Below are 56,754 nucleotides of genomic sequence, written 5' to 3' on the forward strand. Positions count from 1 at the left end.
TGCATGCGGGTCAGGCGCCGGGCCTTGCTCTCCCTGCCTTGGCGGTGCTGTTGATTGGATGATGCATCAGTCACTATGATCGGTTTTCTTCTTCTTGGCATCTTTGGATTGTTCGGACTGGCTGTCATTGTGCCCGGCGGTGTCCGGTCTGCTTCCTTCATCTGTCGTGGCCTTGGGGGCTTGGGCCGTTCGTGCCGATGAGGGCGGGTCGAACCGGTATCCCACATTGCGGACCGTGCCGATCAGATGCTCGTACTCGCTGCCCAGCTTGGCCCTGAGTCGCCGCACGTGTACATCCACTGTCCTGGTGCCGCCGTAGTAGTCATAGCCCCAGACCTCCTGGAGGAGCTGCGCCCTGGTGAAGACCCTGCCTGGATGCTGGACCAGGTATTTGAGCAGCTCGAACTCCTTGTAGGCCAGGTTGATGGGGCGGCCGTGGATTCGGGCCGTGTAGCTTTCGGTATCCACAACCAGGTCACCCGAGCGGACCTGGCCGGTGGGCACCTGCTCCTCCGCCTCTTCTGGCTGAGCATCCGGCTTGCGTGCCGGTGTCACGCGCTGACAGACCAAGCGCAGCCGGGCCTCGACCTCGGCGGGCGATGCGGACTGAATGATCACATCAGCCACACCCCAGCTGGCATTGACCACGGTGAAGCCGCCCTCGCTCAGAATCAGGATGATGGGCGTGGACAGGCCCGAGGCCCGGGTCAGGTTGCAGAGGGTCTTGGCCTCGGCCAGGTCGTCGCTGGCGTCGATCAGCAGCACGGTGTCCTCGGGCATTCTTACCAGGGAGGCGGCATCCAGGGGCAGGACGCGCACCCGATGGGAGAGCAGGGCCAAGGCTGGCAGAACCGATGCCGGGTCCTCGGCGCAGGTCATCAAGGTCAGATCCGTCACGGGGGTACCTTCTTCCCTGTCCGTTCGTCCATAGCGAGGGTGGATTCGTTGAACAGTCGTCATCATTGTACAATCGGGCCATCACAGGGGCTCCGAGTTCACAGGATGGCCTTGCCCTAGGATGTGACGTATGGCTCCCCGACGGGGACAGGCAGGAGGACCCATGGCGCAGACCGGAAAAGAAACCCAGGATGGGCGCGCGCCCGCCCTGACGCAGCTGCTGGCCTTGGCGGCCCTGATTGTGCCGGGCCTGGCGACGGGCTTGCTGGCCGGGCCCCGGGTCGCTCGATGGGTGCAGATCGTCCTGGTCCTGGTGCTGGCATTGGCCCTGTTGGCCGCTTGGCCCCTGGTGGGCAAAGGCATTCGACCTGGCCCTGACCGAGCCATGTTCGGCCTGCTGACCTTGGTCGCTCTGGTGCCGGCCCTGGTGGTGCAGGGGCCTGGTGCCCTCTGGGCCTGGCTGTCGACTGCGGCATTCCTGCTGGCCCTCCTGGCCGTGTTTATGTTTGCTCGGCAGATGCTGCGTCGGGACAGGCGGATGGTCATCCGCGGCATTTCTGCAACCGCCATGGGCGGGATGACCGCCGTCGCCGCCTCGGGGTGGGTCTTCCTGCCGGAGCTGGTCAGAGGCCTGCATCCTGACCTGATGCTGATCCTGGTGGTGCTTGTGGCCTTGCTGCTGCTGGTCGGGCTCATGACCTCGGGCTATCGCTGGGCCCAGGACGCAGCTGATCGGCGTGGGGCCCTTGGTCTGGCGCTGATGTCGGTTCTTCTGGCCGGGTCCATCGTGGTTCTGGCTGTCGTGGTCGTGCAGACGACGTTCTGAGTCAGGCATTCATCAGGTGATCCAGAAGGATCTGGATGCCCATGACGATCAGAATGATGCCGCCGGCGATTCTGGAAGGTTTGCGCCAGCGGGATCCGACGGCGTATCCGATGCGCAGCCCCAGAATGGAGGCTGCAGCCGTCACCAGACCAATGACTAGTGCGGACAGCCAGATGTTGATGCCCAGCAGGGCCAGGCCTGCCCCCACGCCGAATGAGTCGATGCTGGTGGCGATGGCCGCAGGAAGCATCTGCCGCCAGGAGAAATTCTCCTCGCCGTCCGCTCCCTCCTCCTTGCCGTAGACGCCCTCGCGGATCATGTTGACCCCGATGGCTGAAAGGATGCCGAAGACAATCCAGTGATCCACAGCGGCCAGGGAATCCTGCAGCATGGAGGCGGCGAAGTAACCTAGCAGGGGCAGCAGAGTCTGGAATCCGCCGAACCACAGTCCAACCAGCCAATGATGGCGCGCCCGCAGTCGGTCCACGCACAGCCCCTTGCTGATGGAGACAGCGAAGGCATCAGAAGATACACCTAAAGCGATAAACAACAATCTCAAAAACACGGCATTCCTTGAAAGGGTTCATCCCCGGTGGGATGGGCCTCGACCAGGTCTCCTCAAACCCGCCTACGCCTCGGGAGCGTCGAGCGCGGAACTGCCGATTGGTGTCGGCTTTGAATTCGTTGAATGCCGTTCACATGCTACGCCATAACAATATGGACATAGATTTTACCTGTCAGCGCTGTGATAATCAAGCATGACAGGCTGTCCGATCGGCCCCTTAGTGAGCCATGGTCACAGTCAGACTGCCCCCTGCCGCATGGACGGCGCTGATGACCGTGCTCAGCGCCGGATCCCCCTGATTGCTCAGGGCTTTGTAGATGCCCGACCGGGATCGGTCGGTATCAGAGGCGATGGCGCTCATATGCCTCTGTGCTCGCGCCACCTCGCCGAGTGCATCTGCGATGATTGCAGCCCCCTGCCGAGAGGTTTCGGCCTTGTCGGCCTCCTCCATGGCAACCTGCAGGTAGCGGACGGCTGTTTGTTCGGTATGTATATGGTCGCCTGCATGGAATTCCCTGATCTTCAACGTCATCACGACTCTGTCCTTAATATGGTCCGTTTGTTGCCCATCTGGATGCTGTCAGCTCTCGAGATATGACTTCCACAGATGTTTTGCCCGGTCTATGTCCCTCTTCTGGTGAGTCTTGCTGCCGCCGCAAAGCAGCAACACGACCTGTTTGTTCTTCAGTCCGAAGTAGGTGCGGTAACCCGGACCATTGTGAAAACGCATTTCAAATACGCCTTCTCCCACAGTCTTCCAGTCGCCTAAAAGGTGTCCGGATCGTTTTACTTGTTCCCATCGGTGTAGGATGCGGGCTGCCGACTGAGTGTCTTTCAATTCATCAATCCACCGGCTGAATTCCTCAGTCTCCAGTACCTCAATGATGGATAAGGGCATGGTGTCGCTTTCCCCTCTTATTTCGAGAAGATGCGTCCCATTCCCCACAAGAAAGTGTACACTACAGTGTACATTGCAACAATTGCTTATGACACCTGAATGTCGAGTGATTCGCGAATTCTGTAGTCAGTTTTCGAGTACTACTGATCCTGGTAGGTGACGGCATAGAACTCACCGTTCTGGAAGCGCGCCATGTATACATCGCTGACTTTGTCTATGCCCTGCTTGGCCAGCTGCTCGTTGAGCCAGTCCTCGTCGCGTCCCATGGTATCCAGCACGTCCGGATTGACCCGTCCGTCCATGACTACCGGATAGCGCACGTCCTTGTCGCCCTCGGAGATGATGGTCAGGCCGCCGTTCTGCTCGACGATGCCCCGCTTGACGTCGCGGATGTCGTTGATGCCCTTGGTGCGCAGCTTGAAGTCCACCTCCTTGGCCGTCAGGTTGACCTTGAGGCAGTTCTGGACCAGCAGCTTGCCGTTTTTGATGATGGTGACCGGTTCGCCGTCGATGTACTTGCCCACCGCGTGGATGTGGGTCTTGGCATACCGGGTGATGAGGATCAGCGCCGCCCAGATCAGCAGGATGACAATGTACTGGGCCATGGAGATGCTGTCGCTGTAGATGACCCCGCCGATGATGCCGCCCAGGACGTAGTTCTGCAGTTGGTCCATGGGCGAGGTGGGCGCCAGGTTCCCCTTGCCGGTCACATTGATGAGCAGGGTGATGAAGAGCAGTCCGACGATCAGCTTCAGGGCCACGTTGACGTAGAAATTGATATCCATGGGTCACTCTCCGATCACGGTGATGTCTGGGTGGTACAGGTCGGCGCGCTGCAGCAGGAACTCAGAGCCGGAGCTGTTGAATACCAGGGTGTAGTAGCCCTTGGGGGTCTTGATGATCATGTCATTGTTGCGCGAGGTGTCGTTGATGCTGATCTGCTCAGGGTTGATCTTGAGCTTGGCGGCGGACTTGTCGATGACCGTGGTCAGCTGTCCGCTCTGCAGGCTGGCCGTGCGCAGATTGGTGTAGTCGCTGTACTGGATGGCCGCAGCCAAGAGGAGCAAGGTGGCCAGGATGATGGACAGATCCTTGTACTTGTGGTTCCAGCGATGGCGGGTGTACATGAACAGGAAGAAGAGAAAGGCCAGGGCCAGAACGACGACCACGATGATCCTGATCATGGTCCAGTTGGTCTGCCCGCCCTTGAGGTATTGGTATGTATAGAAAGTCATAGCCGCTCCTGCCCTTGCGCGCACCCGCAATTGGCAATCGTAGACGGCCAGACGTTTTTTGGGAGGATTTGGGCATGCAAAACCCCGGTTCAGGCGCTCGATTGGGCCCTTGCCGGGGTGGTTGTGACCGCTAGTCGGCCCTGAGAAGTCAGTGCTGTTCGGCCAGGCGCTGGCGTGCAGCCTTGATCTGGGTCTCGGCGGCCTCGGCGTTGGTCCAGTAATCGCCGGGCATGACCTCCTTGCCCGGCTCCAGGGCCTTGTACTGCTCGAAGAAGTGCTTGATCTCCTGCTTGTGGAAGTCGGAGACGTCGTCGATGTCCTTGATGGCGTCGAAGCGGACGTCGGCGGGCACGCAGAGGACCTTATCATCCCCGCCGGCCTCGTCGACCATGTGGTAGAGACCCACGGCGCGGCATTCGACGATGCAACCCGGGAAGACCGAGTCGGGGATCATGACCAGGGCATCCAGGGGATCCCCGTCCTCGCCTAGGGTGCCGTCGATGTACCCGTAGTCATCGGGGTAGCCCATGGAGGTGAAGAGGGTGCGGTCCAGCCTGATGTGGCCGCTGTCGTGGTCCATCTCATACTTGTTGCGGGAGCCCCGGGGGATCTCGACCAACACGTCGAATGTCTCTGCCATTGTCCTGTCTCCTTTTCGGTCTGGACGGCATAGGTATGTCTCATACACAGCATAACCGTCCCGGGGCACATTCGACCACAGTGCTTCGCTGACGCTCACGCCTGCTCGGCGGCCGCTCATACTCGATTCATGGGGTGGGCGAAGAGTGAGGACAAGTATGAACAAGCGCAGATGGAAGGGTCTGCTGGCGGCCTTGGCTGCACTGGCGGCCCTTGTCGGCCCGGCGGCTCCCGCCATGGCTGGCGGCGGACCAGGACATTCCGGCGGCGGTGCTGAAGGCAATGGTCGGTTTTGGCAGGGTTGGACCTACAAGGATGACGATCAGGGCTCTTTCGGCGGCTATGAGATAGGCAGCATCGACAGAGCCTTCTCCAAGATGGGGATTGTCGATGGCGGCAATGCCACTACTGCTCGGGTCAAACGCCAGGCTCTGAATGAGGCCAACAGCAACTGCCAGGCACGCTTCAACGAGGCCCATGCCGACCAATCCGGACAGGGCCACTGCCGGGTGACCGGCGTAGGTGTGGTCACGGGCTACCGCGGCTCTCAGCGGGTCTTCGATGGGGTCAGCATGGCCATTCATAGCATATGGATGGACAACTGGCGAAGCCAGGTGGCCAACCGTACCTTCAGCAACCGAGGGGTGACCTATCGTACCGGCGAACCTTTTTGGGACCAGCCTGGAGACAGCCTGGACAAGTTCGCCGACCTGTACGCCGGCAACGAGCACGGCATCTCCCTGGTGGTCTTCATGCTCAATGACTACGAGCCCAAACCTGCTGATCTGCCACCAAACCCGCCCGATAAGAAAGTGGATCCTGGCACCAGCGCGGATGGTATGACCAACCGCACCCGCATCGAGACAGGAACCGGTCGGTGCGGCCGCGAGTTGACCTTCAGCGATGTCTTCAATCCCCAAGGCAAGCAGTACCGTGTCACCGGGCAGAAGGTCAAAGACCTGACCAGCGGTGAGGATCTGACCAGCAAATTCACTTTCAACACCGCCGATGGGAGCAGACCGCCCGGCAATAGGGCTACAGCCACCTGGAAGGGCGGGACTCTGCCTGAGGAGCATCAATGGGCATGGCAGCTGGACGTGACCGTCGAGCAGCCGGACATTGGGGTCATATTGGACTCTGGAAAAGTGCATTGGAAGGGCAGCGTCCGTCAGGTTGACCAGTCGACCCCTGAGCGCCGCACTCCCACTTGGAAGCCCAGTCCCGACAAATCCTGGATTCTGCACGATCCCGCCACCGGGCTCTGGAAGGCAGTCGTTGACCCTCAATGGACCAACAAAACTGGTGGCGACGGACGTGCCTTTCTGGACGGCGACAGAGTGGGATCGGTGGTCAACGCCACTGTTGAAGCCCATCTGATCGAAGCGCCTAAGGTTTTCGCTTTGGCTGACGACTGGAGCGCTGCCGACTATCTGGTTGATCAGGATGGCGCTCGGGCTATTCGCATCTTCGAGGCCAAGGCCAAGGCGGATGCCGATGAGCACTACCGCCGCAGCAGCATCGAGGACATTGTGGACAAGGGCAGGGATGTGACCGACCGTTTCGAGATCAGCGTGACCGGCACCCGGGCGCGGGCACAGGCCAAAAGCGGATGGCTGAACGGTCTCAAGGGGATGGAGGACCCCAGGCAGGTCACCATGCTGGTTCCCTTTACGGTTCGCTTTGCCAATGGCGGCGGTGCAGCCAAGGTTCGCAAGGACCTGGGCGGAACACCTGACCAGGAACTGACCTTTTGCAAGGCCCCGAAAGGCCATGGCAGCCAGGGCGCGGCGCTGACCAACTCAGGCTCCCAGACAGTCAATACGCAGAGCGTGCAGACCAATGAGCCGGGCATCTGCGGATATCTGCCTCCGGTACGCAAGGATGTCATCTCGGAGGCCGGTCAAGGCGGGGAGCAGGCCAGCGTTGACGGCAAGGTGGTCTTTCCTGGCCAGCGGTTGGAGTATCAGTTGGATACCCAGCCGAGCCTGCCCGACAACCTGGCCTATCCTGTCAAATCGATCATTCTGACTGATGTCTACGACCGCTGGTTTTTGCCTGACAAGCAGACTCTTGAGGTGACTGATCTGCAGAGCGGCGATGTCATCGCCAAGACCGGATACGCCACAAAGTGGAAGGACAAGGAGCACAGCCTGCGGGTGACCATCACCGACCCCACCCGGATCAGCCAGTGGCGTGCCGGGGGCAACCCCAGAATCCGCCTGCGCTTTGAGGGCACAGTCGATCCCAAGGCCCCAACGGATCATCGGGTGGGCAATCAGTGGGTGCTGACACTGAACAACTCATTGACCCCCTCCAACCAGGTGAGCAATCCGCCAGCCGACTTCCATCCCTCAAAGAGCGATGTCAGCGCGCATGATCCAGGCGTCAGCATCGATGGCAAGGTGCTGTTCATAGGCGACCAAGGGGCCTACCGGATTAGTCTGGACGCCCGTCACAAAGACACCGCCTATCCTGTTTGGCGGCTGGGTATGACGGATGCCTACGACGCTCGGCACCTGGATATCAATTCCAAACGTATCGAAGTTCTGGGCTCCGACGGCCGCGATTACACCAAGGCTTTCAATATCCAGGTGGAAAACGGCGTAGTGCTGGCCTTTGCCAAAACTGTGGATACCTATGTTCCGGCCACCGGCGTGACCCTCAAAGGGGATCCCCAACCAGCTGATCTGGCTGCCTATGCTGCTGCACGAGGTCATAATCCTCTCAGAGAGCCGGCTATTGACCAAGGGCTGTTGGGCCGAACCTACGATCTGATCCTGCCCTACACGGTCATCCGTGCAGAATCAGGTCACGTAGTACGTAACCAAGCGACCCAGATCGTCAACGACCTGCATAAAGCGACCAACGTGGTTACCAATCCGGTCAAGCTGCTCAATCCCGCCAAGGATGTGGTGGTCGCCGTGGGCGGGGAAAGCGCACATGGCAGCAGCATCTACCGCGATCGGCTCTTCCTCTATCGCCTGGACTCAAGTCTGCTGCCGGCCGGACGGGCTTACCCGCAAGTGAAAACCTGGCGGATTGAGGATCGGCTGGATCCTACGGTGGATCAGTTCACTGGCCATTGGGCCGTCTACGCAACCCAGGACCTTTACGAGAATGGGCGCATCCTCATTCATCATGGACAGATCATGGCCGGTTCGGATATGTCCGCAGATATACATGGTGGGCCCTTGTTCACGATGACGGCAGACCCGGCAGGTCTGGTCAAAGTGGAGGCCACACCGCGATATCTGGCCCTAGTCAGCGCTTCAGGCGACCGCCCGGTCGGCTGGAGGGCCTACCTGCAATGCAGGCGTCTGAAGAACGTGGAACGTCATGAGAACCGATTCACTGAGTTCTATCAGGACAAGACCCTGGTCTCCAACACAGTCTGGACCAGAACGCCCGATATGACCCCGGCTCTGCATATCGATAAATTCGATCAGGCTGGTGGCATGCTCAAGGGTGATCGGGATCAGCCGGAGCAGGCTCTCCGGACTCATGACGATGTCGCCATTGTCTTCCGAATCACCAACGATTCTCCTCGCGATCCCAGCGATGGGACCGGAGCAGTTTTCCCCGCTCGGCAACTGCACTTGGAGGATCAGACAGTCGTCGGTCAGGGGCGGGTGACCGGAATCCACTATCCTGACAACTGGTCGACCCTGATGCTTCGACCCGGACAGTCTGTTGATGTGCATGCCACAGTGACAGGCATATCAGGTAGGCACACCGACAGAGCCCGGGTGACAGGCAGTCCGCTGGTGCCCTGCCCGGTGGAGGATCAGGCCTCCCTGCCTCAACTGGAAAATGGCCAAAAAATCTCAGACCGAGCGAATTCTCGCGGAGCGGTGGTCGATGGCCGTCTGCTCTGTGCCGATCAAGCTGTTGAATCCAACAGTGATGACTGGAACGCTCTGGAAGACGCACTGCCTGAGACCGGAGCTGCGGTGGTGCTTCCATTAGCGCTCGCCACTGCAGCGGTCATGACCGGGTTTGTCATATTCCGCTTGGTCAGACAGATGTCCGCCAAAAACCGCGAGAGGCAGTGATCCTGGAACAGGTACACAGTCAGGTGTGCGCATTTTGGTCTGTCGATTGATGTAACAAGGCCAGTCTTAGATCCAAGGGCGTTCTCGGCCAGCTGCAGGGCAGTCGAGCTGTGCGATGCGCATACCGGCCTGTTCCGGTTCCAAAGTAAGAGCTTGTTGACAAAAAATTTCTGGGTATCCGCAGCCGTTGGGAGCGTTGAATACGCTGGCTGATTCTGAAGATGCTGAGGCCTCGGATGTTTCGACTGTTCCGAGAGTCGTCGAAGATTCGGATCATTCAGCAGCAAGTGATCAGGTCTAACCTACCTGCGCTCCTGACTATGGATACCAAGCTATAGGGAAGTGCGCTAATTCTCCTCCGATTTCAATGGCAACACAGCCTGAGGTGGATTGCTGTCAATGGCTCCCATGGTCTCATGCGGCAGGTAGGGCTCCTCCCTGGAGAAGCCCTCCTCAGGTGTGAGCTCCAAATCTAGCGCAGCCGCCGCATCGTCGAGATGCCGGGCTTTGGTGGCCGCCAATGATCGGTGAAGCAACGCCTTTGGCCCGCTGCTGGGCTATGGCTACCCGGGCCATAGGTATGCCCATGTAGCTCTGCAACCTTTTGCACACGGTCAATGATGGCCAGATCGTTGTCTTCGGCCCGGTCATACTTGCCGCGCGAGACCTTATCAGTCGCGTTGCGCAGGGTGTCGGCGGTCCAGACGGTCCGTCCCAGAAGGTCGACGGCCAGAGGGCTGTAGGGCATGAGTGAGACGTTCGTCTTTTTGCAGAGGGGAATCGGGTCCTTCTTGTCCTCCCGGTAGAGCAGGTTGTAGTGGTTCTCCATGGCACTTAAAGGGTTCCAACCGTTGCCTTGGGAGACCTTCTGCATGTCCTGAAACTGGCGGCATACATGGCCGAGGCTCCCAGCGCTGGCACATTGCCTGCTTTGACAAGGTCGTTCGGTGCTTCCATGGTTTCTTCGATTGGCGTTTCATAGTCGAATCTGTGGATGATATAGCGGTCCAGGTAGTCGGTGACCAGTCGCCTGAGCATCCCATCGATCTCGCGATGGATGGCCTTGGATGAAAGGTCGTCCCTCATTGAAGTAGACCTTGGAGGCGATGACCACCTGGTCGCTGCTTATCTGCTTTCTAAGTGCCTTTCCCGGATATTCCTCACTTGTCCCGGCCGAGTAGACGTTGGCTGTATCGAAGAAAGTGATGCCCGGATCCAGTGCGTGCGCAATGATCGCGTCGGTCCCTTCCTCACCCAATGCCCAATCGTGCACGGTGCATCGTTTGCCGAAGCTCATGCACCCCACGCAGATCTTTGATATGTTGATGCCTGTTTCGCCCTGTTGCGTGTACTGCATTTAAGCTCCCTTGAACTTCCTTAGCGCAGATGCAATCATGCTAGTAAGTTCGGGTCTGTGAAATTCTATTTATGAGATAGATGTAGTGTTTAGCTCACTGAGCGGAAGATTATCTATGCTTGATGAACGCTGAAACCTACTTTGGTGCGCTCCGAGCCAGTTCAATTTGAAAATTACAATGTTTGTGCGTTATCGATATCGACCGTGCAGGCATGCTAATGTACTTCCATTAAAGTCAAGGCGAGCTTTTCAAAATGCACGTTAAGAAGAGTAATGGAAGTACATCGTTTAACTTTTATAGTGCTTCAGTTATTGCTGCATCATTCAATCGCGCTTGACCATAAAGACAGATATACGGGAATGTTCCCGCTTATGGATAGTTTAGTCCCATTAAGCGAGGAAGTACTCTGGTCAATGGGCAAAGCGGATTTGAATTCCTCCGCTAGGGTATAAATTCCACGGTATAACCAATAGATATGATGATTTTTAGGACAGACGTAATAAGAGAATAAGTGCACTCTGCTTTCTGCGATTGTATTCAATTGGGGAAGAGATTGACTGATGAAATAGCTGGTTTTAGAAGCATCAGGATTATTGGAAATAGAGAAACGGGCTGTATTGTCCTTTCCTGGAAACAGTGCAAAGCATGTCTCGTTTTTAGCAGGACCATGTATTCTCCAAGCCACATCACATATACCAGAATCATAAAGTGGTGATTCGTTTGTAATTAACTTTTCGGCCTCTTTGTTTTCAGTCATGAAATCGATAGCAAGCGATGGCTTTGTATAAGGCTGATTGATGGGTGGCACATTTATTTTTACGTGTGCATTGACGGAGAATAGTTGCATTGCTTTGCCCCTTCTTTACCATCAGGATTTGCTGCATTCGTTCGAGTGCTTTTGTAGCATCACTATGAATCGTTGTGATGGTGCAACTCTGCAAATCCAGTTATATACATAGCTTCTATCAAGAAGTAATTTTATAGGAAAAGCCACTTCGAAATCAAAAATCAGCTCAACAGTCACGCGATCAGTCAACATCAAAAAGGCTAGAGCGAAGAAAACTCCTGTAGCTCTACCTATGTAAATGGTCCATCATGCCAGACTGGCGACTGCATATGCTGCTTTTTACAGGATTCGCTTGTAGGTGCAATGCAGTGTGTGAGCTAAAGGGGCCTGTGTCGACCAGACGCCTACAAGAGCCGCGGCAAGCGGGGTCCAGAGCATTTTCCCCTTTGCTTAGTGTTTGAGGGTGACAATGATGGAAATGCTGGCGATTCCAGTGCACTCGGCCGGAAATCGGTAGCAAGCACAAACACATTTGCCAGTCTCATGGATGTGACCTGAGCAATGCCATCGGACTAATTGCCAACGGCACCTGCCATTATTCCCCGCTGATACAATCAAGATAAAAGTTGAATCTAACCTTTAACGAAGAAGGCTCACGTGGCAAGTGGAAATGATATGAGCTGTCTTGCTTTCTCGCATTTGTTACGTTTCAAGCGCGCGCATTACCCGTATTCCGATAAGTACATTCGCGAGGTGGGCAATTCGCCAGATATACATGCAAGAACGGAAAAACAGCATATGGTGCAGTGGTTTGCAGCTAACGCAACCCATGGATCGGGTGCCTACTCCCGGCAGAGGCCGAATAACAGTGCAAGGAATTGTTATAACAAATTGGAGAACGCTGCGTCGCTGCTGTGGATTGCCGAGGAGGTCGGCATTGAAGAGCCGGCCGTAGCAGCAGCTTTCGAGGCTGCAAGGCAGGCGGGAGATTATCGCCGGGCTTGTGGCGCGATCCGCAAGATTATCAGCTGGTCCATGATTATTGAATCATTGTAATGGTATCGACGTAGATCAAATATAGTTTTCATTAAGTGTCGTATGTACTCAGCTGTTATGTACTCGATTTCAGCACAGACAGCTTGGAGCAGGGGTAGTTTTTACCATAGGTTTGGAAAGAAAGGGTTGCATATGCCCGAGATTATTTGCCCCAAATGCGGAACCGCATTTACCATTGACGAGGCCGGATATGCCGATATCCTGAAGCAGGTTCGTGACAAGGATTTTGACAGGCAGCTTCATGAACGGCTTGAGCAGGCTGAACGCGAGAATAGCAAGATCCGTGAACTGGACCAGGCTCAGGCCGAGCAGACGCTACAGAAGACCAAAAGTGCAAAGGATGCCCAGATACAGGAGCTGCAGGCAAAGCTGGAATCCGAGCAGGCTGCCAAGGAGCTGGCCGTTTCGGAAGCCTTGAGGAAGGTCGAAAAGGAGAAAGACGATCTCAGCGCCAAGCTGGACAAGGCTGAGTCGGAGAAGCAGCAGGCGCTCGATCTGGCAGAGGCCAATTCAAAGAGCGAGCTGCAGAAGGCGGCTGCGGACAAAGAGGCCGAGATCGTCAAATTGCAGAATCAGTTGGATGCTTTTGAGTTGCAGAAGAAGCAGGAGCTTGCTCAGGCTTTGGGTCCGGTGCAGAAGGAGAGGGATGATTTCAAGGGCAGGCTTGAGAGGCTGCAGCTTGAGAAGGAGTCGGAGGAGAAGCTCTCCAAGGAGCAGCTGAAGTCGCAGCTGCAGGCGGTCGTCGCGGACAAGGATTCCGAGATAGCGGAATTGAAGAGCAGCCTGGACAAGGCGGAGCTGCAGAGCAAGGTCGAGGCCAAGTCGCTCAAGGAGCGTTATGAGGTCCAGATCCAGGATCGTGACGAGCAGATTGAGCGGCTGCGTGATCTGAAGGCGAAGCTGTCCACCAAGATGGTGGGGGAGACGCTTGAGCAGCATTGCCAGATCGAGTTCAACAAGCTGCGGTCCACGGCCTTCCCCAATGCCTACTTCGAGAAGGACAACGACGCCAGGACGGGCAGCAAGGGCGACTTCATCTTCCGTGACAAGGATGATTCCGGCACGGAGATCGTGTCCATCATGTTCGAGATGAAGAACGAGATGGACACCACCTCCACCAAGCATAAGAACGAGGACTTTTTCAAGGAGCTCGACAAGGACAGGCGGGAAAAGGACTGCGAATACGCCATCATGGTCTCCCTGCTGGAGCCTGACAGCGACCTGTACAACACGGGCATCGTGGACGTCTCCTATCGCTACCCGAAAATGTATGTCGTCCGCCCGCAGTTCTTCATTCCGATAATCACCCTGCTCCGGGATGCTGCCAAGAACTCTCTGCAATACAAGAATGAACTTGAAGAGGTGAGGGCGCAGAACATCGATATAACGCATTTTGAGGAAGAGCTGGACTCCTTCAAGAGTGCTTTTGGTCGCAATTATGAAATCGCCTCGAAAAAGTTCAAGAGTGCGGTAGAGGAGATCGACAAATCCATCAGCCACCTGAACAAGATCAAGGACGCCTTGCTGGGTTCCGAGAACCAGCTTCGCCTGGCCAACAACAAGGCGCAGGACGTGACTATACGAAGACTGACCAGAAACAACGAGACCATGAAGGCCAAGTTCGACGAAGTAAAGAAGTCCAAAGCCATAGGAGACTGAGAACGTGAACGGTGCAGTCATGTGAAGGGATGGATGTAGACGGCTTTCTCTGATTTTGCGATTGGGCCGTCCGCCCGTATCTGACTGCACCATACTGGCCAGTGTTCCGGTCTGCCCCAAGTACGCTGAGACAGAACAACAAGATAGAAAAAACAAAGGCTCGGAATCCAAACGATTCCGAGCCTTACTGGTAGCGGGGTCAGGATTTGAACCTGAGACCTCTGGGTTATGAGCCCAGCGAGCTACCGAACTGCTCCACCCCGCGTCGGCTGTTCAACACAGCAGTTATCTATATTACGGATTCCATCACAGTTGTCAAGTCCGTGTGTGGGCAGGCTTTACTTGGGAGATAATGGAGCCATGCCTATCACCATCCCCACCGGATTGCCGGCCAGATCCATCCTGGATTCTGAGCGCATCTTCGCCCTGGAAAGCCACGAGGCGGAGCGCCAGGAGATGCGTCCGCTCAAGCTGGTCATCCTCAACCTGATGCCCACCAAGGTGGAGACCGAGACCCAGTTGCTGCGGCTGATCTCCAAGTCGCCGCTTCAGGTGGAGATCGACTTCATGAAGACTTCCACCCATCAGGCCGTGCACACCAGCATGGATCACTTGGTCAAGTTCTACGAAAATCTGGACTCATTCCAGGACAACTGTTATGACGGTCTGGTCGTGACTGGCGCCCCGGTAGAGCAGATGGACTTCGAGCAGGTCGATTACTGGCAGGAACTGACCCGCATTCTGGACTGGGCGTCTACCCACGTCTTCTCCACTATGTATCTGTGCTGGGGGGCCATGGCCGGGCTCTACTACCGCCACGGCATCGCCAAGCGCAACCTGGATCGCAAGGTCTTCGGGGTCTTTCCCCAGTATCTGCAGGACGAGTACTGCTTCATCACCAACGGCTTCGACGAGATTGCCCTGCAGCCACACTCCCGCTGGGCCGGGGTGGATGAGGACCAGGTGCGGGCCTGTCCTGATCTGCAGGTGCTGACCTGGGGTCCACAGTCCGGTCCCGGGCTTATCAGCACCCAGGATTTCTCAGAGATCTTCGTGCTGGGCCACTGGGAGTACGACCGTGACACCCTGGCCCACGAGTACCAGCGCGACATGGCCAAGGGCCTGGACCAGGTGCCTTTCCCGGTCAACTACTATCCTCATGACGATCCGGCATTGGAGCCGGTCTTCTCCTGGCGTGCCCATGCCAACCTGCTCTGGCGCAACTGGCTGAACTGGGTTTATGAGACCACTCCCTACGACCTGAGCCAGGTGCCGACTCTGCGGGCAACGGGCCGACTGGGTACCGACCGATCCATCAGACACGCTCCCGGAGGCCCGCGTGCTGACGGATATCAGCCTTTGGCGGGTGACGGGTACGGGCTTATTCCGGGCGCTGTTAAGCCTTGATGACGATTGCATTACCTTCGTCAACAACCTGTCCACGCCGCGGTTCGGATTCGACCTGCGGCCACTATCTGTGACACACTAGAGGAATCTATGGTTACCGTGGCTCTTGGTGTGGGCTACACTACCCATACGGTGCAGCCATGAGTCGCGTGCGCGCTATAGTGTTCACTGTGTCGTTCAGGAGGCGATAGATGCTAGAGGCAATGGGAAGTGAAGCTTTCAGTCTGGCCATGGCCAAGCCAAGCGAGCTACCCACCATCGAAGATTTCCTGCCTCCTGAGATTCTTTTCCAGGGAACGCCCTTCGCCATGAACCGGATCATCCTGATCAGGTTCGTAGCCATGGTCATCATCCTTCTGGTGCTGGGAATCACTGCTGCAAGGGCCAAGCTGATCCCCTCCCGCTGGCAGGGGGCCATCGAGTGGGTCATCGAGTTCATCCGCGACTCGGTCGTCTATGACACCCTGGGCGAGATTCGGGGCAAGCGCTACGTGCCCATGATCACGACCATCTTCCTGACCATCTTGGTCTTCAACCTCTGCGGCATCATACCAGGCATGAATATCGCGGCCACGGCCACCATCACCATGCCCTTGGTTTTTGCCATCTGGACTTTCTGCCAATATATGGTCACGGGATTCCGTGAGCAGGGCGTCTGGGGCTATTTCAAGTCTGAGCTCTTCCCGGCTGGAGTGCCTTGGCCTCTCTACATCATTCTGACGCCCATCCAGCTGCTGGAGATGGTCATCGTCAAGCCGGCCTCCCTGACCATTCGACTCTTTGCCAACATGATCGCAGGCCATCTGCTGGTGGCGGTCAGCCTGGCCTTCACCCAGTTCTACATCATCGAGGCCAGCAACAAGCTCTTGGCCTTGGCTGGCGTAGGCTGGTTCGTTCTTGGCTTCGCCCTGACGGCCTTTGAAATCTTCGTGGCGGCCCTTCAGGCCTACATCTTCGCCATCCTGACCACGGTCTACATCTCCATGAGTTACCCTGAAGAAGGTTGAGCGAAAAGAACAGCCGCGGTCGACGCTTCAGGCGGTCGCAGCCCACATATTCGTCGGTTCCGGCCGGTAGACGGGGGTCGGGGCCGAACCACAATCCAAGAACCGGCAACGGTGGAGGAAAGGAAAATAAATGGACATCATCACACTTGCTGAGGTCTCCGGCAATCTGAGCATCCTGGGATACGGCATCGCAGCTCTCGGCCCTGCACTGGGTCTGGGCATCGCCGTCGGCAAGACCGTCGAGAGCATGGCTCGCCAGCCTGAGATCAGCGGACAGCTGCGGACCACCATGTTCATCGGTCTGGCTCTGATCGAGGTGCTGGCCCTGCTGGGCTTCGTGGCGCTCTTCATCGCCTGAGCCGTGCGATTCCTGCATGATCCGGCTTCGATAAGGGAAAGGAGGAGCCAATGTACGCTCTAGCGGCAGGCAAGGGGATCCAGCTATTTATCCCTCAGCTTTATGACATTGTGTGGTCGCTGGTCATCCTGGTCATCCTGGCCGTCTTCTTCTACAAGTTCTTCATGCCCAAGTTCCAGGCCATCTTCGATGAGCGCTCGGCCAAGATCGAGGGCAATATTCAGAAGGCCGCCAAGGCTCGTGAAGAGGCGGATCAGGCCCGCAAGCAGTATCAGGATCAGCTGGGCAAGGCTCGTGTTGAGGCTTCCCAGATCCGGGATGACGCCCGCGCTGAGGCCTCCAGGATCGTGGCGGATGCCAGGACCCGGGCCGAGACCGAGGCCAACCAGATCACCGAGAACGCCCAGCGATCCCTCAAGTCCCAGCAGCAGCAGGCGCTGGTCTCGCTCAAGGGCGAGGTGGGCACGCTGGCTACGGCTCTTGCCGGCAAAATCTTGGGCTCGCAGCTTCAGGATGATGCCGTACAGTCCTCCATGATCGACTCGATCATCGCGGACCAAGGCGGGCAGTCCTCGGACAAGCGGCAGGCATAATGACCGATTGGCGGATGACGGGAACGTTGATTCCGCGAAAGGGGAGGTGACATGCGAGGAGAGACTTCGCTGAGCTCCGACAAGGAGACCAGGGCCAAGTATGCCCCTTTGCTGAAGAGCAAGGGGAATGATGCCCTCCGCGTGGCCATGGAGCTCTATACCTTCGTGACCCTGCTCGATGCCAACAGGCCCCTGGAGCGTGCGCTGACCGACCCCTCCCGTCCGGCTGCGGACAAGTGGCAGGTGATCGACACCATCCTGGCTGACAAGGCCGATCCGCTGACCGTGGACATCCTTCATGATTTGACTGATCATCAGTGGAGCCGTGTGGTGCACATTGCCAACGCGGCCGAGGATATGTCGGTGGATGCCATCGCTTATTACGCCGATGCTCTGGGCATCACCAACCAGGTGGCAGGCGAGCTGGCTGAGATCCATTCGGCCCTGCTGGGCATGCCGCTGGTGCTCTTCAGGCTCTCGGACGAGTACAGTGATTCCACAGCGCGGGCCGACCTGCTCAGGGCGCTCCTGGTTGGGCAGCATATGCATCCGGTCACCGAGCAGATGGCCCTGAACGCCACCATCGATCTGCGTGGACGTCGCTTCCCTGACACCATCATTTGGTTGGTGGACCGCTTCTCTGAGCATATGGACCAGGTCATGGTCACCGTCACCACGGCGGTATCCATGAATGACCAGCAGGTCAGCCGCCTGCAGGAGGTCTACGGGCGCAAGCTGGGCAAGCCGGTCCACATCAACTCGGTGGTCGATCCCTCGGTCCTGGGCGGCATGAAAGTCCAGTACGGCTCGGTCTCCAAAGACGGCACGGTGGCTACGCAACTGAAGCATCTGAAGCGGCGGATGGCCGTGGCAGGATGAGCGGAGAACCGACAGACTTGAACAAGAACAGAAATAAGGAGTGATCATGGCAGAAATGACCATTGATCCCGCCGTGGTGCGCAAGGCGCTCGACCAGTTCGTCGAGTCCTACAAGCCGACGGACACCCCCACCCAGGAGGTGGGCTATGTCCGCACGGCCGGTGACGGCATTGCGCATGTGGAGGGACTGCCTGGTTGCATGGCCAACGAGCTGCTGACCTTCGAGGACGGCACGCTGGGTCTGGCTTTCAACCTGGACGCCCGAGAGATCGGCGTGGTCATCCTGGGCGACTTCGCAGGTGTCGAAGAGGGCCAGGAAGTCCACAGGACCGGCGAGGTGCTTTCGGTGCCCGTCGGCGACGGTTATCTGGGGCGTACAGTCAACCCTCTGGGCGAGCCCATCGACGGTTTGGGTGAAATCAAGAGCGAGGGCCGCAGAATCCTGGAGGCGCAGGCTCCCGATGTCATGCACCGGCATCCCGTCGACGAGCCCTTGGCCACTGGCATCAAGGCCATCGACGCCATGACTCCCATCGGCCGCGGTCAGCGTCAGCTGATCATCGGCGACCGGCAGACCGGCAAGACGGCCATCGCCATCGACACCATCATCAACCAGAAGCGCAACTGGGAGTCTGGAGACCCCAAGAAGCAGGTGCGGTGCATTTACGTGGCCATCGGCCAGAAGGGCACCACCATCGCCTCGGTCCGTTCCTCTCTGGAAGAGGCCGGCGCCATGGAGTACACCACCATCGTGGCCTCCCCGGCTTCCGACTCCGCAGGCTTCAAGTACATAGCCCCCTACACCGGTTCGGCCATCGGCCAGCACTGGATGTACGGCGGCAAGCACGTCCTGATCGTCTTCGACGACCTGAGCAAGCAGGCCGAGGCCTACCGGTCCATCTCCCTGCTGCTGCGTCGTCCGCCGGGGCGCGAGGCCTATCCTGGCGACGTTTTCTACCTGCATTCGCGTCTGCTGGAGCGCTGCGCCAAGCTCTCCGATGACCTGGGCGGCGGATCCATGACCGGTCTGCCCATCATCGAGACCAAGGCCAACGATGTTTCGGCCTACATTCCGACCAACGTGATCTCCATCACCGACGGTCAGATCTTCCTGCAGTCCGATCTGTTCAATGCCAACCAGCGTCCCGCCGTGGACGTGGGCATCTCCGTCTCCCGCGTGGGCGGCGCCGCACAGACCAAGGCTCTGAAGAAGGTCTCCTCGACCCTGAAGATCTCCTTGGCCCAGTATCGTTCTCTGCAGTCCTTCGCCATGTTCGCCTCGGATCTGGATGCGGCCTCCAAGGCCCAGCTGACCCGTGGTGCCAGGCTGACCGAGCTGCTCAAGCAGCCCCAGTTCACCCCCTACTCCATGGAGAAGCAGGTCGTTTCCGTCTGGGTGGGCACCCATGGCAAGCTGGATGACTTGGACCTGGAGGACGTGCTGCCCTTCGAGTCCGGCCTTCTGGACTACCTGGATCACAACACGGACATTCTCAAGACCATCCGCGATACGGAGGACTTTACCGACGATACCGAAAAGGCTCTTGACCAGGCCGTGGACGAGTTCGCCAAGACCTTCGTGACCCACAAGGGCCAGACCCTGGACGGCCACAAGGCCGACCAGGAGCAGGAGCAGCCTGTGGCCGTCCAGCAGGAGAAGCTGGTGGCCGACGGCAAGAGCGGCAGCAAGGCCGGGAAGCGGTAGACCATGGCCTCACAACTCGCATTCAAGTCAAGGATCGCCTCCACCTCGGCGTTGGAGAAAATCTTCAATGCCCAGGAGATGATAGCCTCCTCGCATATCGCCAAGGCCAGGACCGTGGCCCTGGAAGCGAAGCCTTACTCCGATGCGATCTTCGATGCAGTCCAGGCACTGGTGGCCCACACGGATGATATCCGCCACCCCATTGTCAGGAAGGACGAGAAGAACCCGCGCGTGGCTGTGCTGGCGCTGACGGCCGACCGCGGCATGGCCGGGGCTTATACCTCCTCGGTCATCCGCGAGACGGAGTCTCTGCTGGCCCGCCTGGACGAGCAGGGCCGACAGCCCCAGCTCTTCGTCTACGGTCGCCGCGGTGTCTCCTACTATCGTTACCGCAACCGCAGCATCGTCAAGACCTGGGAGGGTCACAGCGATCGGCCCGGTGTGGATGTGGCCAGGGAGATCTCCCAGGCACTGCTGGATACCTATATGACTCCAGCGGCCAAGGGGGGCGTCTCCGAGCTCTACATCGTCTTCACCGAATTCATCAACATGGTGGTGCAGAAGGTTCGGGTGCTGCGCATGCTGCCCCTGGAGCTGATCAGGCCTGACCAGGAGCAGCCTGAGGAGGCCATCGATGCCCCCGTGCCGGACGACGGGCATGGACGCCAGAGCGACCGCTATGCGGCCCTCTACGACTTTGAGCCCAGCTCTCAGGAGGTCTTGGATGCCGTTCTGCCCAAGTACATTCAGTCGCGCATCCATGAATGCCTGCTCACCTCGGCCGCCTCGGAGACCGCCAGCAGGCAGAACGCCATGCACACCGCCACTGATAATGCCAAGGGACTGATCGACGACCTGACCCGCCGGCTCAACGCCAGCCGTCAGGCGGCCATCACGCAGGAACTTACCGAGATCGTCGGCAGCGCCGATGCGCTCAACAAAGAGGAAGAGTAGGAACGCCAATGGTTGCACAGCAAGAACAGCCGACCACAGCGAGCCGCAAGCCGGATTCGGCCTCCAAGGGGCGTGTCACCCGAGTCCAGGGTTCGGTCATCGATGTGGAGTTCCCGGCAGGCCATCTGCCGGACATCTACAATGCCCTGACCGTGGACCTGAGCCAGTCCTCGAACACCGAGGGCGAGTCGTTGACCACCATCATGCTGGAGGTGGAGCAGCACCTGGGCGATTCCACGGTCCGCACCGTGGCCCTGAAGCCTACAGACGGCTTGGTCCGCGGTGCTACCGTCACCGATACGGGCGGGCCCATCATGGTGCCCGTGGGCGACGTGACCAAGGGACACGTTTTCGACGTGGCCGGCAACATCCTCAACAAGAAGGAGGGTGAGCAGATCAAGGTCACCGAGCGGTGGCCCATCCACCGCAACCCGCCCGCCTTCGATCAGCTGGAGTCCAAGACCCAGATGTTTGAGACCGGCATCAAGGTCATCGACCTGCTGACCCCCTACGTGGAAGGCGGCAAGATCGGCCTGTTCGGCGGTGCAGGCGTGGGCAAGACCGTGCTCATCCAGGAGATGATCCAGCGTGTGGCACAGAACCACGGCGGCGTCTCCGTCTTCGCTGGCGTGGGCGAGCGTACCCGTGAGGGCAACGATCTGATCGGCGAGATGGACGATGCTGGCGTCCTGGAGAAGACCGCACTGGTCTTCGGCCAGATGGACGAGCCCCCGGGGACCCGTCTGCGCGTGCCTCTGACCGCCCTGACCATGTCGGAGTACTTCCGCGACGTGGAGAACCAGGATGTGTTGCTCTTCATCGACAACATCTTCCGGTTCACGCAGGCCGGATCCGAGGTCTCCACCCTGCTGGGCCGCATGCCTTCGGCTGTGGGCTACCAGCCCAACCTGGCCGACGAGATGGGCGCCCTGCAGGAGAGGATCACCTCCACCAGAGGCCACTCCATCACCTCCCTGCAGGCCATCTACGTGCCGGCCGACGATTACACCGACCCGGCCCCGGCCACCACTTTCGCCCACCTGGACGCCACCACCGAGCTCAGCCGTGACATCGCCTCCCAGGGCATCTATCCGGCTGTGGACCCGCTGGCATCCACCTCCAGGATTCTGGATCCGCGCTACGTGGGGCAGGCCCACTACGACTGCGCCAACCGGGTCAAGGCCATCCTGCAGAGGAACAAGGAGCTCCAGGACATCATCGCCCTGATCGGCATCGACGAGCTGGGCGAGGAGGACAAGACCACCGTCAACCGTGCCCGCAAGATCGAGCAGTTCCTGGGCCAGAACTTCTACGTGGCCGAGAAGTTCACCGGTCGCAAGGGTTCCTACGTGCCTGCGGACGAGACCATCGAGGCCTTCACCCGCATCTGCGACGGCGCCTATGACGACGTGCCCGAGCAGGCTTTCTCCGGCATCGGCGGCATCGACGACCTTGAGCATAAGTGGCACGATATGCAGAAGGAATACCGGTAGTCATGGCGGACACGGGCAAGGCCTCCATGCAGGTCAACATCGTCTCGGCGGACAGGCCCATCTGGTCGGGTCAGGCGCGGTCGGTCACCGTGCCCGGCACCCAGGGGTCCATGGGCATCATGCCCGACCACGAGCCGGTGCTGGCCCTGCTGCAGGAGGGCAACATCCGGGTTCAGGCCACCGATGGCGGTCGTCAGTCCTTCCATGTGGACAGCGGATTCGCCTCCTTCGACAGCAACAAGCTGACTGTGGCCGTGGATCACTACCTGGAGGACGCTGGTCAGGGACAGCAGTCCTGATTCCCTTCCTCTTCCGCCCGGCTGGTGCTCTTGCATCGGCCGGGCTTTTTTCTTCCTCACCCGGGACAGCGGCTGATATATTGGCATCTGTGCGAATCATTGTTGCCGACTGCTCAGCCGAATACTCCGGGCGTCTCAACGCCAGCCTGCCGCCGGCCAGGCGTGTCCTGCTGATCAAGGCCGACATGAGCTGTCTGATCTTTTCGGAGCTGGGCTCCTACAAGCCCCTGAACTGGATGTGCGCCCCCTGCACCATCAGGGAGATCGAACCCGAGGAAACGAGCAAAGACGGCGCAGGCGCCAAGGCTGATTCCGTGGCCGGGACTGGGCCGGATGAGGTAGCCGAAGCTGCTGCGCCAGATGCGCTGATCGCTCAGGAGCAGGATCAGGACCAGACTCGGCCCGTCCATAAGGTTCTGCGTGTTTCAGCCGTGAAATCCAGCGATGTGCTCACCATCAGGCTCTACCAGGTCTATGCCGACGACAGCTACGACCTGGGGACGGATCCGGGATTGGTCAAGGACGGCGTGGAAGCACATCTGCAGCGTTATCTGGCTGAACAGATCGACCGCATCGGCCCGGGGGCCACCTTGGTGCGCCGGGAGTATCCGACGCCCATCGGCCCAGTGGACATCATGGCCGTCGACGGCCAGGGACGGCATGTGGCCATCGAGATCAAGCGGCATGGCGGCATTGACGGGGTGGAACAGCTGACCCGCTACTGCCGCCTGCTCAACCGCGACCCCCTGCTGGCCCCTGTCCGCGGGATCTTTGCGGCACAGACCATCACCCCCCAGGCCAGGGTCCTTGCCGAGGACAGGGGATTTGAATGCCTGATTCTGGACTACGAGGCCATGAAGGGCGCCGACAGTGACGAACTGACCCTCTTCTAAGGCATTGTTCAGTCCTCTGCATTCGGTATGTCAGGCAGCTCACATATATTTCCACCAGAGCCTACAAGACCTGAAAAGCTACTAGATATTGGGGTTTTTGGCCTGACACGCCACTACAGGTGGTATTGTGCTTGAGCCTTGGAGTGTGTAGAGTGCAATCATTAGGTTCCAAGCAGAGAGCTATAGAGCTTGGAGCATCACGGCAACATGTAAGGGAGAGGCGATCATGTCCATCACGGTCTACACCAAGGCGCACTGTCCCCAGTGTGATGCCACCAAGCGTCAGTTGACCAAGCAGGGGCTGAAATTCGAGCAGGTGGATTTGACCGAGGATCAGACCTTGATCGACCAGTTCATCGCCCAGGGATTCAAGCAGACCCCCATCGTAGTCACTGACCAGGAGACGTGGAGCGGGTATCGCCCCGATCTGATCAGGAAGGCAGCACAGAGCGCCAAGGTCTTTGCCTGATCACAGCACTCGGAGCCCGGTTCACGGATATGTGGACCGGGCTTTTTTGTTAGCTTGGTGAGCAGTAGGGATGATCAAAAACACAGATGCCAGGTAGGCAGGATCTGCAGGTGTCGGTCAGTTTGGTCGGCTAGGGCCATCTCGCCCGCACTGTCCGGTTGCTGGATGGCTTCAGCATCATGGTGAATCGCTGCCCGGGTCGCTGTGAGAGCGGATGATAACGCGGTATCCGGTATTCGTATATCGAAAAACAAAGAAAAGTGGCTCGCGTTCTCTAGGATTGTCGACAGTATGCCGCAGTCGGCGGGAAGCGGGCGGGAAGCGGGCGGGAAGCGGTGAAGAGGAGACGATGAACAGGACCAGAGCAAGTAGGGAGGTGAGGGCATGAATTGGACTTTCATGGCGCAGAATCTGCACTTTTTCGTCAATGCTGCCTATGTGACGGTCTTCATCTCCTTCTTTGGCGTGGTGTTTTCCATGCTGATCGGGGTGGTCTGCGCCGGGTTGGAGGCCTTCAGGATCCCCCTGCTCTCGCAGGTGGCCAGGGTATACATCGAGCTGTCAAGAAACACCCCGCTCCTGGTTCAGCTCTACTTCCTTTATTTCGGGTTGCCCAAGCTTGGGGTCAACTGGAGCGCCCAGACCTGCGCCATCGTCGGGCTGGCCTTCCTGGGCGGCTCCTACATGGCCGAGGCCATGCGCGGCGGACTGGAGGCGGTGCCCCAGGTACAGATCGAGTCGGCCCGCGTCCTGGGATTCACGCGCGGGCAGACTCTGTCCAGGATCGTGCTGCCCCAAGCCCTGAGCAGCGCCATACCGGGCGTGGTAGCCAACATCATCTTCCTGATCAAGGAGTCCTCGGTGGTCTCGGCCATCGCTCTGGCCGATGTCATGTATGTCACCAAGGATCTGATGGGCACCTCCTACGACACCTACGAGTCGCTGACCCTGCTCATCGTCACCTACCTGGTCATCCTGCTGCCCATCTCCGTCATCGGAACCATTCTTGAGCGGAGGTTCGACTATGCACGGCGTTGAGGTGCTCTTCCAGCCAGGGGTCATGCCCAGGCTCTTCCAGGGGCTCTTGGTGACCGTCTGGATAGCCGGCGTCTCGGTTCTGCTCTCCCTGCCCTTGGGCTTGGTGGTCGGATGGCTGATGACCCTGCGCAACCGTCTGATTCGTTTCCTGATGAGGGTCTATCTGGACTTCATCCGCATCATGCCCCAGCTGGCCCTGCTCTTCATCGCCTTCTACGGGCTGTCCAGGGCATGGAACCTGAATCTGGATGCCACCGGCGCCTGCCTGCTGGTCTTTGTGCTCTGGGGCGGGGCCGAGCTGGGTGACCTGGTCCGCGGGGCCCTGGAGTCCATCCCCCGCACCCAGGTGGAGTCGGCCTACGTGCTGGGGCTGAGCTCCTGGCAGACCTTCTCCAGGATCATCCTTCCGCAGGCCCTGCGCCGACTGTTGCCGGCCAGCGTCAACCTGGCCACTAGGATCGTCAAGACCACCTCCCTGGCCGCCCTGCTGGGCGTCATCGAGGTCATCAAGGTCGGCCAGCAGATCATCGATGCCAACCGTTTCGCCTATCCTCAGGCGACCCTTTGGATCTACGGAGTGATCTTCTTCATGTATTTCTTCATCTGCTGGCCCCTGTCCTTGGTGGCCCGGCATCTGGAAAAGAGGTGGGCCCATGACTGAGGGGCAAACGACGGCGAACCAGCCACAGGACGAACAGGAGGAGCGGGCGGTGCTGACCGTAGAGCACCTGGTCAAGCAGTATCCGCAGGCACAGAGCCCTGTGCTCAATGACATCTCCTTCCAGGTGCCCAAGGGCAAGGTCTTTGTGGTCCTGGGCCCCTCGGGCTCAGGCAAATCCACCCTGCTGCGGACCATAGCCGGGCTGGAGCCCATACAGGGTGGCCGGATTCTTCTGGATGGCCAGGTGGTGGAGACCGGTCATCCTCGGGGCAAGCACGGCGGAGGTCCTGGCGGCCTGATGTCAGGCAGCCGCAGCTCCGACCTGCGCACCAGGATCGGCATGGTCTTCCAGAGCTACGACCTCTTCCCCAACAGAACTGTGCTGGACAACGTGACCCTGGCGCCCGTCCTAGTGCAGAAGCGCAAGCGGGACCAGGCGCGGCAGGAGGCTCTGGAGCTGCTGGATCGGGTCGGTCTGGCCGACCGCCGGGATGCCTGGCCCAGCCAGCTCTCGGGAGGCCAGCGGCAACGGGTGGCCATCTGCCGGGCGCTCATCCTCCATCCCGAGATCATGCTCTTCGATGAGGTGACCGCGGCTCTGGATCCTGAGATGGTCCGCGAGGTCCTCCAGGTCATTCTGGAGCTGGCCGACCAGGGGCTGACCATGATGATCGTCACCCACGAGATGGCCTTCGCCAGGGGCATCGCCGACCACATCGTCCTCTTGGACGGGGGCGTCTTGGTCGAGCAGTCCGACGACCCCGAGGCCTTCTTCACCCACCCGGCCACTGACCGGGCGCAACGCTTCCTGTCCACCTTCACCTATGAGCGCAGGCGGGAACAGGACCAGGATCAGAAGTCCTGATGGGACTGCGCATATTCGTCCGGCGGCAATCGCCGGAACCGCCCACTGGGGCGGCCATAAGAAAGATAAGAGGAAAAGAGGGATCATGACCGCAAGGGTAATGAACCGATTGATACGGGCGGCGCTGGCCACGGGGGCGACGATCGCGATGATGGCTTCCATGGCAGCCTGCGGTCCTTCGGCGGCCACCCCCAGTGATGCCGGAAGCGCCTCGGGGGGCAATTCCGGCTCCTCGGCAGCATCCGGGTCTGCACGAACCCCGGAGCAGATCACCAAGTCCGGCAAGCTCAGAGTGGCCGTCTTCACCGACAAGGCCCCCTTCGGCTACGTGGACAAGGATGGCAAGAACCAGGGTTACGACATCGTTTTTGCCGAGCGTCTGGCCAAGGATCTGGGCGTCAAGCCCGAGTACACCTCGGTGGATCCGGCCGCCCGTGTGGATGTGCTGTCCAGCAATAAGGTGGACGTGACCCTGGCCAACTTCACCGTTACCGATGATCGCGCCCGCAAGGTGGACTTCGCCAAGCCCTATATGAAGGTTTTCCTGGGCGTGGTCTCCCCGGATTCGGCGCTGATCAAAGATGTGAAGGAGCTGGAGGGCAAGACTCTGATCATCGCCAAGGGGACAACGGCCGAGCCTTACTTCGAGCAGCACTATCCTAAGGTCAAGCTGCAGAAGTACGACCAGTACGCGGATGCCTACAACGCCCTGCTGGACCACCGCGGAGACGCCATGAGCACCGACAACACCGAGGTGCTGGCCTGGGCCAAGGCCAACAAGGGCTTCTCGGTGGGCATCACCAAGCTGGGGGACGAGGCGGTCATCGCCCCGGCTGTGCGCAAGGGGAACAAGCCCCTGCTGGACTACATCAACAAAGAGCTGGACAAGCTGGGCCAGGAGCAGTTCTTCCATGAGGACTACCGCAAGACCCTGGAGCCGGTCTACGGCAGCGCAGCCAACCCCGACGAGATCGTAGTCGAGGGCGGCAAGGCCTGAACCGGCCGTCTGGCTTGTGACAGGGGCCGTACCCATCCGAATGCGACTGGATGGGTACGGCCCCTATTTGCCTGAGCTGGTGGATTGGCTGGTCAGTAGGCGGCCAGGATGTCGACCACGAAAATCAGGGTCGAATTGGCAGGGATCTTCTGCTGTTGCTGGCTGCCATAGCCCAGATCAGGCGGAACTACCAGAAGAACCTGAGAGCCCACCGTCTGGCCGGCCAGACCCTGCTGCCAGCCCTTGACCACCTGGTCCAGGCTGAAGTCGCTGGCCTGCCCCCGGTCCCAGGAGGAGTCGAACTGCTTGCCGTCGGAGGCCAGCCAGCCGGTGTAGTTGGCGCTGACGCTCTGATGCTGGCCGACCTTGGCCCCCTTGCCCTTGATCAGGGGCTGGACGACCAGTCCTCCCTTGGGCTGGTACCCGTTGAGGTCCAGGGAGGGCTTGCCCTTGTCGTCCAAACTGATTTTCGGCAGGTCGCTGGGCAGGTCGGTCACCTTCTGACCCTGGGCGCGGGTCAGGTTTTTGGACCGGGAGACGAAGGTCAGGGCCATAATATAGGACTCGGTCGCCTTGCTGCTGCCGGAACCTGACTCATCGATGCCTACGGCAACGGTCGAGTTGACCTTGAGGCCCTTGAAGGTGTCATAGTATGCCGGGATGGATTTCTTGCTGATGACGATGGAGCACTCCGGGCTGCTCTGGTCCCAGGTCGAGTTGATCACCTTGCCGGTCTTGGCATCCAGGGCCAGGCTCCTTGTGCATACGCGATCCCCGTCGCGGATGACCTCGCCATCGCCCTTCTGGATGACCTGATGGGTCTGGTTCTCGACCTTGAAGGGAGTCTTGAAGCTGATGTCGGGCTTGCTGCCAAGTTTGCCGCTGGCTGATACGCCCTGCATGGTGTCGCCCGAGTGGCCGCCCCCGTCAGATTTCCCGCCGCAGGCCGACAGTCCAAGACATAGGGCCAGAGCGGTCATGGCGCCCAGCAGACGCTTGCTGCCTGATTTTCTTGCGATGATGGTCATAGAAGCCCAGTTTAGGGCTTATGGGTGATTTCCCAGTGCCGGAAACCAGATCATAGGGAGCCGACGGTAGAATGTCGATAATATGGAGCAAGTACCCGAAGAACAAGATGAGATGACGCGGCCTGACAAGCCTTCGCGTCACAGCATGATCATGCGCGGCATCGTCACCCCCATCTTCGGACTGCTGGCTGTGGCGGCCATTGTGCTGGGCATCATGAACGCCACGGTCTGGAAGCCTTCGGCTCACGTGGATGCGCATGGGCGCACGAAGGCAGCCTATGTGGTGACCGATCCAGGTGTGCTTCCCCTGGTGGACAGCAGGGTGACCATGCGTGTGGATGCGGCCTCTGCCGGGGCCTCCGGGTCCACAGCGCACAAGTCGCAGAAGCCGACCATCTGCATGGCCCTGACCACGGCCAAAGATGCAGCCGGCTGGACGGCCGGGCATGATGTGGCCCGGGTGCGTGGCCTGGATGATTGGCAGACCCTGTCCGTTGGCAGTGACACCAGCCCCGGCAAGGCCGTCAAACGTGATCAGGGCGTGGCCTTTCAGGATTCGGATATGTGGAAACAGGTCACCTGTTCTGACAGCAGCGTGTCGATGTCCCTGAAGACCGACGACCCTCAGGCCGTCCTGCTGGTGGCGGTCCCCCAGGGCTCCCCTTCCCTGGGGCTGGAGATGCTTTGGCAGCGGGACAAGCTGCCTAACTTTGCCATGCCCTTCTACTTTGCCGGTGGGTTGCTGGCCCTGCTGGCCGTTCTTTCGGCCACGGTCTTCGCCATGGATCCGGCCAAGCGCCGCAAGCAGAACGAGCCCGAGCAGGAGTCTGAGGAAACTCCCGAAGTCAGCGTGGCCCAGGCCCTGGGAAGCGCCATTCTGCCTGGCCTGGGGCAACGGCGCAACTCGACCTCGGGCCGGCGTCGGCGTCATGCCCGCGGCCAGGCGCGACAGGGGGATCCAGGACCCCCGCCCAGGCCGCCCGTGGTGATTGACCCGCGCAATCGGAATATGGTCGCCGACCAACAGGAAGATAGTGACGGCCGCACCGTCAGCGGCGATCGGGGAGCCGACGATATGTCGTCCACCAGGGTCATCAGCAGTCAGGAGATGGCCTCCTACCTGGCCAGGCTTGCCCACGAAGGGGAGGAGGAGCGCTGATGAGTATGAACAAGCCGATGAACAGGGTGGCGGCTGCAACGGCACTGGCCTTATCCCTGGTCCTCCTGCCGGGGCTGTCCGCCTGCGAGGGGCAGGTTCCCCAAGCTCGCCGGACCGAGCCTCAGAGCACCGCAACCACGGCTCCTGAGCCCAATCTGACCCCTGCCCAAGAGGCCCGCATACGCAAGAGCATCGGGGCTGTTCTGGACCAGGCCAACGAGGCCAAGGATCCGGCCGGGCTGGACCAGCGGGTCACCGGACCCCAGCTGGAGATCCGCACCAGCGAACTGACCATTGCCCAGGCCACCGGGCAGCTGGATCCGAAGACAACCATTCCTACCACCATCGCTCAGACGGTCATCCCCGGCGATCCTGGCTGGCCGCGCTCGGTCTTTTCGATCACCACCACCACGCAGGATCAGCAGTCCAAACGCCTCTTGGTGCTGGACCAGGAGTCCGCCCATGTGAACTACAAGCTCTGGGGGGTGGCCCGGCTCTTCCAGGGAGCCCAGCTGCCCAAGTTCCCGGTGGCCACCATCGGCGCCAGGATGGGGCAGGGCGACGATCAGGGGCTCAAGGCTACGCCGGTGGAGGCCGTGCGCCGCTATGCCGACCTCCTGCAGAATCCCCAGGGCAGCAAGTATGCCAAGGAGTTCGCCCAGGATGACTTCCGCACCTCCCTGGGCACGCTGACCCAGGTGGTCCAGCAGGGGATCGAAGCCAACAAGGGCAACCAGTCGCAGACCTTCACCCCGGCACAGGGGCAGCTGCGGGTCATGCACTCCTCTGATGGGGGCGATCTGGTCGTGGCCCGGATCGATTCGGTCTGGACCAGGCAGGCGGGTGAGGGCCGCGAGTCCTCGCCGGCCTCGGATGCCGAGAAGGCCCTCTTCGGACAGGGCAAGCCCACCAGCACCATGAAGGTCACCTATGTCAACGTGATCGCCCTGTACATACCTTCGGCGGACTCGCATGAACCCATCAGGGCCGTGGGCGCCGAGCGTGAACCCATCAAGGTGGAAGCGGTCTGAAGGGCGGGATTGCGCTGGGTGAACGCCCGACCCTTGGACTAGATTGGCTTCCAGGAGTATGCAATCGAGGGCGGGCCGAAGCTGCAGTCGGCGGCCGCGAGGTTTAGGAGGACTGACATGGCGAACAAGAACGGGCAGGGGCAGCCGGGCGTCTCGTTGGCAGGAGCGGTCGACCTGGGCGCGCTCAAGCATCAGGTCGATGCTCAGCCAGGCCAGCAGGGAGGCGCACCCGCTGCCGGCGGCTACGTGATCGATACGACGGAGGCCAGCTTTCAGGCTATGGTCCAGACCTCAGCCACCTTCCCCATTCTGATCCTGCTCTGGGTGCCCACCGACGACCGTCTCTTTCCCCTGGCCACCCGCCTGGCCCAGGCCGTCAATGCCCAGGAGGGGCGCGTTCAACTCTCCCGCATCGACATCGCGTCCAATCCGCAGATCGCCCAGACCTTCCAGGTGCAGGGCGCTCCGGCCCTCTTTGCCCTGCTGGCAGGCCGACCCATGCCAATCCTGCAGGGGCTGCCCACCGATGAGGAGATGAACCAGATCACCGATCAGCTCATCCCACAGGTGGTTCAAATGGCGCAGAAGGCCGGCATCACCGGCAGCGCCCCCTACCAGGAGACCAACGACCAGGGGCAAGAGGAGCAGGCCGGCCAGGCAGCGGCTGATGCCATCCCTCCTGCCCATCAAGAGGCCCACCGGCTGGCTCAGGAGGGCGACTATGCAGCTGCGGCCGAAGCCTATGACAAGCTGGTCCAGGCTGACGCGACCGACGATCTGGCCAAGCGGGAACAGGCCAAGTGCCTGCTGATGGCCCGTTCAGCCACGGCCGATGTCCGCAGGGTCCGTCAGGCGGCCGCCGACGCCCCTGACGACCTGCAGGCCCAGTTGGATGTGGCCGATGTGGACATGATCGGCGGCCAGATCCAGGATGCCTTCGATCGTCTGCTGGACTTTCTGGCCGGGCACCGGGATCAGACCGATCCCATCCGCCGCCGTCTGCTGGAGTACTTCGTCATTCCCGAGCCGACCGATCCTCGGCTGGCCAAGGCCCGTCGCCGTCTGTCCACACTGATGTACTGATCAGTTGCCGACTTTGGGTCAGGAATCCCGGTTCTCGTCGAAGTTGGTGAGGAAGCGCGGTCCGCTGGCTTTCAGCTCCCGGTCAAAGTCGGCAGCCCAGTCGCCGAAGGGATGGCCGGCCAGCCCATCGTTGGAGAACCGCGGGTCGTCGGTGATCTCCGTGGCGCAAAAATCAGGGATGGTCAGGTCGGTCACCGGCCCGGTCCGCTCCACCTCGGCCACCACCAGGGGGGCGTTGCCGTCCCCGAAGACATCCAGGTTCCACCAGTCCTCGTCCAGCCAGACTCCATACCGGTTCTTGACGATGGGAATGCCGCCGCGCAGGATCAGCTCCAGGGCGATGCCCGGGTCGATGGCCCGTTCGGCCTCGTAGCGGGTGCCGCCGACGGAGGGCCCCTTGGCCGTCATTGAGGCAGCCTCGAAGTGGTCGCCTTCCTCAAGCAGGGTATGGAGGGCATCGGTCCGGGCCGTCATGGGCACCATCGGGTCCACCTGCCCCTGAAGGCGAACCCGCAGGGCGAAGTTGTCCTCATGCACGTAGTAGCTCTGCACAATCAGGGTCGGCCGACTCTCCCCGAGCAGCTCCCGGGGGAGGTCCCGGCAGAAGAATCTGCGCTCAAACTCGAAATCGTCCTCGTCCTCATTCATGGCCATGCATCCCATGGTACGGTAGGCCGGTTGCGGCCACTGTGTGCTGTCCACAGCGCATCCGAGTTGTCCAGGTATGTGAAGGTCGCTTGTGATGGCCGGGTGAAGGAACTAGAGTGTGAATCATCCCGAGAGAAGATCATCCGGGAATGTTGGCGGCTTCGCGCCACCGCATGAGGATGCAATGGCGCAACCGGGGCGGTGACACGAAGCCATGCCATCACGATACCTATGAAACGCCTGAAATCTTGGGGCAACACGCCGAGAACGGCGGGGGCTGGACCGACACGTCAGGGCGCGCATGGGTGCGAAAATGCGCAAAGTGTCCTAGTATGGTCTCTGTTGTCCACTGGAAAGTGGCTGTCGGGTTCGTAGCTCAGCGGATAGAGCGTCTGTCTCCGGAACAGAAGGTCGAGGGTTCGAATCCCTTCGAGCCCACCAAGATGAAATCCCTGCGGCCAGGAAGAGCGCGGGGGTTTCTTTATACGACTCCCTTTCTGTCATCGTGCCTGGGATTATGATCAGAGCATTTACTGGACGAAATAAGCGCACGATATGCGTCACGATATGTGTGGTGAATCACTAAGCTTTTGAGGAACATGGCCCTTGGCCCGCTCGTGTCCTCGTTCTCAGGTGTCATAGTGAAAGGGTAAGACCGAACGTCGGGGAGGACCGACGCTTCCGCGTTGTGGCGGAGCCTCCTTTCCCCGGTGAAGCAAAGGAGTTCACATGGCCAATCGAATCAATGCAGGGGATGCTGTCCTTCACGTCCTGGAGCAGTGGGGGGTGCCGCGCATCTATGGCCTGCCCGGCGGTTCCTTCGACTCCATGATGAACGCCATCCACAACGAGCGCGAGCGCATCGACTTCATCCAGGTCCGTCATGAGGAGGCCGGAGCCCTGGCTGCTGCCGGCGAGGCCAAGCTGACCGGCCGGATTGGCGTCTGCTTCGGCTCGTCGGGCCCAGGGGCTGTCCACCTGCTCAACGGCCTCTATGATGCCCGCGAGGACGGCGTGCCGGTGCTGGCCCTGGTGGGCGAGGTGCCCCAGGCCTTTATGAACATGGACTTCTTCCAGGCCATGGACGAGGTGCCTATCTTTACCGATGTGGCCGTATTCGCCCGGGCCGCCACCAACGCCCAAGGGCTGCCGGCCCTGGTGGACGAGGCCATCCGCCGCGCCTATGCCAGCCACGGGGTCTCCGTGGTCATCATCCCCAAAGACCTGGCCTGGGCCGAGATCGACGACCGCCCGGTGGCTTCTGCGCCTAACTTCCGCAAGCCGGAGCCTCTGAAGCCTGCGGCCGACCAGGTCAGCAAGGCGGTGGAGATCATCCAGTCCGCCAAGGCCCCGCTGCTCTACTTCGGCCAGGGCGCTGCCGGGGCCCGCGATGAGCTGGTCGCCATGTCCGAGCGTTTCAAGATGCCCATGGTCTCCACCTTCCCGGCCAAGGGGATTGTGGAGGACACCTATCCTGCCTACCTGCAGTCGGCCGGCCGTGTGGCCACCAAGACCGCCACCGAGGCCATTTACACTTCGGATCTGACGGTCTGGGTTGGTTCGGACAACCCCTTCGGGTCCATGTTCGTCACTCCCAACACCAAGGTCATCCAGATCGACCTGAACCCGGTCAAGCTGGGCAAGCGCTTCCAGGCCAATGTGGTCCTGGCCATCCAAGCCGATGCCCGCGAGGCCCTCAAGGCCATAACCGCCGCCGGCCAGGACCAGGAGGAGTCCGTCTTCTACAGGGCCTGCCTGCGCAGCAAGGAGAACTGGGACCAGTGGGTGGCCTCCTTTAACGAGGACACTCGCACGCCCCTGCGGCCCGAGCCTGTCTACCACGTCATCGATCAGCAGCTTGAGGACAATGACATCGTCATCCCCGATGTGGGCAATGTGGATATTGACTTCCTGCGTCTGCTGCATCTGAAGCCCACCAACCGCTGGACCGTCTCCGGCAAGCATGCCACCATGGGCTACGCCGTGCCGGCCGCCCTGGCTGCCAAGCTGGAGCATCCGGAATCGACCGTCTACTCCCTAAGCGGCGACGGCGGGTTCGCTATGCTCGGCGAGGAGGTGCTAGCCCAGCTCAAGTACCATGCTCCGGTCATCAACGTGGTCTTCTCCAACCAGTCCTTGGGCTACATCGAGGCCGAGCAGCGCGACGACAGCCATCAGCCCCTGAGCGGAGTGGATCTGCCCGACACCGACTGGGCCAAGGTCGGCGAGGGCATGGGCGCTCTGGGCTTCACTGTGCGCACGGTGGCCGATGCCCGCCACGCCTTCTCCGAGGCTCGCAAGGCCGACAGGTCTTCGGTCATCGACGTCAAGCTGACAGGAGCCAGCCCTCTGGACACCCGCTATATGCGGTTCCCGGAGACCTGCTCGGATCCGGACCAGGTCGAGAAATTCGTCAAGACCTACGAGGCCGGCGATCTGCGCTCCCTGGCCTACTGGATGGGCCAGGAGGCTCGCAAGGGCTGAGACTGATGCCGCTTTTACCGGGCGGGCACTCCTATAGTGGACGGTGTCCGCCCGGGGCTTCGGCCCGGCATGGGTGTGGCGGACCTGAAGAAAGGACGGATCCATGGAAGACGGACCTGAAGAGATCGGCACGCCATATGCGCCCCAGGCCTTGGGGGCTTACAGTCAGGCTGTGAAGGCCGGGGGCTTTGTCTTTGTCTCCGGACAGTTGGGCATCGACCCGGACACCGGGGATTTGGTGGAGGGCACGGCGGCTGACCAGGCCACCCAGGCCCTGAAGAACGTCAAGAATATCCTGGATGCGGCCGGCAGCGGCATGGAGAAGGTGGTCAAGGCCACCGTTCTTATGCGGCGGGTGGAGGATTTCACCCAGGTGGACCAGGCCTATTCCCAGGTTTTCATCGGCTCGGTGCGGCCGGCCCGTGTGGCTTTCGGCGGCGCGGACATCCCCAAGGGGGCCCTGGTCGAGATCGAGGTTGTGGCTCTGGCCTGAGACAGGCCGGCTGCTGGTCGCCGCCGTCGCTAGACTTGAGGGCATGAGTCCTGAAGCACTTGCCCGTATCATCTCTTCGACCGCCGTCAAGATGGCCCAGTCAGGCCGCCTGGGGAGTCTGGAGCCCGACATGGTTCCTGATGCCGACCATCTGGCGGTCATGCGTCCCAAGGACCGCTCCCACGGGGATTGGTCCACTAACATCGCCATGCAGCTGGCCAAGAAGGCCGGCATGAGGCCTGCGGAACTGGGGCAGGCCTTGGCTGAGGCTCTGCGGGAGGACGACGGGATCGCCCAAGTGGATGTGGCCGGTCCCGGCTTCATCAATATAACCTTGGATTCGGCCTCGGCGGCCGCTGTGGTCGATGCGGTCCTGGAGGCGGGCTCCGCCTATGGGAGCAACGATCACCTGAGCGGGCGCACGCTGAATCTAGAATTCGTCTCGGCCAATCCCACGGGTCCCATCCATATCGGCGGTACACGCTGGGCGGCTGTGGGCGACTCCATGGCCCGCGTCCTGGAGGCCAACGGCGCCAAGGTGGTCAGGGAGTACTACTTCAACGATCACGGCACGCAGATCGACCGTTTCTCCCGTTCGCTGGTGGCGGCGGCCCATGGCGAGCCCGTGCCTGCCGACGGCTACAAGGGCTCATATATTGACGAGATCGCCTCCCGGGTGGTCAAGGAAGCCGCCGACGAAGGGCAGGACATCCTGGCCATGCCCAGGGTGCGCGCCGAGGACGGCGCCGAGGGTGACAGCCCCCAGCGCGAGGCCTTCCGCACTCGGGCCGTGCCCATGATGTTCGCCGAGATCCAGCAGTCCATGCGTGACTTCCGGGTCAATTTCGATGTCTGGTTCCATGAGAACAGCCTGTATGAGTCCGGCCAGGTGGACCGGGCCATTGACGAGCTGCGGGCCAAGGGCGACATCTTCGAGAAGGACGGGGCTACCTGGTTCCGCTCCACCACCTACGGCGACGACAAGGACCGGGTGATCATCAAGTCCGACGGGCACGCAGCCTATGTGGCGGCCGACATCGCCTACTATCTGAACAAGCGACGCAGGGCCAAGGATCCCTGCGACGAGGCCATCTACATGCTAGGCGCCGACCATCACGGCTACATCGGCCGGATGATGGCCATCTGCGCGGCCTTCGGGGACACCCCCGGCGTGAACATGCAGATCCTGATCGGCCAGCTGGTCAATGTCATCAAGGACGGCCAAGCCGTGCGCATGAGCAAGCGGGCAGGCAACGTGGTCACCATCGACGATCTGGTGGATGCCGTGGGTGTGGATGCCGCACGGTATTCCCTGGCCCGCACCGACTACAACCAGAGCGTGGACATCGACCTGGACCTGCTGGCCTCGCACACCAACGACAATCCTGTTTACTATGTGCAGTACGCGCACGCCCGCTCTAAAAACGTGGATCGGAACGCGTCCCAGGCGGGCATCGACCGTTCCGGAGCCGATCTGTCCCTGCTGGACACTGCTGCTGACAACGATGTTCTGGGCGTCCTGGCCCTCTATCCCAATGTGATCCAGACTGCAGGCGACCAGAAGGCCCCCCACCGGGTGGCCCACTACCTGGAGCAGCTGGCTGGGGTCTATCACCGTTGGTACAACCTGGAGCGCGTGGTGCCCATGGAGCCGACCGGCCGGGCGGATCTGGACCAGGATGAGGACAGGAATCCGCAGCCGGCCCGTGCGGCGGCGCGTCTGCGGCTCAATGACGCCGTGCAGCAGGTCATCGCCAACGGTCTGGGGCTGCTGGGCGTCCAGGCTCCGGACCGTATGTAAGCCCTCAAGGTCACCAGGAGGTCGTTGATGGAAACAGGGATGTGCGGGCTGGGGCCCGACGGGTTCTGGCCCGAGGCTTTGCAGCGGGACCGTCAGGGCATGCTGACCATGCATGGGTGCCCCATGGAGGACCTGGCCAAGCGTTACGGCACCCCCATGTATCTGATGGACACCGCGATGATGGCGGAACGGGCCTCGGCCTTCCGCCAGGCGGCCCTGCGGGACCTGGGTGGTGCGACCACCAGGGTCAGCTACGCGGGCAAGGCCTTCCTCAGCAAGGAGACCGTGCGGATCATGCTGCGCCAGGGGCTGGATATCGACACCTGCTCCCTGGGCGAGATGCTGATCGCCCAGGCTGCCGGTGCCCCTGGCCGCCGCCTGGTCCTGCATGGCAACAACAAGTCCGACCAGGAGATTGATCTGGCTGTGAAGGAGGGCTACCGGGCCATCGTCATCGATGCGCCTGACGAGCCTGCGCGAATCGCCGCTGCTGCAAGGGCCCAGGGGCGTCGCGCCAAGGTCATGCTCCGGGTGACCGTGGGTGTGCACGCCGGCGGCCACGAGTACATTTCCACTGCCCACGAGGATCAGAAGTTCGGCATCCCCCTGCTGCCCCAGGGCACCGACGTGGGCCTGCTGGACCTTGGGCCTGAGCCTGGATCCTCCGGACAGGCTGGGGCAGCGGCTTCGGCGGCCACAAAGAATGACGCCTCCTTGGCTCCTGGCGATTCCGTGGTCTCCCCGTCGTCTTCAGCCCTGTATTCGGCTGCCAACGGGCCCGCTGAACCGGCTGATCCCGCCCGGATCAAAGCCATGTCCGCCCTGGCTGACGGACCGGCTATCGCCCTGCTCAAGGAGATTCGCTCCCACGAGAAGGAACTGGAGCTGGTGGGCATCCATACCCATATCGGCTCCCAGATCCATGACTCTTCGGCCTTCATCGAGGCCGCCCGGCGCATGATGCTGCTGCGGCACACCTTCTGGGCCACCGACGGATACCTGATGCCCGAGGTGGACCTGGGCGGCGGCTTCTCCGTGCCCTACACCCCGGATGAGGATCGGATGGACCTGGACCAGACCCTGACCAGCCTGGGGGCTGACATGGTTGCCATCAACCGTCGCCTGGGCATGCCCATGCCGGTCATCGCCTTCGAGCCCGGCCGCTGGATCGTGGCACCCTGCGGCATGAGCCTGTATCGGGTGGGCACCGTCAAGCCCGTCCCCCTGTCTGACGGAAGCGTGCGCACCTACGTTTCGGTTGACGGCGGCATGAGCGACAACATTCGTCCGGCCCTCTACGAAGCTCAATACACGGCTGTCCTGACCAACCGGGATGGCAGCGGGGACCGTATCCAGGCCCGTGTGGTCGGCAAGCACTGTGAATCGGGGGATATCCTGGTGCAAAATGTGGCCCTGCCAGCGGACATTCGCCGGGGTGATCTGCTTGTGGTGCCGGTGACCGGCGCCTACGGGCGGACCATGGCCAGCAATTACAACCAGGCTCTGATCCCTCCCGTGGTAGGTCTGGACCAGTCCGGTGCCCATCTGATGCTGCGGCGGCAGACCATGGATGACCTGCTGGCCTTGGATCAGGGATGATGCGCTCTGTCTTGGCGGAAGCAGGCGCCGGGGTGGATACGGGTGTCGGATTGGCTTTCTAAGATGGAGCAACACCCTGCGACAGGCCCCGATGGGGCGGATGGAGGATCCATATGCCTGAACGCATGCAGCAGCAGGAGGCCGTCAGGCCCATCCGCATAGCACTTCTGGGGGCTGGGACCGTGGGCTCCCAGACCGCCCGCCTCCTGGTGGAGCAGAGCCAGGACCTGGCCAGCCGAGTGGGCCGTCCCCTGCAGCTGGTGGGCATCGCCGTCCTTCATCCTGACAAGGTCAAGGCTGATTGGATCGATCCGTCCCTGCTGACCATAGACTCAGCCGACCTGGTCACCCGGGCGGACATCGTCATCGAGCTGATCGGCGGCATCGAGCCGGCCCGCACCCTGCTGCTCAAGGCCATCGAGTCCGGCGCCAGCGTAGTCACCGCTAACAAGGCCCTCCTGGCCCAGCACGGCCCTGAGCTCTACCGTGCTGCCGAAGAGCATGGCGTCGACATCTACTTCGAGGCGGCCGTGGGCGGGGCCATCCCCATCGTGCGGCCCCTGCGCGAGTCCCTGGTGGGCGACGGCATCACCAGCCTGGTGGGCATCGTCAACGGGACCACCAACTACATTCTGGATGAGATGACCACCAAGGGTCTTCAATTCGACCAGGCCCTGCGCGACGCCCAGGCCAAGGGCTTCGCTGAGGCGGACCCCACCGCCGATGTGGACGGGCTGGATGCAGCCGCCAAGGCCGCAATCATGGCCACGCTGGCCTTCCACACTGATGTGCGCATGGATGATGTACCCGTGGAGGGCATCCGCACCATCACCGCCGACGATATAGCGGCCGCACAGACCGAGCACCGGGTCATCAAGCTTCTGGCCGTGGCTGAGCGCGGCGACCAGGGCATCTCCGCCCGGGTCTACCCGGCGTTGATCCCCGACAGCCACCCCCTGGCTTCGGTCCATGGCAGCTTCAACGCGGTCTTCGTCACCGCCAAGGCCGCCGACGACCTCATGTTCTATGGTCGGGGTGCCGGCGGGGCGCCCACAGCATCAGCCGTTCTGGGGGACGTGGTCACCGAGGCCCGCCACATCGTCCAGCATGGCATGGGTCCGGGGATTCCCATGTACGCCAACATCCCCATGGCCCCGCTGGATGCATCCCGCGCCGCCTTTGCCGTCCGTTTCCTCATTCACGACAAGCCTGGCGTGCTGGCGGCCATCGCCCAGGTCTTTTCCGAGGCGGGCATCTCCATCAACGGAGTCAACCAGGACATCAAGCCCACCCTGCATGACCCGGGCTACAGCGGCGAGATCCAGCAGCTGCGCGTGGTCACCCACCTGTGCGACGAGGTGACTCTGCGGCAGGTGGTCGAGCGGATCTCCACCTTCGACTCGGTCACCGGGCAGGCCTCCATCCTGCGCGTCTTCGATCGGCAGGCCCAATGATGGCCGTTGCTGCAGAGGGTCCGTCTACTGTGCGGGTGCGTGTGCCAGCCACCAGCGCCAACCTGGGTTCAGGTTTCGATGCGGTCGGGCTGGCGCTGGACTACCATGACGAGATCGTCTTCACCCGTTCCGTGGATCCGGGCGACACCACCGCCTATGTGGTCATCAAGGGCGAGGGGGAGCGGACCCTGCCCCGAGACGAGACCCATCTGGTCGTCTCCACCTTCAGGCGGGCCTGCCAGGTCTTCGGACTGCCAAGGTTCGGCTTCATCATGCGCGCGGTCAACCGAATCCCCCAGGCCAGGGGATTGGGATCCAGCGCCGAGGCCATCGTGGCCGGAATCGCGGCGGCTGCGGCCTTCGCCCACACTGGCCCACTGCGCCGTGATGCCGTCTTCGCGTTGGCCGCCCAGATCGAGGGGCATCCCGACAACGTGGCGCCTGCTGTCTACGGGGGGCTGACCGTCTCCTATGATTTGGCCACTGGCGAGGGCGTGGGTTCCCTGCCCATAGCCGGCGGCGCGCCCTTGGAGGGCGGCTACCACACCCTGCGCTACCAGGTGGACCCGGCCATCAAAGCCACGGTTTTCGTTCCCGGCGCCCATCTGTCTACGCAGAAGGCCCGACAGGCCCTGCCCAACCGGGTGCCTTACGCGGATGCCGTTCACAACCTGTCAAGGGCGGCCCTGATTCCTGGCGCTCTGAACCCAGGATCCCTGGATGACCTGGAGACAGAGGCAGCTGAGCAGGCTGCCAGGGCCAACGCCCTGCTCTTCGTCGCCACCCAGGACCGGCTCCATCAGCCATACCGGGCCGGGCTCATGCCCTCCTCAACCAAGCTCCTGCAGCTCCTGCGCGGTCAGGGCTACGCGGCGGCGATCTCCGGAGCCGGGCCCTGCATTATCGTCCTGCATTACGGTGATGCCGAAAATGAGCTGCGGACCCTTGCCAAGGATTATCTGGATTCCGGCCGCTGGCGGGTCCTGTCGCTGGACGTGGACTGCCGGGGGGTCCAGGTGGAAGGGGACCAGGAAGGCAATCGTGAACACTGAAGACAGGCATATCCCGCTCATTCTGGCCTCGTCCTCGCCCTCCAGGCGGCGGCTTCTGGTCCAGGCGGGCATCGACCCCATCATCCGACCATCAAAGGTGGATGAGCCGGCTGTACTGGCGGAACGGGCCCGTAAACTGGGTTGTCGCCTGGAGGATCTGGATGTGCGCGAACGGGTCAGTGTTTTGGCTGAGGCCAAGGCTTCGGCTGTCCAAGCGACCATGGATGCCGTCAAGGATGCCGAACGGCGCTCGCGGGGCGATCTGGTCACGTTTAGGCCTCTGAGCCAGGGTGATTCGGATGCATCCTCCAGGGATCCCATGAGCCAGGTCATTGGAGCCTGGGGCGGGATGCTCGGCGCCGGGCGTGGGCCCCTCCTGCTGGGGTGCGACTCGCTGTTCAGCGTGGACGGGGCCGTCATGGGCAAACCTCACCAGCCGGAGCGTGCTCTGGAGCGGTTGATGGCCATGCGTGGCCGAACCGGCACCCTGGTCACCGGCCACTGTCTGATTGATCTGGCCACCGGCCGGCGGGCCCGAGCGGTCAGCAGCGCTCAGGTGACCTTCGGAGACTATGATCGGGCCTCCATGCAGGCCTATGTAGCCACCGGCGAACCCTTGGAGGTGGCCGGCTCCTTCACCTTGGAGGGATTGGGCAGCGCTTTCATCCAGGGCATCCAGGGCGATCCCAGCGGAGTGATGGGATTGAGCATGCCCACCCTGCGCGCCCTGGCCCAGGAGCTGGGCGTCTCCTGGCCTGACCTGTGGGCCCAACGGGTCCAGCCTGAGCGGCAGCAGGCAGACGGATCGACGCATGGTCCTGAGGGACTGGTCGCCCCTGTGGAGAACGTCCACCAGCCTGGCGACGGGTGGGTGAACTGTGCCTGTGGCAAGCGGCACTGGGGGCTCAACGGGGCTGCCGGCGTCTTGCTGGCCCGGCGCGATGCCCGCACGGGCGCGCCGATCAGCGTGCTTCTGCAACACCGGGCCCGCTGGAGCGCTGAGGGCGGCACCTGGGGTGTGCCGGGCGGCGCCATCTCGGACGGGGAGAACCCCCTGGAGGGCGGCCTGCGCGAAAGCTATGAGGAGGCCAACATCCGTCCGGAGGACATCCAGGTGGTGGGCTCCTACCTGGAGGACCACGGCCCCTGGGGCTATACGACCATCCTGGCCTTCGAGCGCCCCGGCCACCAGGTCGAGCCCCGCATGAATGACGATGAGAGCATTGCCCTGGAATGGGTGGACCTGGACAAGGTCGCGGACCTGCCCCTGCTGAAGGCCTTCGGACAGGACTGGCCGCACTTCCTGCAGCGCTTGGAGGCCCTGGCAGCCGAAGGCTGAGCAGAAGGCCCGGTCCGGCGCGTCAGCTCAGGAGCAGGGCGACCAGGGCGATGATCACGGGCGAGCTGATCGTGCTCAGCAGGATGCCGTCCCTGGCGAAGGTGGTTCCCACCTCGTAGCGGGCCGCGTAGTTGTAGACGTTCTGACCGGTAGGCAGGGCCGCCAGAACCACGCACCCGTACAGCTCCGCCCCGCTGAAGCCCATCATGAACCGGGCAAGCAGGTAGGCGATTATGGGCATGACCAGATTCTTCAGGATCACCGCGCACAGGGTGGCACGACGGTCGGTGCCCCGGCCCATGGGCCGCGAACCCCGCAGGGACATGCCGAAGGCCATGAGGATCATGGGCACGGCCGACTGCCCGATCATGTCGATGGGCTTGTAGACGAAATCGGGGATAACGAAATGGCCGGCCTGGGCGCTGATGGCCGAAATCACTATGCCGCCTATGGAGCCGATGAGGATGGGCTGTTTCAGCGGCTGTTTGAGGATGGTCTTGACCGAGAGCTTGCCAGAGGTGGTCGCGTCCAGAACAGTCAGCCCGATGGGAGTGAACAGGGCCTGTTGCATGACCAGGATGGGTGCCACCAGCGTGGGATTGCCCAGAATGTAGGTGGCCACAGGCAGCCCGATGTTGTTGGAGTTCAAATACAAGGAGTCCAGAGCGCCGATGGTGGCTTCGGCAGCCGGCAGGTGAAAGCTGGCCGCGTTCAGGGCCACGAAGAGCAGACCCACGGCCGCCGCCGACAGGAAGGCCACGATGATGCTGGGGTGGAAGATGACCGACAGCTTCTGCTTGGAGAGGATAGCGAACATCAGGCAGGGCGTTGAGACGAAGAAGGAGTACTTGTTGAGCACCAGCTGGGCCGTTGGACCGCCTACATGGAAGCGGGCGGCCACATACCCCACGGCGATGACCACGCCGATGATGAAGAACCCTTCCATGGCACTGAGCAGTCCAGGCACTCCGGCATCCTCCTCGTCTCGCATGGTGGACGGCGGCCTCCCAGGCGGAGTGCCACCGCTTCTGTCGTCCCCATTGTGCCACCCGGGCCTCATGCTTGCGGCTGCAAGTCCACCTGCGATTCCCGGCCCGCTAGCATGGCACTATGGCCAAGAACACACAGACCGATATTGATCTTCTCGCCGGCGCCCGAGGGGCTGAACCCGCCCAGGCCCTGGCAAGGATACTGGAGTCCATGACCGCCCTGAACTCGGTCAGCGGCCAGGAGGGCGCCCTGGCTGATGCCGTCCAGAGGGCCCTGTCGTCAAGGGCTGACCTCTTGGTCCGACGGTTGGGCGACACGGTCGTGGCCTCCACCCAGCTGGGCCGTCCCCACCGCATCGTCCTTGCCGGTCATCTGGACACCGTGCCCGTGGATGGGAACCTGCCCCCGCGCTGGCTGGAGCCCGGCGACCCGGACATCCGCGCCGACCTGGCCGCCGCCCACCCCGGATCCCGGGTGCTGCATGGCCGGGGCACCGCCGACATGAAGGCCTCTGATGCCGTTTTTCTCCACCTGGCGCTCACCCTGCAGGAGCCGGTCTATGACCTGACCTTTGTCTTCTACGACCATGAGGAGGTCCAGGCCGATCTGAACGGGCTGGGCCGGGTGGTGGCTGCCCATCCTGACTGGGTGCGAGGGGATTTCGCCATCATCGGCGAGCCCACCGACTGTGCCATCGAGGCCGGCTGCAACGGAACTATGCGCTTCGACCTGATCACCCACGGCACGACGGCCCATTCCGCCCGGGCCTGGATGGGCAGCAACGCCATCCACGCTGCCGCGCCCATTCTGAACCGGCTGGAGCAGTACCGTCCGGCCACGGTGAAGGTGGATGGCCTGGACTATCGGGAGGGGCTCAACGCCACCATGATCGAGGGCGGCCTGGGCACCAACGTCATCCCCGACCGTTGCCGGGTGCACGTCAATTACCGGTTCGCCCCTGACAAGAGCCTGTCCCAGGCCAAGGAGCTGATGATGGGCCAGGGGACGGGCGCCGAGCTCGGCAATGGCGAGCATGTGGCCCTGGGCGGAGTCTTCCAGGGATTTTCGGTGCGCATGTGCGACGAATCGCCCGCGGCCCGTCCTGGTTTGGATTCGCCTTGGGCGCGTTCGCTGGCGGACCTGGTCGCCCGGACCACGGGTCAGCAGCCTCGCGCCAAACTGGGATGGACCGATGTGGCGCGGTTTTCAGCCCTTGGCCTACCGGCTGTCAATTTGGGGGCGGGGGACCCCCTGCTGGCCCACAAGGCCGACGAACAGGTGCCCCTGGATGACCTGGTTCGGTTGGAAGCCATACTGGTCGAGTGGCTCAATGGACCTGATGGCCGCTGATCTGTGACATACTAGAGGACGGTGGTTCTGCCTGACCACTTGCAGCGTAGGCGTTGATCCCCCCGGACGGAGACCCAGTGATCCGTGCGGGCGTCGGTGTCCGCCTGCGTCAGGAAGACTTTTTGCCAAGGCGTTTCGATCGGGCGCACGCAGGTGCGCGGCTGCAGTGAGAGTGCAGCGTGAGGACGGATCGGAACCGTGAGAGCGGCGCGAGGCGGCGTGCCGCAAGGAGCATTGTGCCCGAAAAAACGAATACTGAGGATACCCAGGATAATAGGTCCGCCACCAGGGATGGGCAGGAACGGCAGGTCGAGCAGACCGCTGGCTCTGGCACCCGTCGCCGTGCTGGACGGCGTGTGGTCAGAGTGGCCGGCGCCGCCGGTGCCGACGTGCCCGTGAAGGTCGAGGCAGAGAAGCGCAAGGCCTCTCGCAAGGCCAAGGAGGAGGACGACGAGTCCAAGCCCTCTGCCACCCGTCGCCGTCGCACCCGCAAGCCCAAGGAGGATCAGTCGGCCGATCAGGACGTCCAGGTGGATGAGAGCGAGTCCAAGCCGACCAGGACGACCACTCGTCGTCGCACCCGCACTGCTGCCCGCCGACGCGATGAGGAGCATGCCCAGGAGGGTGAACCTGATCAGGAGCGTCAGGAGCGTGCCATTGAGGCTGTGGAGGCATTGACCTCGGGCCGCAGCCAGAGGGCAGGCCGGAAGGCCGAGGAGCAGGATGAGCGCCCGCGCGCCTCCCGTCCCCGTCCTATGACATCCCTGCTCTTCCAGGAGCCCGTCATACCCGCCTCCCGGCCCGAGCATGATGAGCGCGAAGAACGGGATGATGAGGACGAGGATGCCGAGCAGTCGCCCAAGACCTCTCGCCGTAGCAGGTCCAGGAACACTTCGGAGGGCGGTTCACGCCGTTCCCGCAGGCTCAATGCCGAGGAGCGCAGGGCCGCCGACGAGGTGGAGCGCATCGAGGAGGATCTGGATCACGAGGGCATCACCTTTGTGGTCGACGAGGACCAGGAGCAGGACGAGGAACAGCAGGTGTCCGGCACCCGCACCCGTCGCCGCCGCCGTGCCAAGGGCGACGAGGAGGACGCTGAGAAGTCCGTTTCCACGCGTCGTCGCCATCGCGGGCACGAGCAGGAGAAGGACAAGGATGATGAGGACGAGGCCCCGCTGACCCGTCGTCGCCGTCGTCGCAGGGGTGCCAAGTCCGCTGAGGGCGAGCCGGAGGTGTCCGGCACCCGCCGTTCCCGCAAGCAGCAATATATTGACGAAATCACTGATGTGGAGGGCTCTACCCGCCTGGAAGCCAAGAAGCAGCGTCGACGGGACAACCGCCGCGAGCGCTCCCGTCAGTCCCAGCTGGTCGAGCAGGACTTCCTGGCCCGCCGTGAAAACGTCAACCGTCTGATGGTGGTGCGCGAGAAGGAGCACCACACCCAGATCTCGGTCATCGAGGACGACATCCTGGTCGAGCACTACGTCTCCGACATCCAGGAGGTCTCCACTGTCGGCAACATTTACCTGGGCCGGGTCCAGAACGTCCTGCCCAGCATGGAGGCCGCCTTCGTGGACATAGGCCAGGCCCGCAACGGCGTGCTCTATGCCGGCGAGGTCAACTGGGACTCCACCCGTCTGGAGGGCCAGCCCCGCCGGATCGAGCTGGCCTTTAAGTCCGGCGACCCCGTGCTGGTCCAGGTCACCAAGGATCCCATCGGTCACAAGGGCGCCCGGCTGACCTCGCAGGTCACGCTGGCCGGCCGCTTCCTGGTCCTGGTGCCCTCGGGCGGCATGACCGGCGTCAGCCGCAAGCTGCCCGACCGCGAGCGTTCCCGCCTCAAGAGCATCGTCTCCAGGGTGGCTCCCAAGGATATGGGCGTCATCATCCGCACCGCGGCCGAGGGGGCCAGCGAGGAGGCCCTGACCAAGGACCTGGAGAACCTGCAGCGTCAGTGGAGCAAGATCGAGGACAAGCGCAAGGAGTTCCTGCACGGCAAGCGCCCCAAGCTCCTGCAGGGCGAGCCGGACGTAGCCATCCGCGTGGTCCGCGACATCTTCAACGACGACTTCGCCAAGCTGGTGGTCCAGGGCGAGGGGGTCTACGAGCGGGTCCGCAACTACCTGGAGACCATGGCCCCCGATCTGGAGGAGAAGCTTGAGCACTGGGACCCTGCCGAGCACCAGGGCAAGGATGTCTTCGACCGCTGGAGCATCGACAGCCAGCTGCGCAAGGGCATGGAGCGTCAGGTCTACCTGCCTTCCGGCGGCTCCCTGGTCATCGACCGCACCGAGGCCATGACCACCATCGATGTGAACACGGGCCGCTTCATCGGCAAGGGCAAGTCCCTGGAGGAGACGGTGACCCGCTGCAACCTGGAGGCTTCCGAGGAGATCGCCCGGCAGCTGCGCCTGCGCGACATCGGCGGCATGATCATGATCGACTATGTGGATATGGTCATGCCGGCCAACCGCGACCTGGTCCTGCGCCGCCTGGTGGAGTGCCTGGCCCGGGACCGCACCAAGCATCAGGTGGCCGAGGTCACCTCCCTGGGGCTGGTCCAGATGACCCGCAAGCGGGTGGGCCAAGGGCTGGTTGAGGCCTTCTCCGAGGAGTGCCCCACCTGCCACGGCCGAGGCTTCATCCTCCACGACAAGCCAACCATCTCCGCCTCCTATGCCGACCCCTATGCGGTCAAGGGCGGCGACCCCTTCGTCAAGACCAACAAGCATGGTCATGGCTCCTCTGCCAAGGAGACCCTGTCCACCGGCTCGACGCCTGCAGTCAAGGCCAAGCTGGCCAGGATCGCTGCGGCGGCCCAGGCGGCGTCGGACGAGGACGATGCCCAGGCTGGGACGGCGGATGTCGCCAAGGAGTCATAGACTGAATTTCGTTTTGTCGGCGGGGCAGGCACATTTGACGACGCGGTGTGTTTGCTTCTATACTGGTTAGCTGGTGTCTGGACGGGTCCGTCAATCGCATGGCAGGACTCGGATGCCGGGCGCATACAGCTTTGGACAACAGGCAAGGTAGGGCTATGTACGCGATTGTGAAGGCCGGAGGCCATCAGGAGAAGGTCGAGGTCGGTGACCAGATCACGGTCAACCGTCTGGCTGCCAGAAAGGGCGAGTCGGTCGAGTTTCCGGTCGCGCTGGTCGTCGACGGATCCAAGGTGACCATGGCCGCCAAGGATCTGGCCAAGATCTCCGTCAAGGGCGAGGTCGTGGACGACGAGGCCAAGGGCCCCAAGATCAACATCCAGAAGTTCAAGAACAAGACCGGCGTGGCGCGCCGCAAGGGCCACCGCCAGAAGCAGACCGTGGTCAAGATCACGGCCATCGCCTGAGGGCCTAGGTCGAGGTAGGAAAGGAACCAGACATGGCACATAAGAAGGGCGCGTCCAGCTCTCGCAACGGGCGCGATTCGAATGCACAGTACCTGGGCGTCAAGAAGTTCGGCGGCGAGGCCGTAGTGGCCGGCAACATCATCGTTCGCCAGCGTGGCACCAAGTTCCATCCCGGCCAGAACGTCGGTCTGGGCAAGGACCACACCCTCTTCGCCCTGACGGACGGAACCGTTCGGTTCGCCAACCGGCGCGACCGCAAGGTCGTTGACGTGCTTACCGCCTGATTGCCCTTTATCGGCATCGGCCCAAGGTCATCCCTGTCAAGGGGTGGCCTTTTTGCATATGTATGGAGATGCCGGGCATTCAGCTCTCAGGGGCCGCATGTCAGGCCGGATTGAGTACCATGGGCCCCTATGAGCGCATTTGTGGATCAGGTCACCGTCCATGTCAAGGGTGGCGACGGCGGCAATGGGGCGTCCTCCATCCGCCGCGAGAAGTACAAGCCCCTGGCCGGGCCCGATGGGGGCGACGGCGGCCAGGGCGGCTCGGTCATCCTTCAGGCCGACGCCAACGCCACCAGCCTGCTGGACTACCGCTTTCTGCCGCACCGCCAGGCCGAATCGGGCACCATGGGTCTGGGCGGCGACAAGGACGGCAGCCGTGGCCAGGATCTGATTCTGCCGGTGCCGGTGGGTACCGTGGTCTTCACCGCCAAGGGAGGCCAGGGCGAGCGCAAGCAACCTGGTGAGCGTCTGGCTGACCTGGCCCATGCGGGGGACCGGTTCGTGGCGGCCCAAGGCGGCGTGGGCGGCCTGGGCAATCGCTCCCTGGCCACCAAGGCCAGGCGGGCTCCCGGCTTCGCCCTGCTGGGCGATCCGGGGCAGGAGCGTGACCTGGTGCTGGAGCTCAAATCCATCGCCGACGTGGCCCTGGTGGGTTTCCCCAGCGCAGGCAAGTCCAGTCTGGTGGCAGCCATGAGCGCGGCCAGGCCCAAGATCGCCGACTATCCATTCACCACCCTGGTGCCCAACCTGGGCGTGGTCCAGGCAGGGGAGAGCCGCTTCACTATGGCCGACGTGCCAGGGCTGATCCCGGGAGCCTCCCAGGGCAAGGGCCTAGGGCTGGAGTTTCTGCGGCACATCGAGCGCACCGAGATCATCGCCCACGTCATCGATTGCGCCACTCTGGAGCCTGATCGGGATCCCATGAGCGACTATCGGGCCCTGGAAGAGGAGCTGTCCCGCTATGCCGACCGCCTGGAGCTTCCGCTGGGGGTCATCCCCATGGCCGAGCGGCCCAGGGTGATCATCCTCAATAAGGCCGACCTGCCGGAGGCACGCGAACTGGCCGAATTCGTCCGTCCCGACTTCGAAGCCCTGGGCCTCAAGGTCTTCATAGTCTCCACAGCCTCGCATCAGGGACTCAAGGAACTGGGCTACTACCTGGCCGGTCTGGTGGATCGGCTACGCAGGCAGCTGCGGGAGCAGCAGGAGGCCAGGCAGGAGGAGCGTGTGGTCATCCGCCCCCTGGAGCGGCGGCGCAGGAATGCCGACCAGTCCGGGGACTTCACTCTTGAGCGGCATCAGACCCGATCCGGACAGACCTGGTTCAGGGTCTGCGGTGCCAAGCCCGAGCGCTGGGTTCGCCAGACCAACTTCGACAACGAGGAGGCCGTGGGCTATCTGGCCGACTGCCTGGCCCGAATGGGTGTGGAGGATTCCCTGCGCAAGGCCGGAGCCAGACCTGGGGACGAGGTTCGCATCGGTCCTGGCGACGATGCGGTGGCTTTCGACTGGGACCCGAGCGTGGCGGCCGGTGCCGAAATGCTGGACGGCACCCCCCAGGTGGCCCGGGGCCGCGACCTGCGGCTGGAGGAGAGCCAGGGGCTCAACCGCCGCCGCACCAACAGCGAACGCCGCCGCCAGTACCATCAGATGATGGACGCCAGGCAGGCGGTGCGTCAGGTCATGGAACAGGAACGGCGCCAGGGTCACTGGGCCGACCCCTCCGTGGATGACGATCCCCACGACAGGCAGGGCCTGCTGGGACGCGGGGATGCGGATACCGCCAGTTCGGAAGAGGCCGGGCAATGACCGACGGGGAGGAATCCGACGAGGCCGCGGTCCGTTCCCGTGTGGCCCAGGCCCGCACCATGGTGGTCAAGGTAGGTTCCAGCTCCCTGACCGATCCCCATGGGCACCTGGATCTTGGCCGCCTGCGTTCGTTGGTGGGCGCCCTGGCCTCGGCTGCTGTGGATGGCGCCCGCCTGGTCCTGGTCACCTCCGGGGCCATCGCGGCCGGCTTCGGCACCCTGGGGTTTGACCAACGCCCCGGTGACGTGGCCACCCAGCAGGCTACGGCCTCGGTGGGCCAGGGTCTTCTCATGGCCCAGTACGAGACTGCCTTCGCCCGTTATGGCCTGCGTGTGGGCCAGATCCTGATCACCGCCCGCGACACCACCCATGCCGTCCAGTACCGCAACGCCCGACGCACGCTCTGCCGTCTGCTGGATCTGGGGGTCATCCCCATCGTCAATGAGAACGATGCCTTGGCCAGCAACGAGATCCGCTTCGGCGACAACGACCACCTTTCGGCCCTGATCGCCAACATCGTCAGCGCCGACGCGCTGGTCCTGCTGACTGACGTGGATGCCCTCTACACCGAGCCCCCCTCCAGGCCAGGGGCCCGCAGAATCGGCTTTGTGCCCGATGTGGCGGCCATCATGGACCAGGTGGATGCCCAGGGGTCCGTCTCCGGTCTGGGGACCGGGGGCATGTCCACCAAGCTGGAGGCGGCGCGGATTGCTGCGGCCTCCGGCATGCCTGTGGTGCTGACCCGCGCCGATCTTGCAGGCCCTGCCCTGGCTGGCGACCGGGTGGGCACCCTCTTCGCCCCCATCCGTCCGCGGGGCTCCTCGCATCGGCTCTGGATCAAGTTCGCCTCCCGTCCCCGGGGCGGCTATCTGGTGGATCAGGGGGCCGTCAAAGCCCTGCGCGGCGGTCGGGCCAGCCTGCTGGCGGCTGGTGCCAGGTCGGTCCAGGGCGAGTTCTCGGCCGGGGATCCGGTCTGGATCCACGATGAGTCTGGCCGCCAGGTGGCCAAGGGCCTGTCCGGCTACGATTCCGAGGAGGCCCAGGACATGCTGGGCCTCAACACCAAGGAGCTCCGCCGCCTACTGGGCGCCCACTATGCCCACCCGCTGGTGCATCGGGACTCTCTGGTACTGGTCTGAGCACAGCCCTGGGGGTGCTGGGCGGTAGCATGGCAGCATGACTATGGCGCAATGGCAGACCCTGAGCAGACGCATAGACGCAGTGGCCCCCAGTGCCACTCTGGCCGTGGATTCAAAAGCCAAGGCCATGAAGGCCCAAGGCATGAATGTGATCAGTTTCGGTGCCGGCGAACCCAACTTTCCCACGCCTGACCACATCGTGCAGGCGGCGGCCCGCGCCTGTCTGGACCCGCGCAACCACCGCTATACGCCCACGGCTGGTCTGCCCCAGCTGAAGCAGGCCATCGCCGACAAGACCCTGCGCGATTCGGGCTATCGAATTGACCCGGATCAGGTGGTGGTCACCAACGGCGGCAAGCAGGCCGTCTATGAGACCTTCCAGATCCTGCTGAACCCCGGCGATGAGGTCATCATTCCCGCCCCTTACTGGACCAGCTATCCTCAGATGGTTCTGCTGGCTGGCGGTCGGCCGGTTCCGGTGCTCAGCGGAGCCGACCAGGGCTATATCCCCAGCATGGAGCAGCTGGAGGCGGCCCGAACCGAGCACACCCGCGCCATCATCCTCAATCTGCCCACCAACCCAACCGGGGCGATCTGGGACGCCGGCCTGGTGGCTGCCGTGGATCGCTGGGCCATCGAACACCAGATCTGGGTGATCAGCGACGAAATCTATGAGCACCTGACCTACCAGGGGGCGCATACCCCCTATCCGGGCGCTCTGGTGCCGCAGGTACGCGATCAGCTGATCGTGGTCAACGGCGTGGCCAAAACCTATGCCATGACAGGCTGGCGGGTGGGCTGGCAGGTCGCCCCCCTGCCGGTGGCCCAGGCGGCTGCCAAGCTTCAGGGGCACATGACCTCCAACGTGGCCAACGTCTCCCAGCAGGCTGCTCTGGCCGCCCTGACCGGCGGTCTGGAGGACGTGGAAGCCATGCGGTCGGCCTTTGCCCTGCGGCGACGGGCCATTGTGGATGCCCTGAACGCCATGGAGGGGGTGACCTGCCCTGAGCCTCTGGGTGCCTTCTACGCCTTTGCCGACGTGACCGGTCTGCTGAATCGGCCAGTGGGCCCGCAAGGCACGGTCTGCGCCACCTCGGGTGAGCTGGCCGAGGTCATCCTGGAGCAGATCCAGGTGGCGGCCGTGCCGGGTGAGGCCTTCGGCGCGCCCGGCTGCCTGCGTTTCTCCTACGCGCTGGCCGACGATGACCTGGCCGAGGGCATGAGGCGCCTTGGGGCCTGGGTCAGCGCCTGATCCTTCTCCTGGGCAAAATGCTGTGGAGGCAACACGGTTGGACGCAATCCGCCCTTTAGGCTAAACTTGCGATTTGGCGGTTTTTCCTCCCGGTCGAGTAGGCTGGTGGGAAGTTCCGATAGGGAAGTGGCGCAATTGGTAGCGCAACGGTCTCCAAAACCGTAGGTTGTGGGTTCGAGTCCCGCCTTCCCTGCCAAGGCTTGCAGCAGATGATGCAGAACAAACGAAGGACGGATGACCATGGCACAGAAGGATGGGGCTGAGGAAGCCAGGCCGAACTTCTTCATGCGTATCGGGCTCTTCATCAAGCAGGTCATCGATGAGATCCGCAAGGTGGTGACTCCCACGGGCAAGGAGCTGGTGGGCTGGTCCGTGGCGGTTTTCATCTTCGTGCTGTTGCTGATGATCTTTGTAACCGTAATGGACTTCGGACTGGGCAAACTAGCCTTCCTGATATTCGGCTGAGCTGTGACAAGGTAGAAGGTGGAGTGATCCATGAGTGATGATCTGACCAGAGAGGGACTGGACCCCGATCCGGCCGCTGAGTCGGCCCCGTCGGCATCCGAAGATGCCCCCACGCAGGAGGATGCCCAGGTCCAGGATCAGCAGCTCGGAACCTCATCGGAGCAGGCCGAGCAGGACAGCACACCCGCCGAATCCGCCCAGGCCAATGACACCCAGGACGATTCTTCCGATTCCGACGACCAGACCGACCAGGAGGATCCCGGTCAGCGTGCCGTGGACGAGTTCTCCAAGAAGCTGCGCACCCTCGAAGGCAAGTGGTACGTTCTGCACACATACTCAGGCTATGAGAAGCGTGTCAAGGCCAACGTGGAGTCCCGTGTGGCCTCCTTCGGCTTGGAGGACAAGGTCTTCCAGGTGGAGATTCCCATGGAAGAGGTCGAGAAGCACACCGACAAGGGCAAGAAGGTCGTCACCCGGGTTCGTGTGCCGGGCTACGTGCTGATTCGCATGTGGCCAGACGAGAACGCCCGCCGCATCATTCGCGACACCGAGGGCGTCACTGGGTTCGTCGGCCCCAGCAAAGAGCCGGCTCCGCTGACCCGCAAGGAGGTCGTCCAGATGATGGCCCCTATGATCGCCTCCGAGGCCCTGAAGGCCGCCGGGGACAAGCCCGAGGCCGCCAAGAAGCGCACGGTGGAGGTCTCCTACGCCGTTGGCGATCAGGTTACCGTCACCGAAGGGCCTTTCGCCACTATGGCTGCCGTGGTCTCCGATGTGGAGCCTACCACTCAGAAGCTGACCGTTCTGGTCTCCATCTTCGGCAGGGACACCCCTGTGGAGCTGGGCTTCGACCAGGTCGAAAAGATCGCCTGAAAGCCTTCGGCTGGTCCTCGGTCGATGCGATAATTGTTAAGCTTGTGCTCTCCTGTGGAGCGCATTTGGAAAGAACAGGTTGCGGGAGGGGATTCATGGTCTCCGACATCACCGCTTCGTAGAAAGAAGAACCAGCATATGGCTGCAAAGAAGAAAGTCACCGCGCTGATCAAGGTGCAGATAGAGGCCGGCAAGGCCAACCCTGCGCCCCCGCTGGGTCCCGCACTGGGTTCCCACGGCGTGAACATCATGGACTTCTGCAAGCAGTACAACGATGCCACCAAGGACAAGATGGGCCAGGTCATCCCCTGCATCATCACCGTCTACGAGGATCGTTCCTTCACCTTCATCACCAAGACTCCGCCGGCAGCCGACCTGCTGCGCAAGGCCGCCGGTGTCTCCAAGGGTGCCGGCAACCCGCTGACCACCAAGGTGGGTTCCGTCACCAAGGCCCAGGTCCGCGAGATCGCCCAGACCAAGATGGAGGATCTGTCGGCCCGTGACGTCGAGGCCGGGATGAAGATCATCGAAGGCACCGCCCGTTCCATGGGCATCACCGTCACCGACTGAAATTTTGTTGTGAGCGGTAGGGCATACGCTTGCCCGCACCGCGACTGCTGATAGGAGAAGCAGATGACCAAGCGTTCCAAGAAGTATCGCGAGGCGGCCGAGAAGGTCGATCGCACCAACCTGTACACCCCCGAGGAGGGTATCGCCCTGCTCAAGAGCATGCCCAAGCGCGGGTTTGACGAGACCGTAGAGGCCGTCTACCGCCTGAACGTGGATCCCCGTAAGGCCGACCAACTGGTCCGCGGCACCGTCAGCCTGCCCAACGGCACCGGCAAGACCGTACGCGTCCTGGTCTTCGCTCGTGGTCCTCAGGCGACCGCAGCCGCCGAGGCCGGAGCTGACGAGGTGGGCGACGACGAGCTGGTGACCAGGGTCGCCGGCGGCTACCTGGACTTCGATGCCGTGGTGGCTACCCCCGACATGATGGGCAAGGTCGGCCGTCTGGGTCGTGTCCTGGGCCCCCGTGGCCTCATGCCCAACCCCAAGACCGGCACCGTGACCATGGATGTGGCCAAGGCGGTCACCGAGATCAAGGCCGGACGTATCGAGTTCCGTGTGGACAAGAACGGCAACCTGAGCTTCCCCGTGGGCAAGGTCTCCTTCGAGCAGCAGGCTCTGGAGGAGAACTTCCACGCGGTCGACGAGGAGATCAAGCGCCTGAAGCCGGCCACGGTCAAGGGTCGCTACATCACCAAGGCCACCGTTACCACCACCATGGGCCCGGGCGTTCCCCTGGACATCGCGGTGCTCTGACTCGGTTCGGCTCTATATTTCAAGGGCGGGAGACCTTCGGGTCCCCGCTCTTTTCATATCTTGGCCAGGCAGCAGCTGGTATGGCGCCAGTCAGTCGGCGCCCGGATGCGACCTGCGGATCCTGCCGATGATCAGGGCTGCCTGGAGGACGAAGGACTCTCGCGGGTCCATGGCATCCCAGCCGGTCACCTCCACGCAGCGCCTGAGCCGGTAGCGCACGGTGTTGGGATGGATGCCCAACTTCTTGGCGGTGACCTCCAGCGAGTTGCCCGAGCGCAGGAAGGTGAGCAGGGTGGTCGGCAATGGCCCGTCCGGATCCTGGCCGGCCAGGCTCAGATAGACCTCCTGGTAGAGCTGGTCGGCAGCGTCCCTGTCCCCGTTCAGGGCTCGTTCAGGCAGCAGGTCGTCGGCATGCAGTGGCCTGGGCAGGGCGGCGGTGATGGGGTCAGCCACTGCCGGGGCTGCCGCATGCGTGCTCAGGGCGGCTCGGATGGAGGCTCCCGCACCGGAGATTCCATGGTGGAAAGGTCCCAGGCAGACAGCTGACTCGTCGGCGAAGAAGCGCAGGATGGATGCGCAGAAGTCGGCCGGGGTGCCCGACCGGTTGGGATCGATCAGAACCACCATGAGCCCTTCGTTCTCGCCCACCAGCGCCCTGCCGCCTTGACGGGCCACCGTGGTGTGGATAGGCTGGCGGGCGTTCTCCATGCCCTGTCCCTCATCGTTGCCCTGGGCCTCGCCAACGACGGCGAAGCAGTCGAATTCGGTCGGCCAGCCCAGCCGGGCCAGATCGTCAACGGTCCGTGTATCCGCCGTTTGCTCAATCAAATGCCGGATGATCCTGGACTCCGTTGTGGCCTTGCGTCCGTTTCTCGCCTCGGCCAGGTCGGCATAGAGAGCGGCTGCTGCGGTGGCGGCATGACGGGTGTAGACCAGCGTGGACCGTTCCCCCTCGGCTCCCATGGTCCGGCCGGCCTCCTCAAGCATGTCCAGAATGACCTGGGTCAGCTCCATGGCCCGGTGGGGGCCCAGGCTCCGGGAGAGCTCTGCTGGCACGGGGGAGGGGACTTCGCTGTCTTCCGCGCCTTGGGAGTCAAGTCGGGAGCGCAGGTCGTCCAGGGCTGTTCGAACGGCCCCTTCCAAGGTTCTGCGTCCATCGGCG

General features: G+C 62.1%; 54 protein-coding genes, 3 tRNA genes and 1 pseudogene (2 of these 58 only partly in view). 42 read left to right on the top strand and 16 right to left on the bottom strand.

The window, feature by feature from the left end; genetic code table 11:
• On the bottom strand, positions 1-5 hold the beginning of the coding sequence (gene nth, locus AC0AII_RS00680) for an endonuclease III (RefSeq protein ID WP_144085202.1). It extends 643 nt beyond the left edge of the window; the window shows 5 of its 648 coding nt (coding positions 1-5); it begins with the start codon at positions 3-5; its stop codon lies off the left edge, out of view.
• A 61-nt stretch (positions 6-66) separates the two neighbouring features.
• Positions 67-897, bottom strand: a complete 831-nt coding sequence (locus AC0AII_RS00685) for a winged helix-turn-helix transcriptional regulator (RefSeq protein ID WP_490445753.1) — start codon at positions 895-897, stop codon at positions 67-69.
• 163 nt (positions 898-1,060) lie between these two features.
• Here AC0AII_RS00685 and AC0AII_RS00690 point away from each other — a divergent pair, with 163 nt between their 5' ends.
• On the top strand, positions 1,061-1,723 hold the full coding sequence (locus tag AC0AII_RS00690) for a hypothetical protein (protein ID WP_490445754.1): 663 nt from the start codon (positions 1,061-1,063) through the stop codon (positions 1,721-1,723).
• A gap of 1 nt (position 1,724) precedes the next feature.
• Here AC0AII_RS00690 and AC0AII_RS00695 read toward each other — a convergent pair whose 3' ends face one another.
• The 6 genes from AC0AII_RS00695 to AC0AII_RS00720 form a co-directional block, all read right to left on the bottom strand.
• The gene (locus tag AC0AII_RS00695) at positions 1,725-2,288 is read right to left on the bottom strand and encodes a manganese efflux pump MntP (RefSeq protein ID WP_490445755.1); all 564 of its coding nucleotides are present in this window, start codon (positions 2,286-2,288) and stop codon (positions 1,725-1,727) included.
• Positions 2,289-2,505: 217 nt separating this feature from the next.
• Positions 2,506-2,820 carry an addiction module antidote protein gene (locus tag AC0AII_RS00700; protein ID WP_490446083.1) on the bottom strand — a complete coding sequence of 105 codons (315 nt, stop codon included), beginning with the start codon at positions 2,818-2,820 and terminating at the stop codon, positions 2,506-2,508.
• Between the two features lie 48 nt (positions 2,821-2,868).
• On the bottom strand, positions 2,869-3,186 hold the full coding sequence (locus tag AC0AII_RS00705; protein ID WP_490445756.1) for a type II toxin-antitoxin system RelE/ParE family toxin: 318 nt from the start codon (positions 3,184-3,186) through the stop codon (positions 2,869-2,871).
• A gap of 140 nt (positions 3,187-3,326) precedes the next feature.
• Positions 3,327-3,971 carry a DUF421 domain-containing protein gene (locus tag AC0AII_RS00710; RefSeq protein ID WP_198199616.1) on the bottom strand — a complete coding sequence of 215 codons (645 nt, stop codon included), beginning with the start codon at positions 3,969-3,971 and terminating at the stop codon, positions 3,327-3,329.
• A gap of 3 nt (positions 3,972-3,974) precedes the next feature.
• The gene (locus tag AC0AII_RS00715; RefSeq protein ID WP_490445757.1) at positions 3,975-4,421 is read right to left on the bottom strand and encodes a DUF3290 family protein; all 447 of its coding nucleotides are present in this window, start codon (positions 4,419-4,421) and stop codon (positions 3,975-3,977) included.
• Between the two features lie 148 nt (positions 4,422-4,569).
• Entirely contained in the window at positions 4,570-5,061 is a 492-nt protein-coding gene (locus AC0AII_RS00720) for an inorganic diphosphatase (protein WP_101432914.1), read from the bottom strand.
• A gap of 157 nt (positions 5,062-5,218) precedes the next feature.
• Here AC0AII_RS00720 and AC0AII_RS00725 point away from each other — a divergent pair, with 157 nt between their 5' ends.
• Complete coding sequence (locus AC0AII_RS00725) at positions 5,219-9,112, top strand: LPXTG cell wall anchor domain-containing protein (RefSeq protein ID WP_490445758.1); 3,894 nt, start codon at positions 5,219-5,221, stop codon at positions 9,110-9,112.
• Positions 9,113-9,584: 472 nt separating this feature from the next.
• On the opposite strand, the gene AC0AII_RS00730 is transcribed toward AC0AII_RS00725, so the two are convergent.
• The 3 genes and pseudogenes from AC0AII_RS00730 to AC0AII_RS00740 all read right to left on the bottom strand — a co-directional run bounded on the left by AC0AII_RS00730 (position 9,585) and on the right by AC0AII_RS00740 (position 11,317).
• Positions 9,585-9,986 carry an aldo/keto reductase gene (locus AC0AII_RS00730; protein WP_490445759.1) on the bottom strand — a complete coding sequence of 134 codons (402 nt, stop codon included), beginning with the start codon at positions 9,984-9,986 and terminating at the stop codon, positions 9,585-9,587.
• A pseudogene (locus AC0AII_RS00735) lies at positions 9,947-10,469 on the bottom strand (aldo/keto reductase). The gene AC0AII_RS00730 and the pseudogene AC0AII_RS00735 overlap by 40 nt, the downstream one beginning before the upstream one ends.
• Positions 10,470-10,789: 320 nt before the next feature.
• Positions 10,790-11,317, bottom strand: a complete 528-nt coding sequence (locus AC0AII_RS00740) for a hypothetical protein (RefSeq protein WP_490445760.1) — start codon at positions 11,315-11,317, stop codon at positions 10,790-10,792.
• 597 nt (positions 11,318-11,914) lie between these two features.
• Here AC0AII_RS00740 and AC0AII_RS00745 point away from each other — a divergent pair.
• On the top strand, positions 11,915-12,313 hold the full coding sequence (locus tag AC0AII_RS00745; RefSeq protein ID WP_490445761.1) for a hypothetical protein: 399 nt from the start codon (positions 11,915-11,917) through the stop codon (positions 12,311-12,313).
• A 132-nt stretch (positions 12,314-12,445) separates the two neighbouring features.
• A complete protein-coding gene (locus AC0AII_RS00750) occupies positions 12,446-13,972 on the top strand; it encodes a DUF2130 domain-containing protein (protein WP_490445762.1) in 1,527 nt (508 codons plus the stop codon).
• Between the two features lie 188 nt (positions 13,973-14,160).
• Here AC0AII_RS00750 and AC0AII_RS00755 read toward each other — a convergent pair.
• A tRNA-Met gene (locus AC0AII_RS00755) sits at positions 14,161-14,237 on the bottom strand.
• Positions 14,238-14,332: 95 nt separating this feature from the next.
• Here AC0AII_RS00755 and AC0AII_RS00760 point away from each other — a divergent pair.
• The 15 genes from AC0AII_RS00760 (at position 14,333) to AC0AII_RS00830 (ending at position 27,590) form a co-directional block, all read left to right on the top strand.
• Positions 14,333-15,379, top strand: coding sequence for a homoserine O-succinyltransferase (locus AC0AII_RS00760; RefSeq protein WP_490445763.1), 1,047 nt, complete (start codon positions 14,333-14,335; stop codon positions 15,377-15,379).
• Between the two features lie 191 nt (positions 15,380-15,570).
• The gene (gene atpB / locus AC0AII_RS00765) at positions 15,571-16,386 is read left to right on the top strand and encodes a F0F1 ATP synthase subunit A (protein ID WP_101432903.1); all 816 of its coding nucleotides are present in this window, start codon (positions 15,571-15,573) and stop codon (positions 16,384-16,386) included.
• Positions 16,387-16,516: 130 nt separating this feature from the next.
• A complete protein-coding gene (gene atpE / locus AC0AII_RS00770; RefSeq protein ID WP_015022486.1) occupies positions 16,517-16,744 on the top strand; it encodes an ATP synthase F0 subunit C in 228 nt (75 codons plus the stop codon).
• Between the two features lie 50 nt (positions 16,745-16,794).
• Positions 16,795-17,337, top strand: a complete 543-nt coding sequence (locus AC0AII_RS00775) for a F0F1 ATP synthase subunit B (protein ID WP_024626881.1) — start codon at positions 16,795-16,797, stop codon at positions 17,335-17,337.
• 51 nt (positions 17,338-17,388) lie between these two features.
• Positions 17,389-18,216: a F0F1 ATP synthase subunit delta gene (locus AC0AII_RS00780; RefSeq protein WP_490445764.1), complete on the top strand. Its 828-nt coding sequence runs from the start codon at positions 17,389-17,391 to the stop codon at positions 18,214-18,216.
• Between the two features lie 46 nt (positions 18,217-18,262).
• Complete coding sequence (atpA, locus tag AC0AII_RS00785) at positions 18,263-19,921, top strand: F0F1 ATP synthase subunit alpha (protein ID WP_313838420.1); 1,659 nt, start codon at positions 18,263-18,265, stop codon at positions 19,919-19,921.
• 3 nt (positions 19,922-19,924) lie between these two features.
• The gene (locus AC0AII_RS00790) at positions 19,925-20,875 is read left to right on the top strand and encodes a F0F1 ATP synthase subunit gamma (protein WP_463427639.1); all 951 of its coding nucleotides are present in this window, start codon (positions 19,925-19,927) and stop codon (positions 20,873-20,875) included.
• A gap of 8 nt (positions 20,876-20,883) precedes the next feature.
• A complete protein-coding gene (atpD, locus tag AC0AII_RS00795) occupies positions 20,884-22,368 on the top strand; it encodes a F0F1 ATP synthase subunit beta (protein WP_101432899.1) in 1,485 nt (494 codons plus the stop codon).
• A 2-nt stretch (positions 22,369-22,370) separates the two neighbouring features.
• Positions 22,371-22,667, top strand: coding sequence for a F0F1 ATP synthase subunit epsilon (locus AC0AII_RS00800; RefSeq protein WP_144084977.1), 297 nt, complete (start codon positions 22,371-22,373; stop codon positions 22,665-22,667).
• 89 nt (positions 22,668-22,756) lie between these two features.
• On the top strand, positions 22,757-23,560 hold the full coding sequence (gene nucS / locus AC0AII_RS00805; protein WP_490445765.1) for an endonuclease NucS: 804 nt from the start codon (positions 22,757-22,759) through the stop codon (positions 23,558-23,560).
• Between the two features lie 226 nt (positions 23,561-23,786).
• Positions 23,787-24,029 (top strand): glutaredoxin-like protein NrdH, encoded by a 243-nt coding sequence (nrdH, locus tag AC0AII_RS00810; RefSeq protein WP_490445766.1) that lies wholly within the window; start codon positions 23,787-23,789, stop codon positions 24,027-24,029.
• A 384-nt stretch (positions 24,030-24,413) separates the two neighbouring features.
• Positions 24,414-25,067, top strand: coding sequence for an amino acid ABC transporter permease (locus AC0AII_RS00815; RefSeq protein WP_144084979.1), 654 nt, complete (start codon positions 24,414-24,416; stop codon positions 25,065-25,067).
• Complete coding sequence (locus tag AC0AII_RS00820) at positions 25,054-25,728, top strand: amino acid ABC transporter permease (RefSeq protein WP_490445767.1); 675 nt, start codon at positions 25,054-25,056, stop codon at positions 25,726-25,728. The genes AC0AII_RS00815 and AC0AII_RS00820 overlap by 14 nt, the downstream gene beginning before the upstream one ends.
• The gene (locus AC0AII_RS00825) at positions 25,721-26,593 is read left to right on the top strand and encodes an amino acid ABC transporter ATP-binding protein (RefSeq protein ID WP_490445768.1); all 873 of its coding nucleotides are present in this window, start codon (positions 25,721-25,723) and stop codon (positions 26,591-26,593) included. Before AC0AII_RS00820 ends, AC0AII_RS00825 begins: the two co-directional genes overlap by 8 nt.
• Positions 26,594-26,678: 85 nt before the next feature.
• Positions 26,679-27,590 (top strand): cysteine ABC transporter substrate-binding protein, encoded by a 912-nt coding sequence (locus AC0AII_RS00830; protein WP_490445769.1) that lies wholly within the window; start codon positions 26,679-26,681, stop codon positions 27,588-27,590.
• 92 nt (positions 27,591-27,682) lie between these two features.
• On the opposite strand, the gene AC0AII_RS00835 is transcribed toward AC0AII_RS00830, so the two are convergent.
• On the bottom strand, positions 27,683-28,618 hold the full coding sequence (locus AC0AII_RS00835; protein ID WP_490445770.1) for an FKBP-type peptidyl-prolyl cis-trans isomerase: 936 nt from the start codon (positions 28,616-28,618) through the stop codon (positions 27,683-27,685).
• Between the two features lie 82 nt (positions 28,619-28,700).
• Here AC0AII_RS00835 and AC0AII_RS00840 point away from each other — a divergent pair, with 82 nt between their 5' ends.
• The 3 genes from AC0AII_RS00840 (at position 28,701) to AC0AII_RS00850 (ending at position 31,891) form a co-directional block, all read left to right on the top strand.
• Positions 28,701-29,777 (top strand): hypothetical protein, encoded by a 1,077-nt coding sequence (locus AC0AII_RS00840; RefSeq protein WP_490445771.1) that lies wholly within the window; start codon positions 28,701-28,703, stop codon positions 29,775-29,777.
• A complete protein-coding gene (locus tag AC0AII_RS00845; RefSeq protein WP_490445772.1) occupies positions 29,777-30,808 on the top strand; it encodes a DUF8094 domain-containing protein in 1,032 nt (343 codons plus the stop codon). Before AC0AII_RS00840 ends, AC0AII_RS00845 begins: the two co-directional genes overlap by 1 nt.
• 117 nt (positions 30,809-30,925) lie before the next feature.
• Positions 30,926-31,891: a tetratricopeptide repeat protein gene (locus AC0AII_RS00850; protein ID WP_490445773.1), complete on the top strand. Its 966-nt coding sequence runs from the start codon at positions 30,926-30,928 to the stop codon at positions 31,889-31,891.
• An 18-nt stretch (positions 31,892-31,909) separates the two neighbouring features.
• On the opposite strand, the gene AC0AII_RS00855 is transcribed toward AC0AII_RS00850, so the two are convergent.
• Entirely contained in the window at positions 31,910-32,539 is a 630-nt protein-coding gene (locus tag AC0AII_RS00855) for a CYTH domain-containing protein (protein WP_463316253.1), read from the bottom strand.
• Between the two features lie 365 nt (positions 32,540-32,904).
• Here AC0AII_RS00855 and AC0AII_RS00860 point away from each other — a divergent pair.
• The 8 genes from AC0AII_RS00860 (at position 32,905) to AC0AII_RS00895 (ending at position 42,761) form a co-directional block, all read left to right on the top strand.
• A tRNA-Arg gene (locus tag AC0AII_RS00860) sits at positions 32,905-32,980 on the top strand.
• Between the two features lie 288 nt (positions 32,981-33,268).
• Positions 33,269-35,023 (top strand): pyruvate oxidase, encoded by a 1,755-nt coding sequence (spxB, locus tag AC0AII_RS00865; RefSeq protein ID WP_144084985.1) that lies wholly within the window; start codon positions 33,269-33,271, stop codon positions 35,021-35,023.
• Between the two features lie 103 nt (positions 35,024-35,126).
• The gene (locus tag AC0AII_RS00870) at positions 35,127-35,516 is read left to right on the top strand and encodes a Rid family detoxifying hydrolase (RefSeq protein WP_024626863.1); all 390 of its coding nucleotides are present in this window, start codon (positions 35,127-35,129) and stop codon (positions 35,514-35,516) included.
• Between the two features lie 43 nt (positions 35,517-35,559).
• The gene (argS, locus tag AC0AII_RS00875; protein WP_490445774.1) at positions 35,560-37,317 is read left to right on the top strand and encodes an arginine--tRNA ligase; all 1,758 of its coding nucleotides are present in this window, start codon (positions 35,560-35,562) and stop codon (positions 37,315-37,317) included.
• A 27-nt stretch (positions 37,318-37,344) separates the two neighbouring features.
• The gene (locus tag AC0AII_RS00880; protein WP_490445775.1) at positions 37,345-38,916 is read left to right on the top strand and encodes a diaminopimelate decarboxylase family protein; all 1,572 of its coding nucleotides are present in this window, start codon (positions 37,345-37,347) and stop codon (positions 38,914-38,916) included.
• 113 nt (positions 38,917-39,029) lie between these two features.
• Positions 39,030-40,370, top strand: coding sequence for a homoserine dehydrogenase (locus tag AC0AII_RS00885; RefSeq protein WP_490445776.1), 1,341 nt, complete (start codon positions 39,030-39,032; stop codon positions 40,368-40,370).
• Positions 40,370-41,422: a homoserine kinase gene (gene thrB, locus AC0AII_RS00890; protein ID WP_490445777.1), complete on the top strand. Its 1,053-nt coding sequence runs from the start codon at positions 40,370-40,372 to the stop codon at positions 41,420-41,422. Before AC0AII_RS00885 ends, thrB begins: the two co-directional genes overlap by 1 nt.
• On the top strand, positions 41,412-42,761 hold the full coding sequence (locus AC0AII_RS00895; RefSeq protein ID WP_490445778.1) for a Maf family nucleotide pyrophosphatase: 1,350 nt from the start codon (positions 41,412-41,414) through the stop codon (positions 42,759-42,761). The genes thrB and AC0AII_RS00895 overlap by 11 nt, the downstream gene beginning before the upstream one ends.
• 22 nt (positions 42,762-42,783) lie before the next feature.
• Here the strand turns inward: AC0AII_RS00895 and AC0AII_RS00900 are convergent, their stop codons facing one another.
• A complete protein-coding gene (locus AC0AII_RS00900) occupies positions 42,784-43,728 on the bottom strand; it encodes an AEC family transporter (RefSeq protein WP_490446084.1) in 945 nt (314 codons plus the stop codon).
• A 143-nt stretch (positions 43,729-43,871) separates the two neighbouring features.
• On the opposite strand from AC0AII_RS00900, the gene dapE reads away from it, so the two are divergent.
• From dapE to rplA, 12 genes are all read left to right on the top strand, one after another.
• A complete protein-coding gene (gene dapE, locus AC0AII_RS00905) occupies positions 43,872-45,101 on the top strand; it encodes a succinyl-diaminopimelate desuccinylase (RefSeq protein WP_490445779.1) in 1,230 nt (409 codons plus the stop codon).
• A gap of 179 nt (positions 45,102-45,280) precedes the next feature.
• Positions 45,281-47,983, top strand: coding sequence for an Rne/Rng family ribonuclease (locus AC0AII_RS00910; protein ID WP_490445780.1), 2,703 nt, complete (start codon positions 45,281-45,283; stop codon positions 47,981-47,983).
• A 155-nt stretch (positions 47,984-48,138) separates the two neighbouring features.
• Complete coding sequence (rplU, locus tag AC0AII_RS00915; RefSeq protein WP_024626855.1) at positions 48,139-48,447, top strand: 50S ribosomal protein L21; 309 nt, start codon at positions 48,139-48,141, stop codon at positions 48,445-48,447.
• A gap of 32 nt (positions 48,448-48,479) precedes the next feature.
• Positions 48,480-48,731: a 50S ribosomal protein L27 gene (gene rpmA, locus AC0AII_RS00920; protein ID WP_015022457.1), complete on the top strand. Its 252-nt coding sequence runs from the start codon at positions 48,480-48,482 to the stop codon at positions 48,729-48,731.
• 129 nt (positions 48,732-48,860) lie between these two features.
• Entirely contained in the window at positions 48,861-50,540 is a 1,680-nt protein-coding gene (gene obgE / locus AC0AII_RS00925) for a GTPase ObgE (protein WP_490445781.1), read from the top strand.
• A complete protein-coding gene (gene proB, locus AC0AII_RS00930; RefSeq protein ID WP_490445782.1) occupies positions 50,537-51,679 on the top strand; it encodes a glutamate 5-kinase in 1,143 nt (380 codons plus the stop codon). Before obgE ends, proB begins: the two co-directional genes overlap by 4 nt.
• A gap of 43 nt (positions 51,680-51,722) precedes the next feature.
• Positions 51,723-52,931, top strand: a complete 1,209-nt coding sequence (locus AC0AII_RS00935; protein ID WP_490446085.1) for a pyridoxal phosphate-dependent aminotransferase — start codon at positions 51,723-51,725, stop codon at positions 52,929-52,931.
• A 120-nt stretch (positions 52,932-53,051) separates the two neighbouring features.
• Positions 53,052-53,127: transfer RNA gene (locus AC0AII_RS00940), tRNA-Trp, on the top strand.
• Positions 53,128-53,171: 44 nt separating this feature from the next.
• A complete protein-coding gene (secE, locus tag AC0AII_RS00945; protein ID WP_024626851.1) occupies positions 53,172-53,396 on the top strand; it encodes a preprotein translocase subunit SecE in 225 nt (74 codons plus the stop codon).
• A 30-nt stretch (positions 53,397-53,426) separates the two neighbouring features.
• A complete protein-coding gene (gene nusG, locus AC0AII_RS00950) occupies positions 53,427-54,269 on the top strand; it encodes a transcription termination/antitermination protein NusG (RefSeq protein WP_490445783.1) in 843 nt (280 codons plus the stop codon).
• 138 nt (positions 54,270-54,407) lie between these two features.
• Positions 54,408-54,839 carry a 50S ribosomal protein L11 gene (gene rplK, locus AC0AII_RS00955; RefSeq protein ID WP_015022451.1) on the top strand — a complete coding sequence of 144 codons (432 nt, stop codon included), beginning with the start codon at positions 54,408-54,410 and terminating at the stop codon, positions 54,837-54,839.
• Between the two features lie 63 nt (positions 54,840-54,902).
• Positions 54,903-55,592, top strand: coding sequence for a 50S ribosomal protein L1 (rplA, locus tag AC0AII_RS00960; protein WP_029678147.1), 690 nt, complete (start codon positions 54,903-54,905; stop codon positions 55,590-55,592).
• Positions 55,593-55,682: 90 nt separating this feature from the next.
• Here rplA and AC0AII_RS00965 read toward each other — a convergent pair whose 3' ends face one another.
• On the bottom strand, positions 55,683-56,754 hold the 3' portion of the coding sequence (locus AC0AII_RS00965; RefSeq protein ID WP_490445784.1) for a PucR family transcriptional regulator. Its footprint extends 161 nt past the window's final position; only the last 1,072 of its 1,233 coding nucleotides appear in the window; its start codon lies off the right edge, out of view — the gene reads right to left on this strand; it ends in the stop codon at positions 55,683-55,685.

This window comes from Bifidobacterium sp. VU/mBH4 (B4) (genome assembly GCF_058199535.1).

Coding starts and splice junctions, on each gene's coding strand:
- AC0AII_RS00690 (WP_490445754.1), top strand. CDS start 1,061: ATGGCGCAGACCGGAAAAGAAACCCAGGATGGGCGCGCGCCCGCCCTG.
- AC0AII_RS00700 (WP_490446083.1), bottom strand. CDS start 2,820: ATGACGTTGAAGATCAGGGAATTCCATGCAGGCGACCATATACATACC.
- AC0AII_RS00705 (WP_490445756.1), bottom strand. CDS start 3,186: ATGCCCTTATCCATCATTGAGGTACTGGAGACTGAGGAATTCAGCCGG.
- AC0AII_RS00710 (WP_198199616.1), bottom strand. CDS start 3,971: ATGGATATCAATTTCTACGTCAACGTGGCCCTGAAGCTGATCGTCGGA.
- AC0AII_RS00715 (WP_490445757.1), bottom strand. CDS start 4,421: ATGACTTTCTATACATACCAATACCTCAAGGGCGGGCAGACCAACTGG.
- AC0AII_RS00720 (WP_101432914.1), bottom strand. CDS start 5,061: ATGGCAGAGACATTCGACGTGTTGGTCGAGATCCCCCGGGGCTCCCGC.
- AC0AII_RS00725 (WP_490445758.1), top strand. CDS start 5,219: ATGAACAAGCGCAGATGGAAGGGTCTGCTGGCGGCCTTGGCTGCACTG.
- AC0AII_RS00730 (WP_490445759.1), bottom strand. CDS start 9,986: ATGCAGAAGGTCTCCCAAGGCAACGGTTGGAACCCTTTAAGTGCCATG.
- AC0AII_RS00740 (WP_490445760.1), bottom strand. CDS start 11,317: ATGCAACTATTCTCCGTCAATGCACACGTAAAAATAAATGTGCCACCC.
- AC0AII_RS00750 (WP_490445762.1), top strand. CDS start 12,446: ATGCCCGAGATTATTTGCCCCAAATGCGGAACCGCATTTACCATTGAC.
- AC0AII_RS00760 (WP_490445763.1), top strand. CDS start 14,333: ATGCCTATCACCATCCCCACCGGATTGCCGGCCAGATCCATCCTGGAT.
- atpB (WP_101432903.1), top strand. CDS start 15,571: ATGCTAGAGGCAATGGGAAGTGAAGCTTTCAGTCTGGCCATGGCCAAG.
- atpE (WP_015022486.1), top strand. CDS start 16,517: ATGGACATCATCACACTTGCTGAGGTCTCCGGCAATCTGAGCATCCTG.
- AC0AII_RS00775 (WP_024626881.1), top strand. CDS start 16,795: ATGTACGCTCTAGCGGCAGGCAAGGGGATCCAGCTATTTATCCCTCAG.
- AC0AII_RS00780 (WP_490445764.1), top strand. CDS start 17,389: ATGCGAGGAGAGACTTCGCTGAGCTCCGACAAGGAGACCAGGGCCAAG.
- atpA (WP_313838420.1), top strand. CDS start 18,263: ATGGCAGAAATGACCATTGATCCCGCCGTGGTGCGCAAGGCGCTCGAC.
- AC0AII_RS00790 (WP_463427639.1), top strand. CDS start 19,925: ATGGCCTCACAACTCGCATTCAAGTCAAGGATCGCCTCCACCTCGGCG.
- atpD (WP_101432899.1), top strand. CDS start 20,884: ATGGTTGCACAGCAAGAACAGCCGACCACAGCGAGCCGCAAGCCGGAT.
- AC0AII_RS00800 (WP_144084977.1), top strand. CDS start 22,371: ATGGCGGACACGGGCAAGGCCTCCATGCAGGTCAACATCGTCTCGGCG.
- nrdH (WP_490445766.1), top strand. CDS start 23,787: ATGTCCATCACGGTCTACACCAAGGCGCACTGTCCCCAGTGTGATGCC.
- AC0AII_RS00815 (WP_144084979.1), top strand. CDS start 24,414: ATGAATTGGACTTTCATGGCGCAGAATCTGCACTTTTTCGTCAATGCT.
- AC0AII_RS00820 (WP_490445767.1), top strand. CDS start 25,054: ATGCACGGCGTTGAGGTGCTCTTCCAGCCAGGGGTCATGCCCAGGCTC.
- AC0AII_RS00825 (WP_490445768.1), top strand. CDS start 25,721: ATGACTGAGGGGCAAACGACGGCGAACCAGCCACAGGACGAACAGGAG.
- AC0AII_RS00830 (WP_490445769.1), top strand. CDS start 26,679: ATGACCGCAAGGGTAATGAACCGATTGATACGGGCGGCGCTGGCCACG.
- AC0AII_RS00835 (WP_490445770.1), bottom strand. CDS start 28,618: ATGACCATCATCGCAAGAAAATCAGGCAGCAAGCGTCTGCTGGGCGCC.
- AC0AII_RS00840 (WP_490445771.1), top strand. CDS start 28,701: ATGGAGCAAGTACCCGAAGAACAAGATGAGATGACGCGGCCTGACAAG.
- AC0AII_RS00845 (WP_490445772.1), top strand. CDS start 29,777: ATGAGTATGAACAAGCCGATGAACAGGGTGGCGGCTGCAACGGCACTG.
- AC0AII_RS00850 (WP_490445773.1), top strand. CDS start 30,926: ATGGCGAACAAGAACGGGCAGGGGCAGCCGGGCGTCTCGTTGGCAGGA.
- AC0AII_RS00855 (WP_463316253.1), bottom strand. CDS start 32,539: ATGAATGAGGACGAGGACGATTTCGAGTTTGAGCGCAGATTCTTCTGC.
- spxB (WP_144084985.1), top strand. CDS start 33,269: ATGGCCAATCGAATCAATGCAGGGGATGCTGTCCTTCACGTCCTGGAG.
- AC0AII_RS00870 (WP_024626863.1), top strand. CDS start 35,127: ATGGAAGACGGACCTGAAGAGATCGGCACGCCATATGCGCCCCAGGCC.
- argS (WP_490445774.1), top strand. CDS start 35,560: ATGAGTCCTGAAGCACTTGCCCGTATCATCTCTTCGACCGCCGTCAAG.
- AC0AII_RS00880 (WP_490445775.1), top strand. CDS start 37,345: ATGGAAACAGGGATGTGCGGGCTGGGGCCCGACGGGTTCTGGCCCGAG.
- AC0AII_RS00885 (WP_490445776.1), top strand. CDS start 39,030: ATGCCTGAACGCATGCAGCAGCAGGAGGCCGTCAGGCCCATCCGCATA.
- thrB (WP_490445777.1), top strand. CDS start 40,370: ATGGCCGTTGCTGCAGAGGGTCCGTCTACTGTGCGGGTGCGTGTGCCA.
- dapE (WP_490445779.1), top strand. CDS start 43,872: ATGGCCAAGAACACACAGACCGATATTGATCTTCTCGCCGGCGCCCGA.
- rplU (WP_024626855.1), top strand. CDS start 48,139: ATGTACGCGATTGTGAAGGCCGGAGGCCATCAGGAGAAGGTCGAGGTC.
- rpmA (WP_015022457.1), top strand. CDS start 48,480: ATGGCACATAAGAAGGGCGCGTCCAGCTCTCGCAACGGGCGCGATTCG.
- obgE (WP_490445781.1), top strand. CDS start 48,861: ATGAGCGCATTTGTGGATCAGGTCACCGTCCATGTCAAGGGTGGCGAC.
- proB (WP_490445782.1), top strand. CDS start 50,537: ATGACCGACGGGGAGGAATCCGACGAGGCCGCGGTCCGTTCCCGTGTG.
- AC0AII_RS00935 (WP_490446085.1), top strand. CDS start 51,723: ATGGCGCAATGGCAGACCCTGAGCAGACGCATAGACGCAGTGGCCCCC.
- secE (WP_024626851.1), top strand. CDS start 53,172: ATGGCACAGAAGGATGGGGCTGAGGAAGCCAGGCCGAACTTCTTCATG.
- nusG (WP_490445783.1), top strand. CDS start 53,427: ATGAGTGATGATCTGACCAGAGAGGGACTGGACCCCGATCCGGCCGCT.
- rplK (WP_015022451.1), top strand. CDS start 54,408: ATGGCTGCAAAGAAGAAAGTCACCGCGCTGATCAAGGTGCAGATAGAG.
- rplA (WP_029678147.1), top strand. CDS start 54,903: ATGACCAAGCGTTCCAAGAAGTATCGCGAGGCGGCCGAGAAGGTCGAT.